Genomic DNA, 54,484 nt, shown 5'->3' on the forward strand with positions numbered 1-54,484 from the left:
CGCAAGGGGGCCACCAAGGTGGTGCCGGTCACGCAGTGGCAGGTCGACCAGTGGTCGGCCAGCTACGAAACCCTGCTGGCCGGCTTCGACGCCTTCGCCGGCGCCGCCGCCAAGCGTGCCGATTCGCGCGCCTGGCTGGACGAACAGAAGCCGGGCGGCCGCCCGTTGCAGCAGCAGACCCAAGCCCTCCAGGAGTTGATCAAGTCATGTCGTTGATGCGTACCATCCTGCTCATCCTCATCGCGCTGGCGGTGGCCTCGCCGGTCGCTGCGCAGACCGCGAGTTCGCGCGGTACCGGCTCGGCCAGCTACGGCCTGCGCCTGAGCGCCGATACCCGTGCCCAGGCCCTGAACAAGGCCAAGGTCAATGCCCTGGAGGCGTACATCGCCGAAACCGGTGCGGCCAAGCTGCGCCTGTTCGAGGCGCGCCGCGCCGAGTTCATCGGCGAGATCGACCGCTACGTGCTCAGCGCCGTGCAGCTGTCGGACACCGAAGACAAGAAGGCCAAGACCTACAGCGTCACCGTCCGCGCCGAGATCAACACCACCCTGCTGCAGACCAAGCTGGATGCGGGTTCGGCCGTGGCCGGCGCCACCGCTGCGCAGCGCTCGCTGCTGACCTTCCTGTTCATGGCGCGCTCGCAGGACACCGTGCAGTCGTTCCAGGACAAGGAATACCGCCGCGTCGACGCCAGCAGCAGCTACAGCGAGAACACCCGTGAAGGCGACAGCTTCCGCGGCAACTCGGTCAGCACCAACGGCAGCATCAACCAGAACGGTTCGGTGTCGGTCACCAGCGGCGGCAGCACCACCGCGCGCGCCGACAACATCACCTGGAAGGTGGCCAACGCCGCCGAAGTCAACACCGCGATGACTGGTGCCTTCAGCGCCGCCGGCTACGAGGTGGTTGAAGCCGAATACGTGGAAGGCGAGTCGCGCGGCCTGCTCAGCATCGAGCGCATCCGCAAGGACTTCAGCACCGGCAACGACCTGGCCCCGGCTACCCTGCGCGACACCGCCAATGGCATCCGTGCGGCCAACATCCCGTACATCGCCGTCGGCACCCTCGACGTCGGCATGCGTGACCGCGATCCGGCCAGCGGCAACACCCGCGTGTTCGTCACTGTCACCGGCAAGGTGCTGGACGTGACCGGTCGTTTCCCGCGCACCGTGTCGTCGGTCGGCCCGGTGCAGTTCTCCGGCACCGGCCCGAATGAAACCGTGGCCCGTACCAATGCCCTGCAGCTGGCTGCCGAAAAGGCCGCCCAGCAGATGATCAACGAACTGAACGTCAAGGCGGTCCGCTGATCCGCCGCCCCGTTGGGTGCCGAGCTCGCTCGGCATCGCCCCTGGGTTACCGATTCCCCACGTGCCGCACGCGGCCGTTTCTTCCAAAGGACTCTCACATGATCCGCAATACCGCTCTTGCCCTGGCCATCGCGGCCGCCACCCTGTCGATGCCGGCCCATGCCGGCCTGGGCAAGCTGAAGGACCTGGCCGGTGGCTCCACCGGCTCCTCCAGCAGCACCTCCAGCGCCGCTGCCCCGGACGAAGCCGCGCAGGAAGCGCTGGTGCGTCGTTTCGTCAGCTCGCAGTCGCACTCGCTGCAGGCCCAGACCTCGTTCGCCCGTGCCTTCGGCCTGGCCGAGCAGGTGCAGCTGCTGGAAGCCGAGCGCCAGGCGCTGTCGTCGGGTTCGGTCAGCGTCGATGCGATGAAGAAGTCGGTGTCGGTCAGCGAAGCCGCCCAGGCCGCGATCGACGAGCGCCAGGCCGCGCAGCCGGAGCTGAACGCTGAATCCAAGCAGCACTACGCCGAAGGCCTGGTCTCGCTGCTGTCCTCGGCTGCCGAAGCGCAGAAGCTGGGTGGCGAAGCCAGCAACTTCACCGCCGGCATGAAGAACCTGGGCGCCACCCAGATGGCTACCGTCGGCCGCAAGCTGGCCGCTGGTGCATGGGTGGCCAAGGAATCGCCGGGCTTCATCCAGGGCCTGTACGGTTCGACCAAGTCGGCTGTGACCTTCGCCAAGAAGAGCAAGGTCAAGGTGCCGTCCAACGCCGATTCGATGCTGGGCCAGCTGGACAAGATGAACTGATCCGAGGCGAATCCCCATGCGTACGACCTCCCGTTTGATCGGCCTGGGCCTGGCTGCCGCGCTGCTTGCAGCCTGTGGCAAGCAGGACACCCCGGCCGAAGCGCCCGCACCTGCCAAGGACAAGGCAACCAGTGCACTGGCCAGCAATGCGCCAGTGGAAGCAGCGCCCCTGCGTGGCACGCCGGATTTCGGCGGCACCACCCAGGTCGCGCGCGAGGCCGACGGCATCGGCAGCACCCCGGAACTGGCGGTGCTGGCGGCGTTGCAGTCGGCGGTGGCGCAGGTCAACGGCGTACGCGTGGCCAGCCAGATGCAGCGCCTGCGTGCAGGCCTGCATGTGGATGTGGATGACGAACACGTCGGCGATATCCGCGCCGACGCGTTCACCCAGCAGATGATCGCCGGCTCGCAGGGCGCGGTGCTGGGCTATGAAATCCTGTCGCAGGACGAAGTGCGGCAGCTGGATGAAGAAACCATCGCGCGCGTGCGCGCCAGCGACGAAGGCTGGAGCTTCAAGGGTTCGGCCTCTGCCAGCGCGTCCGGCGAGGCCACGGCCAAGGGCGGCGGAGCCTCGGCCAGCGTCAAGGAGAGCTACGACGAGAAGGTCAGCGTCGATGCCAAGCGTGGCGCAAGCTCGTTCGATTCGGACGTGACCCACCGCAGCATGCGCAGCTACTGGAAGGTGCGCGTGCGTGCACAGATTGCCCAGTACCGCGCACCGGACGAGCAGGGCAAGCCGAAGATCGTGGTCGCGCTGCCGCGCACCAAGGCCGGCAGCTATGCCGTGGGCGATGGCCGCGTGAGTGCCGATGAAGTGGCCGACGCGATCCGCGCGCGCCTGTCCGACACGCTGACCCAGACCCAGCGCTTCATCGTGCTGGATCGCGAGTTCGGCGACGAACTGCAGGCCGAGATCGACCATATCAACAGCGGCAACGTACGCCTGCAGGACACCGCACGCGTCGGCCAGCAGCTGGCGACCGACCTGATCCTGATCCCGACCATCGAACGCTTCGAGTACCCGCGCAGCGTGCGCAACCTGCGCATGTCCGACCGCCAGGTGACCTCGTACTCCGGTGGCGGCCGCATCACCCTGCGCCTGGTCAACGCCACCACCGGCCAGGTGGTGATGTCCGACAGCTTCGACCACCAGCTGGCCTCGACCGGCCCGAGCACCCTGCCCCGCGTGGTCAACGGCCGCAACATGGCCGCGGCGATGATGGAATCGCTGTCGGGCCAGATCGGTACCACCATCGTCACCACGCTGTTCCCGGTGTCGGTGGTTTCTGTGGACGGTGACCAGGTGGTGCTGAGCCAGGGTGGCGAAACCCTGCAGGCCGGCCAGCGCTGGCAGGCCGTGCGCCTGGGCGAGGAACTGAAGGACCCGCAGACCGGCCGCTCGCTGGGCCGCAGTGAACACCCGTGCTGCACCATCCGCATCGACCGCGTGGCCGCACAGACCTCGTACGGCACCATCGAAGACGGCGTCGACGCGATGCGCGGCGGTTTCCGCCCGGGCCAGATCGAACTGCGCCAGAAGCTGGGCAGCAAGCCGGCTGCCGCCGCAGGTGCGACTGCCTCGGCCGCTCCCGCCGCCGCCGCACGCCCGGCGGCCAAGCCGAAGCCCAAGCCCGCTGCTGCCCCGGCCGAAGACCCGAACTGGTAACACCCTGAGGGGGTCAGATTCCTTTTCCGGCGGGAAAAGGATCTGACCCCTTCGTGTTTCCGTGCGTGTCGACCAAGGTCGACACCCACCAACAGCAGTGGGACCCCGCCTACCTTCAGGAAACCGGCTTTTGCTGTTGCTTCGGCTGTTGCCGTTGTTTCGGCAGGTGCAGGGCGCAGCCCTGGCGAATCCCATTACACTCCAGAAGGATTTCCCTGCTGGAGAGAGCAATGAAACGAGTGGTACTGGGCGTGCTGGCCCTGTCGGTGTCGAGCGCACTGATGGCGGCCACCCCGAAATTCGATGGCGCGCGGATCTCCGCCGACGTCAAGGAACTGGCCTCCGACGCCTACGAAGGCCGCTCGCCGGCCACCGCCGGCGAAGAAAAGACCATCGCCTACCTCAGCAGGCAGTTTGCCGACGCCGGCCTGCAGCCGGGCGGCGACCTCAAGGACGGCAAGCGCCTGTGGACCCAGGCCGTGCCGCTGCGCAAGGGCGACATCGTCGGCGCACCGCAGCTGGCGCTGCACCAGGGCGGCAAGACCCTGCCGCTGGAGCAGGGCAAGCAGATCGCCGTGCGCGCCGCCATGAACGGCGCCAGCAGCGTCGACATCAGCAAGGCCCCGCTGGTGTTTCTCGGCTACGGCGTGAAGGCACCGGAGCGCAACTGGGACGACTTCAAGGGCGTGGACCTGAAGGGCAAGATCGCCGTGGTGCTGATCAACGACCCGGACTTCGAAACCGGCCAGGGTGATTTCGACGGCAAGGGCATGACCTATTACGGCCGTTGGACCTACAAGTACGAGGAAGGCGCCCGTCAGGGTGCGCTGGGCGTGCTGATCGTGCACGAGACCGCACCGGCGTCGTATGGCTGGGCCACCGTGGCCGGCTCCAACACCAACACCATGTTCGACGTGGTGCGTGACAACCCGGCAGAAAGCCACCCGCTGCTGGAAGGCTGGATCCAGCGCGACCTTGCCGTGGAGCTGTTCCGCTCGGCCGGACAGGATTTCGAGGCACTGAAGAAGAAGGCGCAGCAGCGCGACTTCACCCCGGTGCCGCTGACCGGCGCCAGCCTGGACGCGAAGTACGCGGTGAAGACCGAAGTGATCACCTCGCACAACGTGGCCGCGCGCCTGGAAGGCAGCCGCCATCCGGACGAGACCATCATCTACAGCGCGCACTGGGACCACATCGGCGTGGGCGAGCCGGACGCGCGCGGTGACCGCATCTTCAACGGCGCGCTGGACAACGCCAGCGGCACCGCCTCGCTGGTCGAGCTGGCCCGTGGCTTCGCCAAGGAGAAGCGCCCGCAGCGCTCGCTGCTGTTCCTGGCGGTCACCGCCGAGGAAAAGGGCCTGCTGGGTTCTGAGTACTACGCCACTCATCCGCTGTATCCGCTGGAAAAGACCGTGGCCGTGATCAACATGGACGGCATGGCGCCGTTCGGCCCGTCGCGTGACTTCGGCATCTACGGTGCCGCGCGCTTCGAGCTGCTGGACCAGCTGAAGGACGTGGCCAAGGGCTGGGATATCCGCTACACGCCGGACCCGAAGCCGGAAGCGGGCCTGTTCTTCCGCTCCGACCACTTCCCGTTCGCCAAGCGTGGCGTGCCGGCGCTGTCCTGGTCGGCCGGCCAGGACTGGGTGGACGGTGGCGTGGCCGCAGGCAGGAAGGCCTCCGAGGACTACACCGCCAAGCGCTATCACCAGCAGGGCGACGAGTGGCAGCCGGACTGGGTGTTTGCCGGTGCCGCGCGCGACCTGGAAGTGCTGTACACGCTGGGCAACCAGCTGGCCAATTCCCGCGATTGGCCGAACTGGAGCAAGGACGAGGCGTTCCGCGCCGTGCGTGACGCCAGCGCCGACCAGCGCAAGTAACGGCGTCCGGTAGTGCCGGCCGCTGGCCGGCATTGCCGCCCCCGGAAACGCCGGGCCGTGCCTGGCGTTTCCATAACGGCTTCCATCCCAACTTTCCCGGCCTTCGTCGCAGCCTGCTTGCTTGCCCGGCGGGCCGCCCTATGCTCGGCTCACCCCCTTCCTCAAGGCGCCGCCGTGTTCGCCAGCCTCTCTCTCCTGATCCGCCACCTGCTGGCCTGGGCTGCCGCGCTGGTTGTCGCCGGCATGGTCTGGAGCGGCATCTTCAGTGGCATGAACGATGGCCCGGGCTGGATCTTCGGGCTGCTGGCGATGTTCCTGATCATTTCCGCGCTGGGCAGTGCCATCACCCACATCCGCCGGGTCTGGCTGGTGGCCGGTCGCCTGGATGCCACCACCCTGTCCGGCCGCCAGCGCCGCCAGATCGAACTGCCGATGGACGCGGGCCACGCCTTCTCGGTGGTGGAGGCGGCGATTTCCGAACTACCGCGCGTCGAAGACGTGGAAAGCTCGGCCGGCAGCCTGCAGGTGCGCGCCTATGTACGCCGGGTCGACCTCTGGAACGGCCGCCAGCCCTCGCGCTGGAATCTGCCGGCACGGCTGGCGATCAAGCGCAACAGCGTGCTGGCCACGGTGACACCGGGGCAGGGCACCAGCACCGTGACCCTGCTGTTCGAACCCGATGCCGGCTGGTGGGCCGACCTGCTGGCGCTGGACGAGGGCAGCAACTTCGAGAACGCCGAAGCAGTCACCCGTGCGATCAGCCGCCGCGTCGCCGACCAGCGCCGCGACGAACAGGCTGCGGCCGAACAGACCCAGGTGGAAAAGGAACTGTCGGTGGCGCGCTTGAACCTGTTGCATGCGCAGGTGGAACCGCACTTCCTCTACAACACGCTGGCCAACGCGCAGGTACTGACCCGCACCGATCCGGCGCGTGCCGAACAGATGCTCGGCCACCTCATTCAATACCTGCGCAGCTCGTTGCCGCAGGTGGACGAATCGGTATCCACGCTGGGCGTGGAGCTGGACCGCACCCGCGCGTACCTGGAAATCCTGCGCATCCGCATGGGCGCACGCCTGGCGGTGGAAATGCAGGTACCCAACGAACTGCACGGCGTGCACCTGCCGGCGATGGCACTGCAGACGCTGGTGGAGAACGCGATCAAGCACGGCCTGGAACCCAAGCCCGGCGGTGGCACGATCTGGATACTGGCGCGCGGCTTCGATGACCACGTGACCGTGACCGTGGCCGACGATGGGCTTGGCTTCGGCCAGGGCACCAGCGGTACCGGCATCGGCCTGAAGAATCTGCGCGAGCGCCTGCGCCTGACCTGCGGCGAGCAGGCCGGCGTGGCGATCGTTGCCAACTTCCCCAGCGGCGTGGCCGCGACCATGACCCTGCCGCAGTCGCACAAGGAGCGCAGCCATGCCGCTTGAAGCCCTGATCGCCGAAGACGAAGAACTGCTGCGGCAGTCACTGGTGGAGCAGCTGGGCCGGTTGTGGCCGGAGCTGAAGCTGGTGGCCGAGTGCGAGGACGGTGCCAGTGCACTGGAGCAGCTGGCCGAGACGCAGCCGGATATCGCTTTTCTCGACATCCGCATGCCCGGCATCAGCGGCATCGAGGTCGCGCGCTCGCTGTCCGAGCTGAGCCCGCGCACCCAGGTAGTGTTCGTCACCGCCTACGACCAGTACGCCATCGATGCGTTCGAGCAGGGCGCGATGGACTACCTGTTGAAGCCGGTCAGTGACGAGCGCCTGCTGGCCACCCGCGAGCGCATCCTGTCGCGGCTGCCATCGACGCGCCAGGACGATGCCGTGCTGGAGCGCCTGCTGCAGCGGCTGGGCCCGTCGCAGGGCGCAGCGGAGCGCCCGCCACTGGCCTGGATCACCGCCAGCAACGGCCGCGAGACGCAGCTGATCATGCTGGAAGATGTGGCCTACTTCCGCGCCGACAACAAGTACACCACCGTGGTCACCGCTGCCGGCGAGAGCCTGTTGCGCACACCGTTGCGCGAACTGCTGGAAGTGCTCGACCCGCAGCACTTCCGCCAGATCCACCGCTCCACCATCGTCAACATGAAGGCGGTGGCAGCGGTGAGCCGCGACGATACCGGGCGCGGCGTGCTGCGCCTGCGCGGGCGCACGGAGACGCTGGTGGTCAGCCAACCGTTCATGAGCCTGTTCCGCGGCATGTAGCCGCGCCGCAGCCTCTGTCACCAGGAGCATTGCATGCGTTTTTTCCTGCTTGTCGGCTTCGCCGCATTGGCGCTTGCCGGTTGCCAGAAGTCCACTGAAACCGCGATCACCCGCACCACTGCCAATGGCGTGGACACGCTGTACAGCAAGCGCACGGTAGTGGACGGCGTGGCGCGTTTCGAGTGCATGGCCAGCCGCAGCGGCCAGCGCCATTACCTGGTGCTGGACCCGGCCTGTCGTCCTGATGCCGCCTGTGCGAAAGCGCCGATACGGTCGTTCGCGTTGGCGGCCGGCACGACCCGGGAGTTCAGGGGCCTGCCCAAGGGCTTCGCCCAGTGCGTCAGCGAGGATCGGAAAGAACAATGCCACCGTGAGTGATCACGGTGGCATTGTGGCTCCCCCCGCTTCCCTGAAGGGTCAGTAGGCAGGCTGTAGTGTCAGGTCGTGGTGGTGCTCGTTCTCGCCCACGTGGTTGAGGCGGCCGACCAGTTCGGAGTGCTGCTTCATGCGCCCGATCTCGGTCATGATGCGGATGTCCTCGTGGCGCAGCTCGCGCTTGGCGGTGACCGCCTGCTTGTAATCGAGCACTTCCGGGTAATGCTCGGCCAGGTCCAGTGCCTCGGCCACGTGCTCGACGCTGTCGGCCTTGGAGCTGATGCGTGCGCGACTGTTGAACGCCTTCATCCAGCGCTCGAAACCGGCCTGCTGATCGAACATGTTGGCCATGAACCAGATCACGAACAGGATCGAGACCCACGAACCGAACACGACTACCACGCGGGTGAACGTGATATGGAAGTCGTCGCGCCAGAGGTAGTTGGCGATCAGGCCAAGAATCAGCAGCGAGGCTGCCTGCCAGCCGACGATCGAGGCGATAAGCCATTGGCACTTGGCCTGGGCCAGCACCGCGACTTCATCGCGGATCTGCTGCTCGCTGAGATTGCGCCAATGCGCGACCTGTTTATCGAACGGGCTGCTGTAGAGCTCGTTGTCGCGAAGCAGAATTCCCAAACCCTTGAACAAAGCAATCATGGCTGGCTCCTTGTGGAACGTGCGTCGATCAGCATTGGACGGTGTGGCGGTTCCAGTTCTAGCACTTCCAGCGAGCCGTGCAATGGGCGCAATGCCAAGCTGCGCAAGGGCTTTCCCTGAATCGGTGAATGTTGTTGCATCGCAGCATCGAAGGCGCTGCCTGCGACAGGATGTCGCAGGGTGAAATGTGCTGCGGCCGCACATGAAACCGTGGCTGAGTACGAAGACTCGCCGCCGGCATCGTGATCGCCCAGAATCGGGGCCGACCGCGCAACTTGCGGCCATTCTTTCGCTTTTCCTGGACCAGTGATGCCGGCTCTGCTGCAGCGACTCTCCCGCCCCGTCACCGCGCCGATCCGGCGCTGGGTGCTGGAGGCCTTCCCCCGTGGCCAGAGCGGCATCGATTACGACCAGCCGCTGGGTGACCCGGGTTGGTTTGGACCCGACAGCGTGACCTGGCGCCTGCACGCCGAGTTCCCCTCGATGCTGGCCGGTGGCCTGTGCGCGCTGATGCTGCAGACCCTGCATCCGCGCGCGCTGGCCGGGGTCTACGATCACTCCAATTTCCGCCAGGACCTGGTGGGTCGCCTGCGTCGCACCACCGCGTTCGTTGCCGGTACCAGCTATGCGCCCACCGGCGAGGTGGAGGCGCTGGTGGCCAAGGTGCGCCGCATCCATGCACGGATCCGCGGCCAGACCGCACAGGGCGAACCCTACGCCGCCGATGATCCGCAGCTGCTGACCTGGGTGCATGTGACCGAGGCGTTCGGGTTCCTTCAGGGCTTCCGCCGGTACGGACGGGAGGTGCCGGCACACATCGCCGACCGTTACTACGATGAGTACCGCTGCGTGGCCGAGGCACTGGGTGCGGTGGACGTGCCGCGCAGCGAAGCGGAAGTGGCGGCGTACTTCTGTGCGCGGCAGCCGGAGCTGCGCGTCGACGAGCGCTCGTGCGAGGTGCTGGAGGTGCTGTCCGGCGTGCGCCTGCCGGTACCGGTGCCGGGGCTGTCGCGCGAAGTGTTCCTGGGTGCAGGCGCGGCACTGCTGCCGGACTGGGCCGAAGGCATGCTTGAACGCAGTGGCCGTCAGCGCGCGCAGGCCGCCGCGTCGGCGAAGCTGATGCAGGGCATGGCGCCGCTGTTCCGCCGTGCGTTGCCTGATGGCCTGGCCAGCCGCGCCTGTGCGCGCATGGGCGTGCCGGTGTCGGTGCTGCGCGAGTGGCCCGCCGTTCCCCGGTAGGTGCCAACCTTGGTTGGCACGCGTTGCGCGCGGTGCCGCAGGAGCGCCAACCAAGGTTGGCCTCTACCCGTGCGGATGCCGAAGTAGATCCACACCATGCGTGGATGGGCCTTACCCCGCCGACTTCAACCCGCGCAACAGCATCTCCAGCGCCGCCGTCGCCTGCCGCAGGCGCACGTCGCCATCCTCGCCCTCGGCGATCCAGAACGCGGCCTCGGCCAGGCTGCCATAGATCAGCGACGCCAGCGCCTGCGCATTCACCGGCGCCACCACGCCCTGGGCAACCAGATGTTCGATCAGGTGCTGCATCGAATGCACGCAGTGGCGCTGCGATTCCGGTGAGGCGCCACCGAGCACCGCGCGCGCATCGCGCAGCACGATGCGCTGGATCTCCGGTTCCAGCGCCATCTCCAGGTACGCGCGGCAACGCTGCACGAAGCCCTCCCAGGCATCGTCGGCGGCATCACTGATCGCCTGCAGGCGCTGGTCGGTCTCGGCATCGAGCTGGGCGACGACAGCCGCCAGCAGACCCTTCTTGTCGCCGAAGTGGTGGTACAGCGCGCCGCGGGTCAGCCCGGCCTGGGCGGTCAGGTCGTCCATCGAGGTGGCGGCATAGCCATGCTCGCTGAACACCCGGCGGGCGGTGGCCAGGAGGGTGGCGCGGGTTTCTTCCATCTCGGCGCGGGTGCGGCGAACCATTCAGAGCTCCTTACATACGCAGTGCATGATTATTTACATACGGCGCGTATGAATGTAGCCTCTTATTCATACGCCCCGTATGTATTGTCATGGCGCCCCGTGCGCCAGGCAAGTCGCTGCCTTGGAGAACCTGATGGCCACCCCCTATCGCGACCTGTTCGCGACCCCCGGCACCGCCGGCCTCGCCCTGGCCGGGCTGCTGGCACGCCTGCCGCTGCCGATGACCGGTATCGGCATCATCACCTTGCTGTCCCAGCTGCGCGGCAGCTATGCACTGGCCGGTGCAGTGTCGGCCACCTTCGTGCTGACCTATGCGTTGCTGTCGCCGCAGGTGTCGCGCTGGGTCGACCGGCGCGGGCAGGGCAGGGTACTGCCATGGGCCACTGCGGCCAGTGCGGCCGGTCTGCTGTTGCTGCTCGCGTGCACGCTGCTGGCCGCGCCGGACTGGACGCTGTTTGTTGCGGCGATGCTGGCCGGCTGCATGCCCAGCGTGTCGGCGATGGTGCGAGCGCGCTGGACCGCGACCCATCGCGGACGACCACAGCTGCAGACCGCGTATTCGCTGGAGACCGTGTTCGACGAGGTGACCTTCATCGCCGGGCCACCGTTGTCCGTCGGATTGTCGGTGGCGGTATGGCCACAGGCTGGCGTACTGGCGGCCGCCCTGCTGCTGGTGGCCGGCGTCGCCGCACTGGTGCTGCAGCGGGGCACCGAGCCGCCGATACAGCACTACGAAGGTGCAACATCCTCGCACTCGCTGCTGCGGCAACCGGAGATCCGCCTGCTGGCGTTGCTGATGCTGGCGATGGGCGTGATCGTCGGCACCGTCGACATCACCAGCGTGGCATTGGCCGAGCTGCGCGGACAGCCACTAGCTGCCAGCTGGGTGCTGTCGGCCTACGCGCTGGGCAGCTGCGCGGCGGGCCTGCTGTTTGGTGCCCTGAAGCTGCCGATGCCGCTGCCGCGCCTGTTGCTGGCCGGAGCAGCGGCCACCGCATTGACCACGTTGCCGCTGCTGTGGGTCGGCAGTCTGCCGGCACTGGCCGCTGCGGTACTGCTGGCCGGGGTGTTCTTCGCGCCGACGATGATCGTGGCGATGTCGCTGGTTGAACAACGCGTGCCCGAAGCACGCCTGACCGAAGGCATGACGTGGCTGCTGGCCGGCCTCAACATCGGCGTGGCGCTGGGCGCGGCGCTGTCCGGACAGAGCGTCGATGCGGCGGGCGTGCGCAGCGGTTTTGTGGTTGCGCTGGCGGCAGGCGGTGGCGTGCTGCTGTTCGCCTTGCTCGTGCAACGTGCGCTGCGCCCGTCTGCCGCGTCCACATCCCCTGAAGGAATCATCCCGTGAGCGCTTCATCGCCTGCGCATGCCGCGTCTGTGCCCCGCCATCCGTGGTGGGCGGTCTCCGCCGTCGGCCTCGCCACGTTCTCGGTGGTGACCACCGAAATGCTGCCGGTCGGCCTGCTGACTCCCATCGCCGAAGATCTCGGCGCGTCCACCGGCACCGCCGGCCTGATGATCTCACTGCCCGCCCTGCTGGCGGCAGTGTTCGCCCCGCTTGCGGTGATCGCAGCCGGTGGCATCGATCGTCGCCGCATCCTGTGTGCGCTGTTGGGCCTGCTGCTGGTCGCCAACCTTGCGTCGGCGCTGGCACCTGGCATCGGCTGGCTGTTGGCCGCGCGTGTGCTGGTGGGGTTCTGCATGGGCGGCATCTGGACCATTGCCGGTGGGCTGGCAGCGCGCCTGGTACCTGCGCAGCGCATCGGTCTGGCCACCTCGATCATCTTCGGAGGCGTGGCCGCAGCTTCGGTGCTCGGCGTTCCGTTGGGCGTGCTGATCGGGGATGCATTGGGCTGGCGCAGCGCGTTTGTGGCGATGACGTTGTTCAGTGCGGCGGTGATGCTGCTGCATCTGCGGGTGGTTCCCGCGTTGCCGGTCAGCACATCGGTGCGGCCGCGGCAGTTCGTGCAGCAACTTGGCCAGCGCAACCTGCGGCGTGGCCTGTGGCTGACCGGGCTGCTGGTGTCCGGGCACTTCATCGCCTTCACGTACGTGCGGCCGCTGCTGACGTCCGTATCGGGCGTGGATGCGTCGTGGATAGGTGCACTGCTGTTTGGGTACGGCCTGGCTGGCATCGCCGGCAACTTCATCGCCGGGCCGCTGGCTGCGCGCCATCCACGGGGCATGCTGCTGGCGATAGCCTCGGGCCTGCTGCTGACGCCTCTGCTGTTCCTGTGGGTGGGAAATACGCCCTCCGCAGGTATTGCGGTGCTGCTGCTGTGGGGTCTGGCCTATGGCGGTGTATCGGTGGGCCTGATGAGCTGGATGATGAAGGCGGTGCCGCAGGCCGTGGAGATCGCCACCGCGTTGTATGTGGCGGTATTCAACATCGGCATCGCAATGGGTGCGTGGGGTGGTGGCCGCCTGCTGGATGGCGTGGGCCTGCATGCGAATCTGTGGGCTGCGGCGGTGTTGGCTGGGAGTGCCCTGCTGATGGCTGCCATCACCCGCAGGTAGATCCACGCCATGCGTGGATTCCTACCCCGTGCCGACCAAGGTCGGCACCCACCAGAGCAAAGTATGTGCCGACCAAGGTCGGCACCCACCAGAGCGGAGTATGTGCCGACCAAGGTCGGCACCCACCAGAGCGGAGTATGTGCCGACGAAGGTTGGCCGCTACCCGGAAATGAAACGGGCGCCTTGCGGCGCCCGTTCCGGTTACATCACCACACCTTGACCCGCTTGTCCGGGGCCAGGTACAGCTTCTGGCCTTCCTTCACTTCGAACGCCGGGTACCAGGCGTCGATGTTGCGCACGGTCAATGCGCGGAACTGGCCCGGGGCATGCACATCGGTCAGCAGCGAGTTGCGCAGCGCCTGCTCGCGGCTCTTGCTGCGCCACGCCTGGGCGAAGCCGAGGAAGAAGCGCTGGTCCGGGCTGAAGCCTTCCAGGGTCTGGCCCGGCTTGCCCTGCAGCGACAGCTGGTAGGCATCGTAGGCGGTACCCAGGCCAGCCACGTCGGCGATGTTCTCGCCCAGGGTCAGCTTGCCGTTCACGTGCACGCCGGGGAACGGCTCGTAGCTGCTGAACTGCGCGGCCAGCGCATCACCGGCGGCGTTGAACTGCTTCAGGTCCTCGGCGGTCCACCAGTTGTGCAGCTTGCCGGTCTCATCGAACAGCGCGCCGGCGTTGTCGAAGCCGTGGCTGATCTCGTGGCCGATCACCGCACCGATCGCACCGTAGTTCAGCGCGTCGTCGGCAGCGCCGTCGAAGAACGGCGGCTGCAGGATCGCGGCCGGGAACACCAGGCGGTTCTCCAGCGGCACGTTCATCGCATTGATGGTCTGCGGCAGCATCGCCCACTCGCTGTGGTCGACCGGCTTGCCCAGCTTGGCGATGTTGCGCTGGTACTCGAACAGCTCGGCGCGCTGTGCATTGCCCAGCGGGTCATCACGGCGGATCTCCAGGCCGGTGTAGTCGCGCCACTTCTCCGGATAGCCCATGCCCACGGTCAGGCCCGTGACCTTGGCCTTGGCATGCGCCTTGGTCTGCGGCGACATCCACGACAGCGCGTCGATGCGCTTGGCGAAAGCGGCGATGATGTTCTTCGCCATTTCGTCCGCGCGCTCCTTGGTCCTGGCGTCGAAGTGCTTTTCGACGTAGCGCTTGCCGATCGCTTCGCCGACGGCATGGTTGGCATCGTCCACCGCGCGCTTCCAGCGGTCGCTCTGCTGCGGCGTGCCGCTCAGCGCGGTGCCATGGAAGGCGAAGCGGGCATCGGCGAACCTCTTCGGCAGGTAGGCGGCGGCACGGTCCAGCGCGTGGAACGCCAGGTAGTCCTTCCAGGCGTCCAGCGGCTCGGTGGCGACCAGCCTGGACAGGCCGGCCACGGCCTTGGGCTGCCACACGATGAAGTCCTGCTGGTTGCCCAGCGCGGCCGCATCGAGGAAGGCGTTCCAGTCCAGGCCCGGCGCCTTTGCATTGAAGTCGGCCTGGGTCCAGGGGTTGGCGCCCTTGGTCACGTCGTTGGTTTCTTCCTGGGTGGCATGCGCCTGCGCGATCTTCGTTTCCAGCGCAAGGATGCGCTGCGCCTTGCCGGCCGGGTCGGCGACGCCGGCCAGCTGCAGCATCTGTGCGATGTAGGCCTGGTACTGCTTGCGCAGTTCGGCCATGCGGCCATCGCCCAGGTAGAAATCGCGGTCGGGCATGCCCAGGCCGCCCTGCACCAGGTACGGCGCGGTGCGATCCGGCTGCAGCATGTCCACCGACACCCACAGGCCGAACAGGCGGTCGGTGTAGAAGTTGGTGGCGTTGAGCAGGTCGACGTCGGCGCGCAGGTCGCCGCCGAGTGCGCGGGCCAGCCCGGCCTTGTCGGCGATCGCATCGATGGCCTTCAGCTGCGGCTGCACCGGCGCCAGACCGTGCTGCTCGATGCCGGCTTCGTCCATGTAGGCGGCGTAGTAGTCGCCGATCAACTTGTCGTCGCCGCTGGCCTGGGTGTTGCCGGCGGCCCCTTCCAGGATGGCGCGGGTGTCGGCCAGGGTCTTCTCGGCAATGACATTGAAGCTGCCGAAGCGCGAGCGGTCGGCCGGAATCTCGGTGTTCTTCACCCAGGTGCCGTTGGCGAAGCCGAAGAAGTCGTCGCCGGCGGCGATGCTGCGGTCCATGCCGCTGGCATCGAAGCCGAAACTGCCCAGCATCGGCTTGGCCGCAGCGGGGGCGGCATCGGCCGGCGCGGTGGCACCGACGGCCGGGTCGGCCGGGCGGTCACAGGCGGCCAGGGACAGGCTGGCAACAATGGCCAGCGCCAGGGTGGGACGGCGCAGCTTGGACATGGACTTCTCTTGCAGCGGAAAACCCCAAGTCTAATCCGCTCCGGCGCCACTGGCCGCCCCCCTGCGGGGCCCGCCCTGTGCAGGATCTGGCTGAACGTGCGGATGCGATCTTCACGCCGTCACCGGGGTGGTGCATGCTGGACCCTCGAGCCCTGCGCGGACACGGGGAGGTGGCCATGCAGGATGGGGTCAGGCGTCAAGAATGGCGTCCGCCGGCCGTTGAGGTCGGGGACGTGGAGGATTCGTTCGCGCATGAAGCCAGCCGACTGCACAAGGAACATCAACCGATGCCCGCGCTGAAACGGGCGTTGGCCCGGCCGCTGCGCGCCATCACCTGGGGCGGTGTGCTGCTGGGCGTACTGCTGGTGACCGGTCTGGCCCTCATGCTGGTCAACGACCACCACCGCCGCCTGGAAGCGGCGCAGCGGCAGAGCCGCGCGCTGGCGGTGGGCAGCGAGCGCCTGCTGGCGCTGGAGCTGCGCAACCTGGAGCGGGCCATGACCGGCATCGCCGCCGACGCCGCGGAACTGTTCCGCAGCGTGCCGGCACAGGCGCCGGCCTTGCTGGATGCCTCCATCGGCGGCGTGCTGCGCCGGCACGCCGAACTGCACAGCATCGTGGTGCTCGACAGCTATGGCCGCGCATTGACGGCCGGCAAGGGCGACCTGCAGTTGCCGTTGTGGACCGATCCGCAACGGCGCGGCTCGGGCAGCGCGCTGTACATCGGCCCACCGCAGCGCGCCAGCGACGGGGGCTGGGTGGTCCCGCTGGCGCTGCCGATGGCCGATGGGCGCTGGCTGCTGGCACGGCTGCGCTGTGGCGAACTGCAGCGCATCGTCGGCGGCCTGGATGTCGGTCCCAACGGATTGGTCTCGATCAGCGATGCCCAGGGCTACATGCTGGCCCGCGTACCCGATCCGCATGGCACGGTGGGCCGCCGCTATGACCTGCCGCGCCGGGACCTGCTCGGCACGCAGGCAGTGGTCGAGCTGGGCAGCATGCCCGGCGTTGTCGACGGCGTGCCGCGCATCCTCACCATCAGCACGCTCGAACGCAGCCCGCTGGCGGTGCAGGTCGGCCTGGCCGACGAAGATGTACTCGCACCGTGGTGGCCGTACCTGAAGGCGTCGGTGGCGATCGTACTGGCCTACATCGCGGTGTTGCTGGTACTGCTGTACGCCGTGCGCCGCAGCACCCGCAGCCAGCAGGCGATGGCCGAGGAACTGAAGACGGGCCACGCCGAGCTGCGCCTGGCGCACCAGGTCGGGCGTGTCTGCACCTGGTACGTGGATGAGGACGCCGCGCTGCTGCGCTGGTCGCCGCTGGCCCGCGAGATCTTTGGGGTACAGACCGACGCCTTGCCGGTCGCGGATTTCTTCGCGCGCGTGCATCGCGATGATGCCGCGCGCCTGCAGCAGGCCTTTGACCAGGCCTTCGCCGGCAGCGCTGTGCTCGACCAGGTGTTCCGCCTGGTGCTTCCCGGGGGCGAGGTGCGCTGGGTCGGCGCGCGCGGGCAGCGGGTGGAAGTGGCCGACAGCGAGCGGCGCATGATCGGTGCGCTGACCGACCTGAGCGAACGCTATCAGGCGCGCGAGCAGATGAGCGAAGTGGAACGCCGCTTCCGCCTGCTGTTCGACCGCAATCCGGCACCGTTCTGGGTGTTCGACCCGGATACGCTGCGCTTCATCGAGGTCAACGACGCTGCAGTGCGCCAGTACGGCTACAGCCGCGACGAGTTCCTGGCGATGAGCATCCTCGACATCCGCCCGCGCGAAGGCTGGGACGAAGTGCGTGGTGCCATCCAGCGGGCGCAGGTGGGCGATCCCCCCGACGCGACCGTGCGCCTGCACCGGCGCAAGGACGGCAGTGTGTTCGAGGTGCGCGCACACCTGTCCAAGCTCGACTTCGACGGACAGCCCGCGTGCCTGGTGCTGGCCGAGGATGTCAGCGAGCGTCTGGCCTACGAGCGCGACCTGGCCTATCAGGCACGGCACAACCCGGCCACCGGCCTGCTCAATGTGCGCGCCCTGACCGAACAGCTGGACGAGCAGGAGGAGGGCTACACCATCGCCTTCGTGCAGCTGCGCGGGCTGCAGCTGGTGGCCGATACGCTGGGCCGCGAGATCGGCGATGCGGTGCTGCAGTCGATGGCGACCCGGCTCGGGGGCCTGGGCGCACGCTGTGGCACGCTGGCGTTCCAGCCGGCCGAGGATTTCGTCTTCGCCATCGGTGCCGAGCACGATACCCAGCGCGTGCTGGACGACCTGCTGCAGATCGTGTCGGCGCCGATGCGCGGCAAGGACTCGCTGCACCAGTTCGAGCCGCGCATCGGCGTGGCCGTGCACATCGCTGGTGACGGGCACACGGCCGAGCAGGTGATCGGCATGGCCGCGCAGGCCGCGCATGCGGCGCGCGCCGAGGGCAACGTGGTGGTCTGGTTCGACGCGGCCGTGACCACGCGCCTGGCCGACCGCCTGCGCCTGGCCGGGCGCATCCATGCCGCCATCGACAACGAATTCCAGCTGTATTTCCAGCCGATCCGGCATGCCGGCGATGGCAGCCCGGCAGCGCTGGAGGCACTGCTGCGCTGGCCGCAGGCCGATGGCAGCTTCATCCCGCCCAACGAGTTCATCCAGCTGTGCGAGGACACCGGGTTGATCCTGGCACTGGGCCGCTGGGTGATCCGCGCGGCGGCGAAGGCGCAGCGCCGTCTGGTCGAGGCCGGGTGGGGTGAGTTGCCGATCGCGGTCAACGTGTCGGCGGTTCAGTTCTTCAACAGCGACCTGGTGGCCGAATTCACCCGTGCCCAGCAGGATTTCGGCCTGGCCCGTGGCGCGCTGCACGTGGAGCTGACCGAGAGCAGCCTGATGCGCAAGCCGGCACAGGCGATGCAGACCATGCAGCGCCTGCACGAGCAGGGCATCCGCGTGTCGCTGGATGATTTCGGCACCGGCTATTCCAGCATGTCCTACCTGCAGCACCTGCCGCTGGACATCCTGAAGATCGACCGCAGCTTCGTCGCCGACGTGGAAACCAATCCACGCAATGCCTCGATCTGCCGCGCGCTGCTGTCGCTGGGCCACAGCATGGGCCTGACCATCATCGCTGAAGGCGTGGAGACGCCGGGGCAGCTGGACTGGCTGGCTGCGCATGGCTGTGACCAGGTGCAGGGCTACCTGTTGGGGCGGCCGGCGCCGCTGGAACAGATCATCGACGCGCTGGATGAGGTCCCCGCCTGATCGGGTTTCGTATGTGCCGGCCAGCGGCCGGCACTACCGGCAAGCGCCAGACTCGGCTACACCCCGGTGTCCACCAGATGGTCGATGAAACTGCGCACCTTCGGTGCCAGGTGGCTGCGGCTGGTGTAGACCGCGAAGATGCCGATCGGCGAGGCCTCCCATTCGGGCAGCACGCGCACCAGGCGGCCATCGGCCAGCGCGTCTTCCAGCAGGAAGTCGGGCTGCAGGATGACGCCCATGCCGGCGATCGCCGCTTCACGCAGCACGTCGCCGTTGTTGGCGTGCAGCAGGCTGTTCACCGCTACTTTCACTTCGCCGCCCGGCCCCTGCAGCGGCCAGTGGTCACCGGCGGCCCAGTAGCTGTAGCCCAGGCACGCGTGCGCCTGCAGGTCCTGCGGGGTCTGAGGGGCGCCGCGTGCGGCCAGGTAGGCCGGCGCGGCGCACAGGCTCACCCGCGATTCGCCCAAGCGGCGGGCGATCAGGGTGGGGCCCGGCTCGCGGGTGATGCGGATGGCCACGTCGTAGCCTTCCTCGACCATGTCCACCAGGCGGTCGGACAGGGCCAGGTCCAGTTCCACCTGCGGAAAGCGTTCGCGGTAACTGGCCAGCAGTGGGCCGAGGCGGGCGATGCCCCAACTGACCGGTGCATTGATGCGCAGCATGCCGGAGGGCTCCAGCGCCTGCGCGCCGATGCTGGCCTCCAGCGCGTCGAACTCGGCCAGCAGGCGCACGCATTGGGCGTAGTAGGCGGCGCCGGTGCTGGTGGGGCTGACCCGCCGCGTGGTGCGATGGAGCAGGCGGGTGGACAGGCGCTTTTCCAGTGCGGCGACCTGGCGGGTAACGCCGGCGGTGGACATGTCCAGGGCCTGGGCGGCGGCGCTGAAGCCGTTGCGCTCGACCACCGCCACGAACACGCGCATCGCCTCAAGGGTGTCCATTGTTGCGCCTTCTGAAATAAATACGGTCAATCGATCGTATTTATCGGCCCGTGAAGGCGCAATAACCTGAGCCCACTCCCTTCAAGGTGCTTTCCGATGCACGCCACGACCGCTCCTGTTTCGCCGCTGGCCCCGTATGGCGCCACCCTGCTGCGCCTGGCCCTGGGCGTGCTGTTCCTGGTCCATGCGCTGACCAAGCTGCTGGTATTCACCCCGGCCGGCACGGCAGCATTCTTCGAGTCGCTGGGCCTGCCCGGCGTGCTTGGCTACCTCACCCTCGGCGTCGAGCTGGTGATCACTGTCGCGCTCCTGCTGGGCATCTATGCGCGCTGGGTGGGCCTGGTCGGCGTGCCGCTGCTGCTGGGCACCATCGTCACCGTGCACGGCGCCAACGGCTTCGGTTTCGCCAATGCCGGCGGCGGCTGGGAATACCCGGCGTTCTGGGCGCTGGCGCTGGTGGTGCTGTTCCTGGTCGGCGATGGCAAGTGGACCCTGCGTTCGCGCTGATCGCCGCCTGATCCTGCAACTGGAGAATTCCATGTCCCGCCTGCCTTCGCTGTACATCTCCCATGGTTCGCCGATGACCGCCCTGCATCCGGGCCAGGTCGGTGTGCGCCTGGCCGAGCTGGCGCGCGACCTGCCGCCGCCGCGCGCCATCGTGATGGCCTCGGCGCACTGGCTGGGCCGGCAGCCGCTGGTCGGCGCACATCCGCAGCCGCCGACCATCCACGACTTTGGTGGCTTCCCGCGCGGGCTGTTCGAACTGCAATATCCGGCGCCGGGTGATCCGGCACTGGCCGAAGAAGTGGCTGGCCGCATCGCCGCCGCAGGCCTGCCAGTGGCCATCGACCCGCAGCGTGGCCTCGACCACGGCGCGTGGGTACCGCTGCGGCTGTTGCGCCCGCAGGCCGACATCCCGGTGGTGCCGGTGTCGATCCAGCCGCTGCTCGGCCCCGAGCATCAGTTCGCGCTGGGCCGCGCGCTGGCACCACTGCGCGAACAAGGCGTGCTGCTGGTCGGCTCGGGCAGCATCACCCACAATCTGCACGACTGGGGCGACTACCAGGACGGCAAGGAAGCGCCATACGTGCGGCCCTTCATCGAGTGGGTGGAGCAGCGGCTGGCCGCTGATGACCGCCAGGCGCTGTTCGATTACCGCCGGCAGGCCCCGTTCGCCGAGCGTGCGCACCCGACCGACGAGCACCTGCTGCCGCTGTTCTTCGCGATGGGAGCGGCCGGTGAGGGCGGTTTCGGCGCACGCCGCATCGACGCTGGCATCGATGCCGGCTTCCTGGCCATGGATCTGTACCGGTTCGACGGGGCATGAGCCGGGGCTGACGCGCGGCGGCCCCGGCCGTCGCGGTCAGGGCCGCATGTGGTAGTTTTTTCCGGGTTTCCGGCGCTGGCCCTCGTGCCTCCCCACGCGCCGCTTCCTGGAAGAAGCATGCATACCATTGAAGTCGTCCTGGCGATGCTGGTGGCCGTTGTCGCCAGCGGCTACCTGGTTCGCGTCCTCCCGTTCTCGCTGCCGTTGCCGCTGGTGCAGATCGGCCTGGGCGCGGTGATCGCCGGCGTGTTCAACCGCGGCCATGCGCTGGAGCCGGAAGTGTTCTTCCTGCTGTTCCTGCCGCCGCTGCTGTTCCTGGACGGCTGGCGCATTCCCAAGCAGGGCCTGTTCCGCGACAAGGGCGCGATCCTCGAACTGGCGTTCGGCCTGGTGGTGTTCACCGTGATCGGCGCCGGCCTGCTGATCCACTGGATGATTCCGGTGATGCCGCTGGCAGTGTGCTTCGCGCTGGCGGCCATCGTCTCGCCGACCGACCCGGTGGCGGTCGGGGCGATCGCCTCCAAGGCACCGATCCCGAAGCGCCTGATGCACATCCTGGAAGGCGAGTCGCTGCTCAACGATGCGTCCGGCCTGGTCTGCTTCCGTTTCGCGGTGGCCGCGGTGATGACCGGCTCCTTCTCGCTGGCCACGGCCTCGCTGACCTTCCTGTGGGTGGCGGTGGCCGGCCTTGCCGTGGGCGTGGCGGTCACCCTCGGCGTGTCCACCTTCCAGCGCTGGTTGTGGCGCCGCTTCGGCGAAGAGCCGGGTGCGGCGATGCTGGTCAACCTGCTGATTCCGTTCGCGGCCTACCTGCTCGCCGAAGAAATCCATGCCTCGGGCATCCTCGCTGCGGTCGCCGCCGGTATCGCGATGAGCTACGTCGAGCTGACCGGCCGTGTCTCCGGCAGCATGCGCGTGCAGCGCGCGGGCGTCTGGAACATGCTGCAGTTCAGCTTCAACGGCATCATGTTCGTGTTGCTGGGCGAGCAGCTGCCGGGCATCGTCGAGCGCGCCACCACCACCATGAACGAGTCCGGCCACCAGAGTGCCTGGTGGCTGCTGGTATACGTGGTGGTGATCAACCTGGCGCTGATCCTGCTGCGCCTGCTGTGGGTATGGCTGTCGCTGCGCTGGAACCTGCTGCGCGCGCGCCGCCGTGGCCTGGAGCGGGGCGAGGCGCCGAACTGGCGCATCGTGGTGGCGACCTCGGTGGCTGGTGTGCGCGGCGCGATCACCCTGGCCGGTGTGTTGACCCTGCCGCTGTTCCTGCCCGATGGCAGTGCGTTCCCGGCGCGCGACCTGGTGATCTTCCTGGCCGCGGCGGTGATCCTGTTCTCGCTGATCGGCGCCAGCGTGGCGCTGCCGCAGCTGCTGAAGGGCCTGCAGCTGCCAGCCGATTCGGGCGAGCGCAAGGAAGAGGACCTGGCACGCAAGCTGTCCTCGAAGGCCGCGCTGGCCGGGGTCGAACGCATGCGCCAGCAGCTGGTGATGAACCAGAACACCGAGAACGTGCAGCTGTACAACGATGCTGCCTCGCGGGTGAGCCTGCTGTACCAGCGGCACCTGGAGAAAGACAACGACGGCCCCGACGTGGACCCGGAGAAGGTGCGGCGCATGGAACTGGGTTACCGCCAGCTGCGCAGCGCGGGCCTGAATGCCGAGCGCGAGGAACTGTTCCGGTTGACCCGGCGCGGGGTGATCTCCGATGAGATCTCGCGGCGCCTGATCCGCAACCTGGACCTGCTGGAATCGCGCAAGCGCGAATGACGCGGCGGTCGTGCGCCGTCGAGCGGGGTCAGGTCCCTTTCCGCAGGAAAGGGACCTGACCCCAGGTCGGAACAGCGGGTTATTCCGGCTTCTGGTCCAGGAAATACACCTCGACCTTGCCCTTGACCTTGATGGTCATCGGATTGCCGCGGCGGTCGCGGGCCTTGCCGGCCTGCACGCGGATCCAGCCTTCGCTGACCGAGTATTCCTCGACGTTGTCGCGCTCGACGTCGTTGAAACGCACGCCAACGCCGCGCTCCAGCGCCTGCGCATCATGGAAGGGGCTGGCCGGGTTGATCGCCAGGTGGTCGGGAGGGGTATCGCTCATCGCTTCATTCACAGTGACGGCCACCAAGGCCGGCTTCAGCGGCACAGGATAAACCGTAGAATGCGGGCCTGCCCCAGAGGACGTTCCGCCATGCCCGACAACAGCGACTATTTCGACTTCGAGGAAGACATCCACGACTTCGACGAGGAGGGCTTCGAGGCGCGGGTCTGGAACCTGCTGGTGCTGATCAACCCGGGCGACGAAGAGCTGGCCCTGCAGCAGTTCAACCGCTGGCGCGAGCACCTGTCCGAGGACGGGCAGCCGCTGGAAGCGGACAGCGACTGGCTGCCGGCGCTGTTCACCGCCATCGCCTGGCAGTCCGGTTTCGATGTGGAGCGCGATGACCTGGAATCGCTGCAGTCGGCGGTGAACGAGCTGTCGGCGCGCTTCAACCTGCAGCTGGACTGGGGCGGCGACCTGGACGACGAGGACTTCGCCGAGGGCCTGGACGGCGTGCAGCTGATGTCCACCGCCTTCGACCGCCTGCGCGAGCACAACTACACGCTGTGGAGCGTGGATGCCGGCAGCGACGGCTTCACCGGCGTGATGGCGCTGACCCGCGACGACGACGCGATGCTGGCGCTGTGCTCGCTGCTGAACGTGGAAATCCGGCTGGGCAGCGACCCGTTCTGAGCGATGGGCCGATCCGCCGGGCACGACCCGGCGGGGACGATCTGCTGGGCGCGGCCTACGGCCGGTACTGCGCCCTGGCGTTGGCAATCACCGCTTTGACCAGGTCACGGTCGGTGTGCCGGGAAATCGCCCGCGCACCGAGCGCTATTGCCTGTGCGCGCAGCTCGGTAGTGACGTCGTAGTGCGCACCGCTGGCCTTGTTCTGGAAGGCCCGCAGGGGAATGCCGAGCTGCGCCGCCATCGCGTGCAGCTCGGCCAGGGTGTCGGCCATCAGGTGCGCCCAGCGCTGTCCGCGCCAGGGATGCACCGCGTCATCGACGTAGACCGTCACCCGCCGCGGCCGGTTCAGGCCTGCGGCTTGCTGTCGCTGTCAGCGGCCGGGGCGGCCTCGGCAGCGGCTTCTTCGGCCGCGTCGCCTTCGACGGCTTCGCCTTCTTCGCCTTCAGCGGCGTCGACGCCTTCGAACTCGGCAACCAGCTTGTCCAGGTATTCGTCAGCGGTCTGCTCGGATTCGGCAGCCAGGGTGTCCAGCAGCTTCTGCAGCAGTTCGGAGTACTCCAGGTTGACCTTGCGGCCTTCCTTCTCCTGCACGTTGGCCAGGTGCTTGAGCATGGCCAGCATCGGTACCGGATTCTCGGCGTTGCCCATGGTCTGGCCGCCGATCGCCAGCAGCCACTCACGGCCCTGCAGGCCGATGGCCGCGACCACCTGGCCGTCTTCGTTGGTCAGCACGGCATGGTTCTGCACCTGCTGCTGGGCATTCAGGCGGAGGAACGGGCGCTTGGCCTGCTGCTTCTTGCGCTTGTCGCGCTTGGCCTTGGAGTTCTGGGACATGGAGTGGGGTCACCTGGAAACGGAAAGACCGCCATTGTACCGGCCGCACGCAGGCGGGGTCAGATCCCTTTCCATGGGAAAGGGATCTGACCCCGGTTCAATGTGCCACGGGCGCGGCCTCACCTTGCGCGGCCTGCACGTCCGGGTCCGCGGTCGGCGCCGACAGTCCCACCTGCGGGCCGGCACCGGCCAGGGCGGCCGCTTCGGCGGCCTGGGTCATCACCACGATGCTGATGCGGCGGTTGATCGGGTTCTGCGGGTCGGCCTTGTCGAACAGCACCGACGAAGACAGGCCGACCACGCGGGTGATCTTGCTGTCCTCCAGGCCACCGTCCACCAGCGCACGCCGTGCGGCGTTGGCACGATCGGCGCTCAGCTCCCAGTTGCCGTAGCCGCGCGCGGCCGAATAGGCGGTGATGTCGGTGTGGCCGGTCAGGCTGATCCGGTTCGGCACATGGTTCAGGTAGTTGGCCAGCTCGTGCAGGATCTGTTGCGTGTACGGCTTCAGCGTAGCGCTGCCGAGGTCGAACATCGGCCGGTTCTGCTTGTCCACGATCTGGATGCGCAGGCCTTCCGGGGTCAGGTCCAGCAGCAGCTGGTCCTTGAACGGCTCCAGTGCCTGGCTCCTGCTGATCGCTTCCTGCAGTTCCTTCATCAGCGCTTCCAGCTGCTGCTTGTCGCGCTGCTGCTGGTCCACCGGCTGTGGCACCGCTTCCTTCTGGTTCTGGAAGGGATCGTTGCTGCTGCCGCGCGAGATGTCGGTGGCACCACCCAGCTTGATCATCGAGGTGCTGGCGCCGCCCGGACCGGCCATGCCGGGCGCCGGCGTGGCGTTCTGCCCGCTCAGCGGGCTGGGGTTGCGGAAGTACTCGGAAATGGCCGCACGGTCGTTCTTGTTGGTGGTGGCCATCAGCCACAGCACCAGGAAGAACGCCATCATCGCGGTCACGAAGTCAGCATAGGCCACCTTCCACGAACCGCCATGATGGGCGGCGTGGCCGGCCTTCTTGACCCGGCGGACGATGACAGTGGGCTTGGTCTCGGCCATGGTTTACTTGACCGTCTTCAGGTGCTGCTCGAAATCGGAGAAGGCCGGGCGCACGTTCGACGGCAGCGTCTTGCGGGCGAATTCCAGCGCGATCTTCGGGTTGTAGCCGCGCAGGCAGGCCAGCAGGGCGGTCTTGACCGATTCGTAGATGCGGCTGTCCTGCTCGGCGCGGGCCTCCATTGCTGCCGCCATCGGGCCGACGAAGCCGTAGCCCAGCAGGATGCCGAGGAAGGTACCGACCAGCGCGCCGGCCACGTGGCCACCGACCTCGACGATGTCACCGCCGATCGAGCCCATGGTGATGACGATGCCGAGCACCGCCGCGACGATGCCGAAACCGGGCAGTCCGTCGGCGACCTTGGTCAGCACCTGCGACGGCGCCATGGCCTCGGCGTGGTGCTTCTCCAGTTCCAGCTCCAGCAGCGGCTCGAGCTCGTGCGGCTCGATGTTGCTGCCGATCATCAGGCGCAGGCAGTCGGTGATGAAGTCGATCAGGTGGTGGTCGGCCTGCACCTTGGGGTAGTTGGCGAACAGGGCGCTCTCGGCCGGCCGCTCGACATGGTCTTCCAGGGCCATGAAGCCTTCGCGGCGGGCCTTGTTGAGCAGTTCATAGAGCAGGCTGAGGACATCGATGTAGTCCTGCTGCTTGTAGCGCGGGCCCTTGAACACGCCGACCATGGCCTGCAGGGTCTGCTTGACCGTCTTGGCCGGGGTGCCGACCAGGAACGCACCCAGTGCGGCACCGCCGATGATGACCAGCTCGTAGGGCTGCCAGAGGGCACCCAGGCGGCCGTGGGCACCGAGGTAGCCCCCGATCACGCTGATGATGACGACCAGGAATCCAACGATGATGAGCATGGGGCGACGCAAGGAGAGGGGATATCTCCTTGTCGGCCCGTCACCCCGTTTTCTGAAGAGGGAATTCTGTGAAATCGGTCGGCGGGGTGTTTCAGCCCGCCACACCGCTTTCCGCGCCGCCACGCTGCAACGGGTCGGGCCAGGGCTCGCCATTGCCGGTGAACGAAAGTGAGACGGAGTTCAGGCAGTGGCGCTCGTAGGTGGGCGGCGGACCATCCGGGAATACGTGGCCGAGGTGGCTGCCGCAGCGCGCGCAGGTGATCTCGGTGCGCACCATGCCATGGCTGGTATCGCGGATCTCGCGCACGTGCGCCGGGTCGAACGGGGCGAAGAAGCTGGGCCAGCCGGTGCCGGAATCGAACTTGGTGCTGGAGCGGAACAGCGGCAGCGCGCACAGCCGGCAGCAGTAGACGCCCTCGCGCTTGTTGTCCAGGAACACGCCGCAGAACGGCGCTTCGGTACCGTGCTGCAGCAGCACGCGGCGCTCTTCGCTGCTGAGGCCGGCGATCAGCGCCTCGGTCTGGGTGGCAGTGGGGGGCGTCAGGTCGAAGGCAGTCATGCCGGCTCTCCGTGGGGTCGATGGCCTAGGGATGCCGGAAAACGTGGGGGTGCCGGCGCGCGCTTGCAAGTGTGACGGCCGTTCATGGGCGGCACACAGGTGCAGGCGCAAGGTAAATGCGATCCACGCCGGAGCGTGCCATGAAACCGACCCTTCCCCTGCTGCTGATGGCCCTGTTGCCCACGTTGGCGCTGGCCCAGGTGCCTGCTGCCGACCCGACGGTCACCCGCAGCGCGACCACCGTGGCTCCGGCGCCGGTAGTACCGCCGCCGCAGGCCGCACGCCCGCAGCCGCAGGTGCTGCCGTCGCCGCAGCCGGCGCAGCCGATCAGGTCCACGGGTCCTGCCCGGATTGCGCCCACCCCGGCGCCGAGGCCGGCCGACAAGGTCTATGACCGCAATGGCCGCATCGTGCCTGGCGTGCGCCCTGCTGGCCCGAACCGGGTGTTCGATTCGCGTACCGGCCGCTATTACGACAGCGTGCCGGCCGGCGATGGGCAGCAGATCAAGCGCTGACCTCGGATGCCAGGCAAGGGTGGCAGCTTCCACACACTGCACGGCCTGAACGCACGAAAACAACATCCTGCCGATCACTGCTTTTTCGCCTGCGATTAACCGTGCCGGGACCACCGTGGCCCTGCGCCGGCATTCCGCCGCCGCATGTCCTTTGTCCACTGGATCGCGATCATGAAAAACCAGCAGAACCGTCATCCCGGCAAGGAGCCGCAGGGCCGCAACCCGCAGCAACAGCAGCAACAGCAACAGATGGAACCGCAGCAGCCGCACAAGGGTGGCAAGCAGCAGGAACAGCGCTCGCAGAAGCATCCGCAGCAGCGCTGACTGTCGACATGACCGGGGTCAGAGTCCGCTGCGCGGGATCTGACCCCTTGCCTGACCCCGACCGGGGCCGGATCCCGCAACGCGGGCTCTGACCCCAACCTGCGACCGCCTCAATCCGGAATCGGCAGGCTCAGCGTTTCCTTCACTTCTTCCATCACGATGTAGCTTTTGGATTCACGCACATGCGGCAGTGTCAGCAAGGTGCTGCCGAGCAGCTTGCGGTAGGAGGCCATCTCACTGATCCGCGCCTTCAGCAGGTAATCGAAGTCGCCCGAGACCAGATGGCACTCGAGCACATTGGGCAGCTTCAGGGCGGCGCGCCGGAACTCTTCGAAGATGTCACCGGACTTGTAGGCCAGGCTGATCTCCACGAATACCAGCAGGCTGGCCTTCACCGCCGCCGGGTCCAGGTGGGCGTGGTAGCCGGTGATCACCGCTTCGCGCTCGAGCCGGCGCACGCGCTCGGTGCACGGGGTGGTCGACAGGCCGACCCGCTCACCCAGTTCGGTGAAGGAAATACGGCCCTCCGCCTGCAGGATGCGCAGGATCTTGCGGTCGATCTTGTCCAGTTCGCGGGTACGGGTGGCCATGGCCGTCAACCTTGGGGAATGAATTGCAGGAGAACATCCTGCCGGTTGATTTCAAAACAGGCAAATCAACTGGGAATGGCTGTCTATACTTCCCCAATTATGGTCCCGGCACGCTCCAGTGCAGGGAATGATCGGGTTGGAGAAGTCCCATGCGAGTTCTAGTCCTCGGCAGCGGCGTGATCGGCACCACCAGTGCCTGGTACCTGCGACAGGCCGGGTTTGAAGTCACGGTCATCGACCGCCAACCCGGCCCGGCGCTGGAAACCAGCTTCGCCAATGCCGGCCAGCTGTCGTTCGGCTACACCTCGCCGTGGGCCGCCCCGGGCGTGCCGAAGAAGGCCATCGGCTGGCTGTTCGAGAAGCATGCGCCGCTGGCGATCAAGCCGGGCATGGACCTGGCCCAGTACCGCTGGCTGTGGCAGATGCTGCGCAACTGCACCCACGAGCGCTACGCGATCAACAAGGCGCGCATGGTGCGCATGTCCGAGTACAGCCGCGACTGCCTGAACGAGCTGCGCGCGCAGATCGGCATCGAGTTCGAAGGCCGCGACCTGGGCACCACGCAGCTGTTCCGCACCCAGCAGCAGCTGGATGCCTCCGCGCAGGACATCGAGATCCTGGCCCAGTACGGCGTGCCGTACGAGGTGCTGGACCGCGCCGGCATCATCCAGGCCGAACCGGCCCTGGCCCATGTCGACGGCCTGGTCGGCGCGCTGCGCCTGCCGCGTGACCAGACCGGCGACTGCCAGCTGTTCACCCGGCGCCTGGCGCAGATGTGCGTGGACGCCGGCGTCGAGTTCCGCTTCGACCAGGACATCACCGGCCTGGAGTTCGAGGGCGACCGCATCACCGGCGTGCGCATCGACGGCAAGCGGGAAACCGCCGACCGCTTCGTGGTCGCGCTCGGCAGCTATTCGCCGGCGCTGGTCGCACCGCTGGGCATGCGCCTGCCGGTGTACCCGCTGAAGGGCTATTCGCTGACCCTGCCGATCACCGACCCGGCGATGGCGCCGACCTCGACCATCCTCGACGAGAGCTACAAGGTGGCGGTCACCCGCTTCGACGACCGCATCCGCGTCGGTGGCATGGCCGAAGTGGCCGGTTTCGACCTGTCGCTGTCGCAGCGTCGTCGCGAGACCCTGGAGCTGGTGGTCAGCGACCTCTACCCGAAGGGCGGCGACCTGTCGCGCGCGCAGTTCTGGACAGGCCTGCGCCCGGCCACGCCGGACGGCACGCCGGTGATCGGCGCCACGCCGTTCCGCAACCTGTACCTCAACACCGGCCACGGCACCCTGGGCTGGACCATGGCCTGCGGCTCGGGCCGTTACCTGGCCGACCTGATGAGCGCGCGCCAGCCGCAGATCAGCACCGAAGGCCTGGATATTTTCCGCTACGGCCAGTACGGTCACGCCCCGCAACATGAGAACCGCACATGCGTCCTGCCCGCGCGCTGATCGATCTGGGCGCCCTGCGCAGCAATTACCGGCTTGCCCGTGAACTGGGCGGTGGCAAGGCCCTGGCGATCATCAAGGCCGATGCCTATGGCCATGGCGCGGTGCGCTGTGCACAGGCGCTGGAAGGCGAGGCTGATGGTTTCGGCGTGGCCACCATTGAAGAGGCGCTGGAACTGCGCCAGGCCGGGATCCGTGCGCCGATCCTGCTGCTGGAAGGCATCTTCGAACCCAGTGACATGGCGCTGGTGGCCGAGCACGATTTCTGGTTCGCGGTGGGTTCGCCGTGGCAGCTGGAAGCGCTGGTCGCATTCGAAAGCCCGCGCCCGCTGACCGTTTGGCTGAAGCTGGACAGCGGCATGCATCGCCTCGGCCTGGACGTGGACAGCTTCCGCACCGCGCATGCACGCCTGTCGGCGCTGCCGCAGGTCGAGCGCATCGTGCTGATGACCCACCTGGCGCGTGCCGACGAGCTGGACAGCGAACGCACCCATGAACAGGCGGCGACCTTCGCGCGCGCCATCGACGGCCTGGATGGCGAGACCAGCGTGTGCAATTCGCCGGCACTGCTGGGATGGCCGGATGTACGCAGCGACTGGGTGCGCCCGGGCCTGATGCTGTACGGCGCCAATCCGCTGCCGGACAACACCGCGCTGACCGAGCGCCTGCGCCCGGTGATGACGATGCAGTCGAAGGTGATTGCCGAGCGCTGGATCGAGGCCGGTGAGCCGGTGGGCTATGGCGCACGCTTCGTGGCCAAGGCACGTACCCGCGTGGGCGTGGTCGCGCTTGGCTATGCCGACGGTTATCCGCAGTTCGCCCCCAACGGCACGCCGGTACTGATCGATGGCCAGCCCGGCGTACTGATCGGGCGCGTGTCGATGGACATGCTGACGGTGGACCTGACCGCGCATGCGCAGGCCGGCATCGGCAGTGTGGTGGAACTGTGGGGTTCTGCGCCGACGCTGTCGGAACTGGCGCCGCGCTGCGGCGTGAGTGCCTACCAGCTGCCGTGCGCGGTCAAGCGCGTGGCGAAAGTCTACGTGTAGAGCCGAGCCCGCGCTCGGCTCTGGTAGCAGCCGACCTTGGTCGGCACCGTGCAATGCGTGTCGACCAAGGTCGACACCTGCCGGCAGGTAGAGCTGCCCGGAATCATCGTGCAGCAGTAGCCCGCGTGCTCAGCTCACGCTTCACCCAGTCGTCGATCAGGCGCTTCTCGTAGCGCAGCGGATCGCTGTCGCTCTTCAGCCCCAGGTTGTGCAGGTAGCCGGTGTCGCTGAGCTTGGCTTCGCCCTCATCGACGATGCGACCGCTGGCGTCCTTCAGCGTGTACTGCAGGGTGATCCGCGGCGGATAGATGTCGCGCATGATCCGGATGTCGCTGCCGCGCGGGCCGTGCCAGGGCTCGTAGTCGCCGGCGCGCTTGATGTCGACCAGGGTCACGTCCAGGGTCTGCCCGGGCTGCAGCGGCTTGGCCGCCGTGGTCTGCACGTAGCTGGCCAGCTGCTGCACCCAGTTGCCGCGTTCGGCCTCGAAGCGGTTGGTGCTCTGGCGGATTTCGGTGAATCCGGCTGGATCGTCCCACTTCACGCTGACCGGGCCATTGGCCTGCAGCGCGCGGGGCGCATCCGGATCGGTGACGGCGCGCGGCGCGGCGTTCGCGCTGCCCGCCATGAGGGCGCCTGCCAGCAGCAGGGCAGTGGCCAACGAGCGGTTCATGACGGTCTCCTGCGCCCCATCGACGGGGACGATGCGATTTATAGATCGAGTGTGATCCCGCTTTCCAGCCACCGCAACGGCCGATTGCGACACCGACAAGAGCGGTTGCCGCCAATTCATCGTCGTCAACCATGACTGACGGCGCTTGACGCTGTGAATACGCGCTTTGGAAGATGCTGTGCTTCCAATCCGGCCCGTCCAGACGCCCTTGTCCACACTGCCGCCCCTCGTGGAGCGCCCACCGATGATGGTGCAGGCGCCCGAACCCGACCTGCATCATGGCGTGCTTGAGCGCATCAACGCTGGTTTCTGCGTGATCCAGGTGCTGTTCGAGGGCGATCGTGCGGTCGACTATCGTTTCCTCGAGGTCAACGATGCCTTCGAGCGCCACACCGGGCTGAAGGATGCGCGTGGACAGCGCATGACCGAGCTGGAACCCAACCATGAGCAGGACTGGTTCCGCATCTACGGCGAGGTCGCACGCAGCGGCCGTCCCGCCCAGTTCGAGATGGAAGCGCGTGCGCTGGGTCGTTCGTTCGCGGTCGACGCGGTGCGCGTGGGCCGGCCAGGCGAGGACAAGGTCGGCATCCTGTTCTTCGACATCACCGCGCGCAAGCAGATGGAAGTGGAGCTGGGCGAGAGCGAAGCGCGCTTCAGCGCACTGGCCGACGGCCTGCCGATGCCGGTGTGGGTGCTCGATGAGCGCGGCCATGCCCGTTTCGTCAACAGCGCCTTCAGCGAGTTCTTCGGTGGCGACGAGACGCGTGTGCCGGAAGATGTCTGGCGCGGCCTGGTGCATCCGGACGATGCGTCGGTATTCGAATACGAACTGCAGGAAGCGCTGAAGGCGCAGCGTTCGATGCACGCGCTGGTGCGTGCGCGGCGCGCCGATGGCCAGTGGCGTTGGCTGGAGATGAACGCACGCCCGCGTTTCTCGCGGATGGGCCGCTTCATCGGCCTGGCCGGCAGCAGCCCGGACGTGACCGAACGCCGCGAGATCGAACTGGCCCGCGAGGAACTGCTGCAGTCCGAACGCGCCGCGCGCAGCGCTGCGGAGAACATGGCGCGGCTGAAGGACGAGTTCCTGGCCACGCTGTCGCATGAACTGCGTACGCCGCTGACCACCATCCTCGGGTGGAGTGAGCTGCTGCTGCAGCGTGTGGACAACACCAGCCCTCTGTACAAGGGCCTGAACGTGATCGCCAACAGCGCCGGCGCGCAGAAGCGGCTGATCTCGGACATGCTGGACCTCAGCAGCATGCTGCTGGGCAAAGTGCAGCTGGAGGTGGAAGTGCTGGACCTGCGCACGGTGCTGGGCGAGGCCATCGGCGCGCAGGAACTGGTGGCCGAAGGCAAGGCACTGGACGTGCACCTGCAGCTGCCCGAACAGCCGAGCCTGGTGCTGGGCGATGCCACGCGCCTGCAGCAGGTGTTCTGGAACCTGCTCTCGAACGCGATCAAGTTCACCCCGGCTGAAGGCCGCATCGACCTGCAGCTGCGGGCCGACGGCAACCACTGGGAGATCACCGTGCGCGACACCGGTGATGGCATCGCACCCGAATTCCTCAATCACCTGTTCAGCCGCTTCCGCCAGGCCGATGGCACCACCACCCGGCGCCATGGTGGACTGGGACTGGGCCTGGCGATCGTGCAGCAGCTGGTCGAACTGCATGGCGGCACGGTCGCTGCGGCCAGCGAGGGGCACGGCCATGGCGCTACGTTCACCGTGCGCCTGCCGCAGCACCTTCCCGATGCCGAGCGGCGCCCGCTGCGCGAAGTGATCAGCGGGCCGATCCTGGAACCGGTGATCGTCGAGCCGTATCCGCTGCGCGGCATGCACGTGCTGGCGGTGGAAGACCAGCCGGAAGTGCTGGAGTACCTGCGGCGCATGCTGGAAGAGCAGGGCGCCAGCGTGTCGGCGGCCAGTTCGGCCGGTGAGGCGCTGGCGTTGCTGGCCGACACCGGCCATCTGCAGTACCACGTGATGCTGACCGACATCGGCATGCCGGGCATGGATGGTTATGGCCTGGTGCGCACGCTGCGCGAGGACATGGGCGTGGATGCCACGACCCTGCCCGCGGTCGCCGTCACCGCGCTGGCGCGTGCCGATGACCGCCGCCGTGCGCTGGCGTCGGGTTTCCAGGAACACGTGGCCAAGCCGTACTCGGTGGCGCAGCTGGTGGCTGCGGTACGCAAGGTGCAGGTACCCCGCGCCGACAGCGCGCTGCACTGAGCATTCACGGCCGATCGGCGACCCTGCATGCAGGAGGTCGCCGATGTCCCGCATAGCTCCCCGTATCCATACCGATCCGGCGCAGATCGCGCGCCTGGAAGCCCTGCTGCCGCAGCTGGAAGGTGAAACGCAGGTGGAACTGATTCTGCACGATGGCCGTCGCCTGCTCGGCACGGTGGCCGTGAGGCCAACCGTGCAGCAGTACCGCAACGTCGCTGGTGATGAAGGCAGCAACGGCCAGCTGCGCCTGGATGACTACGACACGCCGGTGCAGCAGCACCATGTGTGGCTGGACGAGATTGCCAGCATCAACCGCCTGCCACCCAAGGCGCCTTGATCCGAGATAGAGCCGGGCCCACGCTCGGCTGGCGCCCGAGCATCTGCTCGGGCGCTACGGATGTGTCAATGCTCGAACAAGGTCGGCGTCGCTTCGAACCGGCGCGCGTAGGCGCGTTCTTCCGCCACCCGGGCCACCTCGTCATCGGCCAGGTCCGGTGCGCCATATACCGCATAGGCCACGCTGCCATCGGCGCCATGGCCGACCTGGTGCAGCCGGTAGCGCGAGTGCCCGCCGCCGGTGTCCTCGGGGTAGTGCACGGGCGGATGGCTGCCTTCCAGGTCCATTTCACTGTTGTCGACGACGCCACCGACGAACAAGGCTCGCATGCAGGTTCTCCTGGGTTTCCGGGGGAGCCTCTACCCTGAACGTTTCAATGTTTCTGGCAGATCAAGGCCCCGTTCGGGTTTCGCAAAGCGGCCTGCCGGGGCCGGCCCGGCCAAGCCGGTACAATGGACAGCCCTCACGCTTGAAGTACCCGCGCCGATGGCCTCCAGCGACGACGCCCCCCTGCAGACCCTGCTCCTGCCGTTCTCCCAAGGCGCCCTGCGCTGGCCGGAGGGCCCGGTGGCTTTCCTGCGTGCCCGCGATGGCTGGCCGCTGCGCGAAGCGGCCGGCAACCGCGAGCTGCACTGCGAACAGAGCTTTGCCCCGTTCGCGCAGCCGCTGCAGCTGGCCGCCGGCTGGACCGTCAGCGGCCAGCTGGACGATGTGGCCGGCAAGGGCCGTTACCCGCTGGTGCTGGTGCTGCCACCGCGCCAGCGTGAAGAAGCCCGTGCGCTGTTCGCCCGCGCGTTGGCGCTGGTCGCCGAGGGCGGCCGCATCGTTGCCTGCCAGGCCAACAACGAAGGCGCGCGCTCCGGTGAAGGCGACCTCAAGCAGCTGGCCGGTCTCGGCGGCTGCCTGACCAAGAACCACTGCCGCGTGTACTGGACCGCCCCGCTGCAGGGCCAGCACGACGCCGACCTGGCCAAGCGCTGGTCGGCGCTGGATGCGGTGCGCCCGATCATGGGCGGACGCTTCCTCAGCCGCCCGGGCGTGTTCGCCTGGGACCGCATCGATCCGGCATCGGCGCTGCTGGCCGAGCACCTGCCGGCCGACCTGGCCGGCCGCGCCGCCGACCTTGGCGCCGGCTACGGCTATCTCTCGCGCGAGCTGCTGGAACGCTGCCCGAAGATCACCGCGCTGGACCTGTACGAGGCCGAGCAGCGTGCGCTGGCCCTGGCCGAACTGATCCTGGCGCCGCCGCCGCGCGCGCTGCCGCTGCGCTTCCTGTGGCGCGACGTCACCGCCGGCATCGAGCCGGGCTACGACGTCATCATCAGCAACCCGCCGTTCCACACGCCGTCGCGTGCCGACCGCCCGGACATCGGCCAGCGCTTCATCGCCGTGGCCGCGCAGGCGCTGCGCCCGGGCGGGCGCCTGTACGTGGTGGCCAACCGCCATCTGCCGTACGAGCACACCCTCAACGACAGCTTCGGTGCGGTGCGCGTGGTCGCCGAGCGCGACGGTTTCAAGCTGGTTGAAGCAGTGAAGGGGAAGGGCAAGTGAAGCTGGTCAAGCTGATCGCCAACCTGGGCTATGGCAGCCGCAAGCAGGTGCAGTGGATGTTCCGCGAAGGCCGCGTCACCGACGCCGACGGTGAGGTGCTGTACGCCGATGACCAGGTGCCGCACGAGGCGATCCGCGTCGATGGCGAGCCGCTGGACCCGCCGGTGGGGCTGTCGATCGCGCTGCACAAGCCCGCCGGCTACACCTGTTCGACCAAGGACACCGGCCGCCTGATCTACGACCTGCTGCCGCCGCGCTTCCGCGACCGTGATCCGGTGCTGTCCACGGTGGGCCGCCTCGACCGCGAGACCAGTGGCCTGCTGCTGCTGACCGACGATGGCGGCCTGCTGCACCGGATCATCTCGCCGAAGTCGAAGCTGCCGAAGGTCTACGAAGTCGAGTTGAGCGAGGACCTGCGCGGCGACGAAGTGGCGTTGTTCGCCAGCGGCACGCTGATGCTGGAGTCCGAGAAGACGCCCCTGCTGCCGGCTGAACTCGAAGTGCTGGAGGCGCGTCGCGCACGCCTGGTACTGCATGAAGGCCGCTACCATCAGGTACGCCGCATGTTCGCCGCCACCGGCAACCACGTGCAGGCCCTGCACCGCAGCCGCGTCGGCGGGCTGGACCTGCAGGGGCTGGACGAAGGGCAATGGCGGCAGCTCACTTCCACCGACCTGGATACGTTGTTCGCTCCATGACCCCCTTCGCTGCGCTGCCGTTCCTGCCCGACGCCGTCATCTTCGACATGGACGGCCTGATGATCGACAGCGAGCGGGTCTCGCTGGCCTGCTGGAGCGAGGCCGCCGACGAATTCGGGCTGGGCCTGGAGGAAGCGGTGTTCCTGCGCATGGTCGGCCTCGGCGACCACGATACGCATGCGTTGCTGCGCGCGCAGGGCATCGAGGACAGCGTGATCGACGCGGTGGCGGCACGTTGCCATGAACTGTACGAAGCACGCACGCAGACCGGGCTGCCGCTGCGGCCGGGCATCCTGGAGCTGCTGGAGCTGCTGAAGGCGCACGCGGTACCGCGTGCGGTGGCGACCACCACGCGGCAGCCGCGCGCCAACCGCAAGTTGGCGGCCGCAGGCCTGCTGCCGTACTTCGATGCCGTGATCACCAGTGGTGATGTAGCGCGGCCGAAGCCCGCGCCGGATATCTACCTGCTGGCCGCGCAGCGGCTGGGCCAGGCGCCCGAACGTTGCCTGGCGCTGGAAGATTCACCGGCCGGCACGCGGGCCGCACTGGCCGCCGGCATGACCGTGATCCAGGTGCCGGACCTGGTGCATCCGGATGAAGAGCTGCGCGCACTGGGCCACCGCATCGTCGGCTCGCTGGTGGACGCGCACGCCCTGCTGCTGCCGCTGCTGCCGAAGTAGCGGTGGGTGCCGACCTTGGTTGGCACTGAGCCGGGCATGGGTTCGGCTCCACATCTTCTGGTGGGTGCCGACCGTTGGTCGGCACACCTGTTCAATCACACCCGCCCGAACACCAGCGCAGCGTTGGTGCCACCGAAGCCGAAGCTGTTGGACATCACCGTGTCCAGCTTCTGCTCGCGGCTCTCGCGCAGGATCGGGAAGCTCTCCACCTTCGGGTCCAGCTCGCCGATGTTGGCCGAACCGGCGACGAAGCCATCGCGCATCATCAGCAGGCAGTAGATCGCCTCGTGCACGCTGGCCGCGCCCAGCGAATGGCCGGACAGCGCCTTGGTCGAGGACAGCGGTGGTACCGCATCGCCGAACACTTCACGGATCGCGTTGAGCTCGGTGACATCGCCCAGCGGGGTCGAGGTGCCGTGGGTGTTGAGGTAGTCCAGCGGGCGATCGACGCCCTGCAGTGCCATCTTCATGCAGCGCACCGCGCCCTCGCCGGACGGCGCGACCATGTCGGCGCCATCGGAGGTCACGCCGTAGCCGATCAGCTCGGCATGGATGCGCGCGCCACGCGCAACGGCGTGGTCGTAGTCCTCCAGCACCAGCATGCCGCCGCCACCGGCGATGACGAAGCCGTCGCGGTCCTTGTCGTACGGACGCGAGGCGCTGGCCGGGGTCTCGTTGAAGCTGGTCGACAGCGCGCCCATCGCATCGAACATCACGCTCATCGACCAGTGCAGGTCTTCACCGCCACCGGCGAACATGATGTCCTGCGCACCGTGGCGGATCATGTCCGCGGCAGCGCCGATGCAGTGCGCCGAGGTCGCGCAGGCGGCCGACAGCGAGTAGCTGACGCCCTTGATCTGGTAGGCCGTGGCCAGGCAGGCCGAGACCGTCGAGCACATCGTGCGCGGCACCATGTACGGGCCGACCTTGCGCACGCCACGTTCGCGCAGCAGGTCGACCGCGCCGATCTGCCATTCGCTGGAGCCGCCGCCGGAACCGGCGATCAGGCCGGTGCGCAGGTTGCTGACCTGCTCGGGGCTGAGCCCGGCATCGGCGATGGCATCGCGCATGGACAGGTAAGCGAAGGCCGCCGCATCGCTCATGAAGCGCTTCTGCTTGCGGTCGATCAGCGCCTCCAGATCGAGGTCGACGCGACCGCCGACCTGGCTGCGCAGGCCCGCTTCGGCATGGTCGGCCAAGGCGGTGATGCCCGAGCGCCCTTCGCGCAGCGCGGCCGAAACGGTATCCAGATCATTGCCGAGGCAGGACGTGATGCCCATGCCGGTGATGACGACGCGACGCATCAGAAGCTCCCGGTTTCAGTGAACAGGCCGACGCGCAGGTCGCGCGCGCTGTAGATTTCGCGGTCATCCACGTACATGCGGGCGTCCGACTGGGCCATCACCAGCTTGCGGTTGATGACACGGCTGATGTCGATCTCGTAGCGCACGAGCTTGGCGTCCGGCAGTACCTGGCCGGTGAACTTCACCTCGCCGCAGCCGAGTGCGCGGCCCTTGCCGGGGGCACCCAGCCAGGTCAGGAAGAAGCCGGTCAGCTGCCACATGGCGTCCAGGCCCAGGCAGCCGGGCATCACCGGGTCGCCGATGAAGTGGCAGCCGAAGAACCACAGGTCCGGGCGGATATCCAGCTCGGCGCGTACCATGCCCTTGCCGTGCGGTCCGCCGTCCTCGTGGATGTCGGTGATGCGGTCGAACATCAGCATCGGATCGTTGGGCAAACGGCCGGCGGCGGTGCCGAACAGTTCACCGCGTGCGCTGGCCAGCAGCTGTTCGCGGTTGAACGCGTGGAGACGGGTCATGAAGCACAATCCTGGAAGCGGGGAAACAGGGAAACAAGCGTTCGAGGATGCCCGTGGAAACTGCGCCGATCAAACATTTCAACCGTACGCAACCGTAGTGTTTTCAATGGAATACGCGCATCCTGTTGATGTGCAACGACCATACTTCGGCGTGTGGCCCGTTCGGCACGCCCCCGCCCTTTCCGCCTGACATGACCCGACTGCGCAAGATCATCCACGTCGACATGGACGCGTTCTACGCGTCGGTGGAGCAGCGCGACGATCCGTCACTGCGCGGCAAGCCGGTGGTTGTGGCATGGCGCGGCGCGCGCTCGGTGGTGTGTGCGGCGTCCTACGAGGCACGCGTGTTCGGCGTGCGTTCGGCGATGCCGGCGCTGCGCGCCGAACGCCTGTGTCCGGACGCGATCTTCGTGCCGCCGGACTTTGCACGTTACAAGGCGGTGTCACGCCAGGTACGCGAGATATTCCTGCGCCACACCGACCTGGTCGAGCCGTTGTCGCTGGACGAGGCCTACCTGGACGTGACCGAGCCGAAGAGCGGCATCGAACTGGCCACCGACATCGCCCGCACCATCCGTGCGCAGATCCGCGAGGAGACGAACCTGACCGCTTCAGCCGGGATCGCGCCGAACAAGTTCCTGGCCAAGATCGCTTCGGACTGGCGCAAGCCCGATGGCCAGTTCGTGATTCCACCGCAGCGGGTGGACGCCTTCCTGCTGCCGCTGCCGGTGAACCGGGTGCCAGGCGTCGGCAAGGTGATGGAAGGCAAACTTGCCGCGCGTGGCATCGTCACCTGCGGCGACCTGCGGCAGTGGTCCCTGGTCGACCTGGAAGAGGCGTTCGGCAGTTTCGGCCGCAGCCTGTACAACCGTGCACGCGGCATCGACGAGCGGCCGGTGGAACCGGACCAGCAGGTGCAGTCGATCTCCTCGGAGGACACCTTTGCCGAGGACCTGTTGCTGGAAGACCTGGGCGAGGCGATCGTGCAGCTGGCGGAGAAGACCTGGAATGCCACGCGCAAGACCGAACGCGTCGGCCACACCGTGGTGCTGAAGCTGAAGACCGCGCAGTTCCGCATCCTCACCCGCAGTTTCACCCCGGAGCGCCCGCCGGAATCGATGGAAGAACTGCGCGACATCGCACTGGCCCTGCGCGCCCGCGTCGACCTGCCGGCGGAGACGCGTTACCGCCTGGTCGGCGTCGGGCTGGGTGGGTTCCGCGAAAAGGAGGCCATGGTGCAGGGGGAATTGTTCGAGCACGGACCGAGCGATTCCACATCCCTCTGATCGGCAAAGGCGGGGTCAGAGCCCGTTGCGCAGCAACGGGATCCGACCCCAGCAGATTGCCGAGATCTGTCGAAGGCGAGGTGGGTCCGGTTGCGGGGGCGTGAGCGGCATGGATGCCGCGACCAAGCCCCCATGGACGGGTTCACGGCGTCCCCTGCCATCGGACCCACCCCGCCAACCCACAGATATCCAGCTGTTGCCGTTGCATTGAGCAGGTGCAGGGCGCAGCCCTGCAAAACAACCCTTTACCTCAAGGCCACTGCATCTCGCCCTTGGCCACTTTCGCACTCAGCTCCAGCGATGCCACGCCATCCAGCTTCGGGTAGCGCGACTGCATTGCTTTCACCAGCGCCGCACTGTCCCTGGCCTTTGCCGTCTCGGCATCGAACGCGCGGATGTAGTCCGCGGTGAAGCGCAACGCACTGGCATCCAGCGCCGCACCCGGCGCGTAATGCCCCGGCACCACCACCTTCGGCTTCAGTGCCTGCAACCGCTGCAGGGTCTGCAGCCAGTCGGTGTGCGACTTCGGCGTCTGCGTGTCGGCCATCCACACGTGCTCGCCGGCCACCACCGGAATGCCACCGACGATCGCGCGCAGCGACGGCACCCACAGCACCGTGCGGTCCGGGGTCGGGCCATCCAGGCCGATCAGCGGCAGGCGCTGGCCTTCCAGCTCCAGGGCATCGCCATCCAGCACCTGCGGCAGCACGATGCGCGCGGGCACGTCGGCACCCATCTTCGGTCCCCAGTAGGCCAGCTTGCCGGCCTGGGTCTGCTGGATATGGGCGACGGTCTGCGCGGTGGCGACGATGCGCGCCTGCGGGAACGCGTCCTGCAGGGTAGCCAGGCCGAAGTAGTAGTCCGGATCACCGTGGCTGATGTAGATCGTTGTCAGCTGCTTGCCGCTGGCGCGGATCAGCTCGACCAGCTTGCGCGCATCGCTGGCACCAAACTGCGCATTGACCAGGATCGCGTCGTGGCGGCCTTCGATCAGCACCGAGGACACCGAGAACATTGCCTGCGGGCCGGGATGGAAGGTCTGCAGGTGCAGCTGGGATTTCGTCGCCGCCGCCGGCGCCGTGGTGGCCGGTGCGGCCAGCAGCGGCGCACTGGTGAAGCTGGCGGCCAGGGCGAGGGGAAGCAGCAGGGCAGCGGTACGCATGGGAATTCCTTGTGTAGAGCCGGGCCAATGCCCGGCTGCATGTTCGCGTAGAGCCGAGCGCGGGCTTGGCTCTACATGGGACGTGCGTGGATCAATACGCTGCGGTGATGATCTGCTTCGGATACGCGTGCGCTTCCAGTTCGGCGACGAACGCCGCGCCATAGTCGGCGTAGCTGATGCGGCTGTGGCCGCTGGTATCGGCCAGGAACGCCTTGGGCTGCACGCGGTACTGGCCGCGCTCTTCACCCGGGCCGATTTCGGCGGCCGGCGAGAAGAAGGTCCAGTCCAGGTCGTCCACTGCCTGCAGGCGGTTGAACGCCTCGCGGTGGGCCAGCGCGTACGGCTTGTAGGCCTCCGGGAAGGTGGGGGTGTCGACCAGCTGCACGCCGGGTGCGACTTCCAGGCTGCCGGCACCGCCAACCACCACCAGGCGCGGCACGCCGGCCTTGCGCGCGGCAGCCGCCAGCTGCGCGGCGACCTCGCCGACGCGGCCGATGTCATCGCCCGGGCGCGGGCCGTAGGCACTGGCGAGCACGTCGTGGCCGGCGATGGCGGCAACCAGCGCGTCCTGGTCATCCAGCGAGGCGATCACCGGATGGGCACCGGCCAGCTCGGCCGGGAGGTCCTGCGCGCTGCGCACGATGACGGTGAGTTCGTGGCCGCGGGCCAGCGCGTGGCGGGCGATCTGGCGGCCGATGTTGCCGGTGGAACCAACGAGGGCGATCTTCATGGCAGGACTCCGTGGGGCGCTGTGGGGTGGGAATGGCGCCACTCTAGGCCGCTGCAGTCGCTCGAAAAACAGCGTATAACGCGCTTGTTTGTTGCATGGATCGAGCATATGGACCGATTGACCGCCATGACCGTGTTCGTCGAGGTGGCCGAGCGCGGCAGCCTGACCGCGGCGGCAGAGGTGCTGGACATGTCGCGGGCGATGGTCAGCCGCTACCTGGCTGAGGTCGAGGGCTGGCTGGGCGCACGCCTGCTGCACCGGACCACGCGCCGGGTCAGCCTGACCGGCCCGGGCGAGGCGGCGCTGGCGCGCTTCCGGCAGATGCTGGCGATCGGCGAGGAACTGCAGGGCGAGCTGGCCAGCGATGATCCGGAGCCGCATGGCACGCTGCGGGTGACTGCCAGCGTGTCGTTCGGGCAGAGCCACCTGGCGCGGGCGGTGGCCGGCTTTGTTGCGCGCCATCCGGCGGCACGCATCGAGCTGCTGCTGGTCGACCGCACGGTGAACCTGGTGGAGGAGCGGGTGGACCTGGCCGTGCGCATCGCGCGCCAGATCGATCCCAGCCTGATCGCGCGGCGGCTGGCCACCTGCCGCTCGGTGCTGTGCGCGACGCCGTCCTACCTGCAGGCACGCGGCACGCCGACTGCTCCCGAGCATCTGGCCGCGCACAACTGCCTGACCCACCACTACGTCGGCAAGAGCCTGTGGCAGCTGCACCGGGACGGCCGTTCGCTGTCGGTGGCGGTAGGCGGCAACATCAGCGCCAACGAGGCCTCGCTGCTGCTGGAGGCGGTGCGGGCCGGTGCCGGTATCGCCATGCTGCCGACCTACCAGGTGGCGCCGCTGCTGCGTACCGGCGAGCTGATCGAACTGCTGCCCGAATTCAGCCTGGACGAACTCGGCATTCATGCCGTGTACGCGTCACGACGACAGCAGCCCGCTATCATGCGGCGATTCCTGGACTACCTGGCCGAGTGTTTCGCCAGCCCGGCCTTCCAGGATCTGGATTGGCGCCCACCGGGCAAGGAGAACACATGAACCATGGACAGGCCTTGATCGACCACAACCGTGCTGCCTGGGACCGCCAGGCCAGCGAAGTGCGCGAATGGTCGCGCCCGGTGGAAAGTTCAACCATTGCCGCCGCGCGCGAAGGCCGCTGGCAGGTGCATCTGACCCCACGCGCGCTGCCATTGGACTGGCTGGGCGATGTGCGTGGCCGCCGCATCCTGTGCCTGGCCTCGGGCGGGGGCCAGCAGGCACCGGTGCTGGCCGCTGCGGGCGCCGACGTCACCGTGTTCGATCTCTCCGACGGGCAGCTGGAACAGGACCGCAGCGTGGCGGCGCGCGATGGACTGCAGCTGCGCACGGTGCAGGGCGACATGCGCGACCTGCACGTATTCGCCAACGACAGCTTCGACGTGGTGTTCCATCCGATCTCCAACCTGTACGTACCCGACGTGCGCCCGGTGTGGACCGAATGCCGCCGCGTGCTGGCGCGCGACGGCATGTTGATGGCCAGCTTCTACAACCCGGTGCTGTTCGTCGGCGCGCGCGATCCGCAGCTCGATGCGCAGGGCCTGATCCGGCCGCAGTACGCCATTCCCTATTCGGACCTGGAAGACCTGCCCGCCGCAGAACGTGAGGCGAAACTCGGCCGCGGCGATGCGCTGACCTTTGGCCACAGCCTGACCGAACTGATCGGCGGGCAGCTGGATGCGGGGTTCGTCATCGATCGCTTCATGGAAGACTGGCAGCCGCAGCCGCGCTTCCTGATCGACCGCTACCTGCCAACGTTCCTGGCCACCCGCGCACGCCGGATCGGTTGAGGCGGATCGGCGCAGAAACCAGCGGCGTACAATGGGCGGCCCCACGTCGTGCAGGTGCCGTCCCTTGTCGTATCCCTATCCGCTGGTCGTGTTCGACCTTGATGGCACGCTGGTCGACAGCGCAGCTGATATCGCCGAAGCACTGAACCGCACGCTGGAAGACATCGGCATGGCACGCGTGCCGGAAGCCACGGTTCTGGGCTGGATCGGCGACGGTGTGCGCCGCCTGGTCGAGCAGGCCGTGCATGCCGCGGGTCGTGAGGTCGACCTGGCCGAAGTGATGCCGGTGTTCATGGTGCACTACCGTGAGTGCCTGCTGCGCAGCCCGCGCCTGTTCGATGGCGTGGCCGAAGCGCTGATGCAGCTGCGTGCACGCGATGTTCCGCTGGCGATCTGCACCAACAAGCCCGAAGCGCTGGTGCCGCCACTGCTGCAGCACCTGGGCATTGGTGATGCGTTCGCGCTGGTACTGGGCGGCGATTCGCTGCCGCAGCGCAAGCCCAGCGGTGAGCCGCTGCGGCACATCGCTGCGCACTTCGGGCTGGCGGTGGATGCCTGCCTGATGGTGGGTGATTCGTTGACCGACTACCGCGCCGCTGAAGAGGCGGGTATGCCGATCGCACTGGTGCGTTACGGTTATCCGCGTGGCCTGGACCTGGCCACCGCACAGGCGGTGGCGGTGATTGACGACCTGCGTGAGTTGCCGGGGTTGCAGGGCTGACGCAGGGGGTAGTGCCGGCCGCTGGCCGGCAACCCCGAGGACGTTGCCGAGGGTCACGATGTTGCCGGCCAGCGGCCGGCACTACCATGACCGTCGCGGTCATTTCGGCTGGTAACGCACGCTCAGCTGGTATTCGCGGCCGGGTTGGTTGAACCACGCCACCGTCTCGTAGCGGCGGTCGAACACGTTGGCGGCACGTGCCAGCAGCGACCACGCCGGCGTCAGCGCGTACTCGGCGCGCAGGTCCAGCGTGCCGTAGCCACCGACCTTCACCGCGTTGGCGGCATCGTCATAGCGCTTGCCCGCACCCTGCACGGTCAGGCCGGCGCGGAAATCGCCGAAGCGGCGGTCGACGTCCAGGCGCGCGGTCTGCTGTGCACGGCGCGGCAGCCAGTTGTCGAACTGGGTGCTGCCATGGGTGCGGTTGCGCGGGTCGGTGTAGCTCAGCTGCGCGTTGAGGTCGAAGCCGGCCAGCAGCACGCCACCGGTCAGTTCGGCGCCACGGATGCGCGCCTTCTCCACCTGCTGCATTTTCATCGTGGACGCATCGTAGGTGATCAGGTCATCGATGCGGGTCTCGTACACGTCCAGGCCCCAATGCCAGCCCTGGCCCTGCTGCGAAACACCGAGGTTGGCGCTCTTGGACTTCTCCGGCTTCAACGTCGGCACGCCGCTCCACGGGTCGTACAGGTCGCTGAAGGTCGGTGCCTTGAAGGCGGTGCCGTAGCTGGCATTGACGCGCAGGCCGTGGTCCAGCTGCATTGCCCAGCCGAGACTGCCGGTGGCGTGGTTGCCGAACTGCTGGTTGTCGTCGTTGCGCGCGCTGGCCTGCAGCTGGTGGCGGCCGAAGCGGCCCTGGTACTGCACGAATACACCGGTGTTGCGGCGGCTGTCGACAAGGTAGCCCGCGCTGCTGCCATCCAGGTTGTCTTCGCTCCAGTCCACGCCGGTGCTCAGCAGCTGGCTTCCGGTCAAGGTGAAGTCACCCTGCAGCGAGGCGCTGTCGCGGTGGGTCTGCGCGCTGCCGCGTGCGCCGAAGTCGCCGAAGTTGTCCGACTCGTTGTCGCTGCGGCCGACGTTGGCGGTGAAGGCCAGGCGCCCGGACGGGGTGTAGCGCACCTTGCCGGCCAGCACCTGCTGGCGGATTTCCGAGTAGTTGTAATAGCCGTCGTAGTGGTTCCTGCCGTCGGCGCGCAGCGCACTGCCTTCCACATTCCACTGGTCGTTGAAGGTGTAGCCGCCACGCAGGCTCTTGGACAGGTTGCGGTAGCCGTCGCGGTCGGGTTCGTCGGCGAAGCAGCCGGTGAACAGCGTCGCCGAGCCACGGCAGGCATCGACGCCATCGGAATGCTGGTAGGCGATGTCGGCGCCGAACCAGCCGCGTTCGGTGCCACCTCCGATGCCGCCGCTGGCTTCGCGCAGGCCGTTGCTGCCACCACCGAGCTGGAAGTGCGGAGCAAAATCGCCCTGGTTGCGGCGGGTGAAGATCTGGATCACGCCACCGATGGCGTCGGCGCCGTACAGGCTGGACTGCGGGCCGCGCACGATTTCCACGCGTTCGATCTGCGCCAGCGGCAGGTCCTGGTACATGGCCAGGCCGAGGTCGGCACTGTTGATGCGCACGCCATCGACCAGCACCACGGTGTGGCCCGAGTTGGTGCCGCGCAGGAACAGCGAGCTCTGCTTGCCGAGCCCGCCGGCATTGGTCAGGTTGATGCCGGCGCGGCCGCGCAGCAGTTCCTGCAACGAGGTGGCCTGACTGGATTCGATCTGCGCGCGGTCGATCACCTGGGCTGGTGCGATGCTGTCCTGCAGGGCGATCGGGGTGCGGGTGGCGGTGACCAGGATCTGGTCGAGCGCGGTGGTGTCATCGGCGGCCTGGGCCAGCGCGGGCAGGGCGGCCAGCACGGCCAGGGACAGCATTCGGGACTGCAGCTTCATGGGGGACTCCAGGTGCCACGCACGCCCGCGTGGCGAAGGGGAGGAGCCGCGAAGGCAGGCATGCGCCGACGCCGCAGCGCAGGCTGCGGTCATCCAGCGCCATGCCCACCGCACCGCGACCTGAGGCTTCCGGGCCGGTCTCCGGGCTTGCCGCCGGGTGGCGCGAGGCCACCGTCCAGGCGCCTTCCCATGCCTGCGGCACAGTGGCGTTGTTGCCTGGAACTGACGTGCTTACCGTTGCGGGGGCAGCGCCGGCCTGGCGTGGATTCACGCGTCACCGGCTTCCCGTTTCAACCTGCCGGCCATGGCCGCAGGTCACCTGGAAGTGCGCGCAGTCTACGGCATCGCAGGCGGCCCGTAGCGTCGAGCGTACCCGACTGCCTTTGCTGTGCCCTTAGAATGGTCCCTCGATCCCGTGGTGCCGTTGCCGATGTCCGCCCGTTTTCCGCTGTTCCCGCGTTGCCTGTACAGGACGCACGCATGATCCTCGACCTGGTCCGCCATGCCGGCAACGGTCGCGATGAGTTCCTCGATGGCCGCAGCGATCCACCGCAGCTGGCCCGCCTGCCGCAGGAACTGGTCGACGCCTACGCTGCGCAGCCCTGGGAACGGGTGATCAGTTCGCCGCGGCTGCGCTCGCTGCACACGGCGATGGCCCTGGCCACCCCGCGCGGGCTGGACGTGGAAGCGGAGGAGGAATGGGAAGAGCTGGATTTCGGCGATTGGGACGGGCAGCCGCTGTTCGACCTGCCGGAGGATGCACTGGCGGCCTTCCATGCCGATCCGCATGCATTCCCACCGCCCAACGGTGAAAGCTGGGGCCACTTCGAGCGGCGTATCGCGCGCGCGCTGGATCGACTGCTCGATGATGACGACCCGGTGCCAACGCTGGTGGTCAGCCATGGCGGCCCGCTGCGCATGGTGCTGTCGCAGGTCTGCGGCCTGCCGATGTCGCTGTGCTGGGCACTGCGCATCGACCACGGCACGCGCCTGCGGGTACGGCTGGAACGTGGCGAAGCCGGGCTGGCAGGCGAGCTGCTGGAACTGCAGCAGCCGTAACCCATCGGTAGTGCCGGCCGCTGGCCGGCAGTCTCGGGAACGTTGAAAAGACCACGCAGTTGCCGGCCAGCGGCCGGCACTACCGGTGCAGTCAATCCTCGTCCGCATCCTCGGTCACGCTGTCTTCCGCGTCATCGTCGGCATCGAAGCGCTGCTCATGCACCGGACCCGACGCCGGGCCGGCCGCCTTCAGCGGATGCGCGGCGATGCGTGCTTCGTAATCCTGCACCAGCGCCTCACGCTGCGGCTCGCTCAGTTCCTGCCAGTGGCAGTCCAGCAGCGCGCCTTCCAGCGAGTACAGCAGGTTCAGGCTGGGCTTGAAGCCGGCGCGCTTGACCTTGACGAAGGCGCCGACCGCGCCGGTCGCGACCAGGTCCTCGCGGCTGCGCAGGCCGACCTGGCGCAGCCACGCTGCACTCTTGGGGCCGATGTTGCGCAGCTTCGGCGCGCTCATCCCAGCGCCTCGACGAACACGCGGGCGATGGCTTCCAGGCCGGCCTGGTCATCGGCATCGAAGCGGCCGATCTTGGGGCTGTCGATGTCGAACACGCCGATCAGTTCATCGCCGCGCAGCAGCGGCACCACCAGTTCCGAACGCGAGGCCGAATCGCAGGCGATATGGCCGGGGAAGGCATCGACGTCGTCCACGCGCTGGGTCACGCGCTGGCTGGCGGCGGCACCGCACACGCCCTTGTCCAGCGGGATGCGCACGCAGGCCGGCAGGCCCTGGAACGGGCCGACCACCAGTTCCTTGCCGTCGTACAGGTAGAAGCCCACCCAGTTCAGGTCGGGCAGGGCGTGGTAGACCAGTGCGGAGAGGTTGGCCGCGTTGGCGATGCGGTCGGACTCGGCGTAGACCAGGCCACGGGCCTGTTCCAGCAGCTGGGCGTATTGTTCCGGCTTGCTGCCGGTAAGCGAGGCATTGGCGAACATGCCCGCAGTCTAGCAAGCGCGCCGGGCCGGCGATAATGCACGCTCTGTTGCCCTGTTGGAGCCCATCGATGCCGTTGCCCGCTACGCTGCCGCCCGCCCTGTTCATCACCGGCACCGATACGGAGATCGGCAAGACCGCGGCCAGCACCGCGCTGCTGCATGGGCTGCGCCGGCGCGGCCTGCGCGCGGTGGGCATGAAACCGGTGGCCAGCGGCAGCGAAGACCTGGGGCAGGGCCTGCGCAACGAAGACGCGCTGGCGCTGCAGGCAGCCAGCTGGCCGGTGCCGGACTATGCCGATCTGAACCCGTATGCGCTGCGGCAGCCGCTGGCACCGGAGCTGGCCGCTGCCGAGGACGGCGTGCAGGTGGAACTGGCGCCGATCGTCGCTGCGTTCGCGCGACTGCGCGCACAGGCCGACATCGTGGTGGTGGAAGGCGCCGGTGGGTGGCTGGCGCCGGTCTCGGCCACGCTGGACCAGCTGGACCTGGTGCGAGCACTGCAGTTGCCGGTGCTGCTGGTGGTGGGCATGCGGCTGGGCTGCGTCAACCATGCGCGGCTGACTGCGCAGTCGCTGCAGGCCAGCGGCGTGCAGTGCCTGGGCTGGATCGGCAACCACATCGACCCTGCGATGCAGCGCCAGGATGAGAACATCGCCACGTTGCAGCAGCGCCTGCCGATGCCGTGCTGGGGACGGCTGCCGCATCTGCCGGGTGCGGATGGCGAAGCGCTGAGCGCGCACCTGCTCGAGTGATCCTGGGTAGTGCCGGCCGCTGGCCGGCAACCGCGTCCACCCGGTGATCCCGATGTTGCCGGCCAGCGGCCGGCACTACCGTGCTGCGGGCGCCAGCTCCCGCGCGATCGCGCCCAGTCGTTCCACCGCGCCGATGAAGCGCGCATCCAGGGTCTGGCAGCACGACAGCCGCAGGCAGTGGCGGTATCGCGCGCCACGTGAATAGACCTGGCCGGGCATGAACACGATGTCCTCCTGCAGCGCTCGCTCGAACAGCTCGCGCGTATCCACGCCCGGCAGTTCCAGCCACAGCAGGAATCCGCCCTGCGGTTCGGTGGCGCGGGTGCCGGCCGGGAAGTGCTCGGCCACCAGCTGGCGCAGCCGTCCCACCTGTTCGCGGTACAGCCGGCGCATGCGATGCAGGTGGTGCTCGTAGCTGCCCGCTTCCAGATACGCCGCGACCGCGTCACCGAGCAGCTGCGGCTCGCCGCCGGTGGACTGGAATTTCAGCAGCGCGATGCGCTCGGCGAAGCGGCCGCCATCCAGCCAGCCGATGCGGTAATCCGGCGCCAGTGTCTTGGAGAAACCTCCGACCACCATCACCCAGCCGTCGCGATCGAAGGCCTTCAGCAGGGGCGCCGGCGGTTCGCAGAACTGCAGCTCGGCGTACACCGCGTCCTCGATCAGCGGCAGCTGCCGTGCGTTGACCAGCTCGGCCAGGCGCTGCTTGGCGGCGGTCGGCATGGTGCAGCCGAGCGGGTTGTGCACGGTCGGCATCACCACCAGCGCGGCCAGCGGTGTGTGCTGCAGCAGCGCGTCCAGCGCATCCACATCCAGTCCGTGCTGCGGATGGGTGGGCAGCTCGATGGCCTGCAGGCCGAGGTTGGCCAGCAACGGATACAGGTTGAAGTAGGACGGTGCCTCGATGCCGACCGCATCACCGGGCTGGGTGACCGCGCGCAGCGCCAGCTGCAGGCCCTCCATCGCACCATGGGTCAGCAGCAGGCGTTCGCTGTGGGTGTGCAGCCCCATGCGCGGGCCACGCCGCACGATCTGCGCCAGCAGCCGTGGCGAGCCGTTGGGGCGCGCGTAGGTCTCCACCGTCTGCTGGCCGTGGCGCAGCACCTGTGCGGTATGCCGGGCCAGCTGCGCGCCCGGATAGAACTGGCGCCCGCGCGGACCGGCAAAGGCCAGGTCGATCACACCGGGGCGGCGCTGTGCTTCCAGCACGCGGGCCATCAGCACCTGCTGCAGTGGTGCGGTGGGTGCGGACGGGGTATCACGCAGCGAACGCTCTGGCACCGACAAGCGCGGCGCCACCTCGAAGCCGGCTTTGGGCCGCGGAATGACCAGGCCGGCGTCCTCCAGCTGGCGATAGGCGGCAATCACCGTGTTCAGGCTGAGCCTGCGCTGCAGGGCCATCTGCCGCAGCGAAGGCAGGCGGCTGCCAACCGGAAGGCGTCCGCCGTGGATGGCCTCGGCCAGCTCGTCGGACAGCCGTTGGTAGCGGGGTGGGATCATCGCGCTCTGGTCATCTGTATCCATCGAATTTCCCACCATCTGGTGCTGTACCCATGATGATGGCGAGCCTAGCATGTCGTTGTCGGCCGGGCCTGATCGGGGCACGGCCGATACTTCCCAAACGCACGGCTGGATGGCCGTGCGTCTTTTTCTGTGTGTAGAGCCGAGCCCATGCTCGGCTGCACTCCCGCCAACAGCAGCCGAGCGTGGGCTCGGCTCTACAGAGAGCACCGCCGAGCGTCGGTCAGCCCAAGGGGGAATGCCGGCTACCGCATCGGCACCAGCACCGCCTCGCGCCGGTACAGCGCCGGGAACTGCCTGCCCAGCGCGGCCAGCTTCGGTGCGTCGTAGTAGCGGATGTAGGCCGCCTGCGGGTAGTTGGTCATGTAGTTCTGGTGGTAGCTCTCGGCCGGGTAGAAGCGTTGGCCGCTGACCAGCTGGGTGACGATCGGCGCGCGGTAGCTGCCGGCCTGGCCGAGCTGGGCGATGTAGGCGCGGCTGGCAGCCTGCTGGCGTGCGTCGTCACTGAAGATCGCCGAGCGGTATTGGCTGCCGTGGTCCGGCCCCTGCCGATTGAGCTGGGTCGGGTCGTGCACCACCGAGAAGAACACCTGCATCAGCTGCCCGTAGCTGACCTGGCGCGGGTCGTAGTCGATCTTCACTGCTTCGGCATGGCCGGTCTGGCCACCGCTGACGCGCTCATAACGCGCATTGGCCGCACTGCCACCGATGTAGCCGGACACGGCATTGCTCACGCCCTTGACGTGCTGGAACACGCCCTGCACACCCCAGAAGCAACCACCGGCGAACACCACGCTGGCGTGGCTGGCGTCATCGCGGAACGCCGCATCGCCGGTGGGGGCCGGCAGTGCCTGGATCTGCGCGCTGGCCTCGACCGGCGCCGCAATCGCGCCGTGGTCAACCAGCAGCACACCGGCAATCAAGGCCGTGGCCACCAGGCCGGCCACACCGGCGGCGATGCCCTGTTCAAAGGAGAGTTTCATCATGTCCTCCCGGTTCAACCGAAGGTGAAGGCATAGGCCTGCACGCCCGCATCGAGGAACTCGATCTCGAAGCGATGCGGACCGACTGCGCCGCGCTGGCGCACCAGCTGGTACAGGCGGTGCTCGTCGACCACGCCACTGCCATCGGCACCAACATCACTGCCGGCATCGGCGGCGGGCAGCGCTTTGCCGTCCAGCCAGACGCGGAAGCGCACCGGCCTGCCGTCCTCGCTCGGTGCCAGCACCAGGTGCAGGTCGCGCGCATGGAACTGGAAGGCGATGCGGCCGCCGGCCTGCTGCAGCTGTGCGGCCTCATCGGTGACGGTCCAGCGCCCGGACAGCCCCCACTGGTTCAACGCCAGGGTGGCCGGCAGCGTGTAGTCGAACGCGGCGTCGCTGCGCTGCCCGCCGGGCGAGGCGAACTGCTCGGCGCGGGCGTGGCCCAGGTAGGTTTCCGGCGAACGCAGGTTGCCCATGTCGGCCTGCACGGCCACGCCCTTCAGGCCGGCGGCAGCGGGATCGGCCGGTGGCGGCAGATTGGTCTGCCCGGCTTCGGTCAGCAGGCGACGGATCATCTGTTCCGAGCGCGCATAGTTGCCCTCGCCGAACTGGTGGCCGCGGATATTGCCCTGCGCGTCGACGAAGTACTGCGCCGGCCAGTAGCGGTTGTTGAAGGCGCGCCAGATCGTGTACTGGTTGTCCAGCGCCACCGGGTACTCGACCTTCAGCTGCTGCACCGCTTTCATCACGTTGCGTGGGTCACGCTCGAAGGCGAACTCCGGCGTGTGCACGCCGACCACCACCAGGCCGTGGTCGCGGTAGCGTCGCTCCCATTCGTGCACGAACGGCATCGCGCGCAGGCAGTTGATGCAGGAATAGGTCCAGAAATCGACCAGAACCACCTTGCCGCGCAGCTGCTGTGCACTCAGCGGCGGGCTGTTGAGCCAGCCAGTGGCACCGTCCAGCGCGGGCAGCGTGCCCTCCACCGGCAGCGCTGCATCGGCACCGGCATTGGCGCCGGCCATCATCATCGGCGGTGCCGCCGGCTGCGCGCCGGGCACTGCATCCAGCAGGCGTTGCTCGATACGGGCGGTGCTGACCGTGGACAAGCGGGTCAGCAGGCCGGTATCCCAGCCGAGGCCGATCGCCACGACGGCCAGCAGCGCGGCCACACCCAGCACCTTGCGAAGTGCATCGCCGAGGCCGAGCCGCGCCTGCATCGCGCGGAACACCCGGCCGCCGATCCACACCGCCAGCGCCAATGCGGTGATCGCACCCAGTGCGTAGGCCAGCAGCAGCGCAGTGGTACCGACGCTGGCGCCATGCAGGGCGGCGCCGGTCAGCACCAGACCGAGGATCGGCCCGGCACACGGTGCCCACAGCAGGCCAGTGGCGATGCCGATCAGCAGCGAGGTCCACGCGCCGCCGTGCCCCGCGGCATCCGCCGCATCGGCGCGCGCACTCAGGCGGGCACCCATGCGCTGGAACGGCGCCAGCAGGTGGTCGGCCAGTCGTGGCCAGAGCAGGGCGACCGCGAACAACGCCATCAGCAGCAGGGCGACCCAGCGTCCGACCTGGTTGGCCTGTGCCACCCATTGGCTGCCCACCGCGGCCAGGCTGGCGACCACGGTAAAGGTAAGCGCCATGCCCAGCAGCAGCGGCAGCGTGCTGCGCAGGAACGGGCGATCGGCACGCGCGAACACGAACGGCAGCACCGGCAGGATGCAGGGGCTGAGCAGGGTCAGCGCGCCCCCCAGATAGGCAAGCAGCAACAGCAGCATCGTCAGGCTCCGGAAGCAGGGGAAGAACCGACCGGCACCCGCCAGCCGTCGGCAGTGCCATCCGTGGCGCCGGGAGCGAACACCATCGCCGCACCGTTCATGCAGTAGCGCAGCCCGGTGGGGCGTGGCCCATCGTTGAACACATGGCCGAGATGGCCGCCGCAGCGGCGGCAATGCACCTCCACCCGCAGCATCCCGAAGGTGACGTCGCGGTCTTCGCCGATGGCGTTGTGCAGCGGCGCCCAGAAGCTGGGCCAGCCGGTACCGCTCTCGAACTTGGTGGACGAGGAGAACAGCGGCAGTGCGCACCCGGCGCAGGCGAAGGTGCCCTGCCGGTGTTCCTTGTTGAGCGGGCTGCTCCAGGGGCGCTCGGTGGCCTGCTGGCGCAGCACCGCGTACTGCGCCGGCGTCAGTCGCTGGCGCCACTCGGCATCGCTGTGCATGACCTCGAACTGTCGCGACGGGCGCGCTTCGGCGGCGGCCGGGGCGGCGCGGCTGCAGGCCCCCAGGCCGAACAGGCCGGCGGCGGTGGCGACACCGCCCAGGCCCAGCAGATGGCGGCGGGAGAGGGACATGGCGGACTCCGGGAAGGGGCGACGGGGCCATGCTGCGCCCGCCCGGGTCAACGAATCCTCACGCAGGATTCAATTTTTCGTGAGGTATCGGCGGCCGTCCCGCGCCACAATGCAGCCAGCCTCCCCACT

General features: G+C 68.0%; 55 protein-coding genes and 1 riboswitch (1 of these 56 cut by a window edge). Of the genes, 31 read left to right on the top strand and 24 right to left on the bottom strand.

Annotation, left to right across the window (positions count from 1 at the left end; all coding sequences use genetic code 11):
• The 8 genes from AC5P98_RS17065 to AC5P98_RS17100 all read left to right on the top strand — a co-directional run.
• Positions 1-216, top strand: partial view of a hypothetical protein gene (locus tag AC5P98_RS17065; RefSeq protein ID WP_049408539.1) — the 3' end only. Its footprint begins 981 nt before the window's first position; 216 of the gene's 1,197 nt are visible here — the last part of the coding sequence; its start codon lies beyond the left edge, outside the window; its stop codon occupies positions 214-216.
• Positions 207-1,307 carry a hypothetical protein gene (locus tag AC5P98_RS17070; RefSeq protein ID WP_014645777.1) on the top strand — a complete coding sequence of 367 codons (1,101 nt, stop codon included), beginning with the start codon at positions 207-209 and terminating at the stop codon, positions 1,305-1,307. The genes AC5P98_RS17065 and AC5P98_RS17070 overlap by 10 nt, the downstream gene beginning before the upstream one ends.
• A 98-nt stretch (positions 1,308-1,405) precedes the next feature.
• The gene (locus tag AC5P98_RS17075; RefSeq protein WP_049408541.1) at positions 1,406-2,092 is read left to right on the top strand and encodes a hypothetical protein; all 687 of its coding nucleotides are present in this window, start codon (positions 1,406-1,408) and stop codon (positions 2,090-2,092) included.
• Positions 2,093-2,108: 16 nt separating this feature from the next.
• A complete protein-coding gene (locus AC5P98_RS17080; RefSeq protein WP_049419264.1) occupies positions 2,109-3,758 on the top strand; it encodes a CsgG/HfaB family protein in 1,650 nt (549 codons plus the stop codon).
• A gap of 230 nt (positions 3,759-3,988) precedes the next feature.
• Entirely contained in the window at positions 3,989-5,638 is a 1,650-nt protein-coding gene (locus tag AC5P98_RS17085) for a M28 family metallopeptidase (protein ID WP_032959265.1), read from the top strand.
• A 174-nt stretch (positions 5,639-5,812) separates the two neighbouring features.
• A complete protein-coding gene (locus AC5P98_RS17090; RefSeq protein WP_046428597.1) occupies positions 5,813-7,072 on the top strand; it encodes a sensor histidine kinase in 1,260 nt (419 codons plus the stop codon).
• Positions 7,062-7,832 carry a LytR/AlgR family response regulator transcription factor gene (locus tag AC5P98_RS17095; RefSeq protein ID WP_014645782.1) on the top strand — a complete coding sequence of 257 codons (771 nt, stop codon included), beginning with the start codon at positions 7,062-7,064 and terminating at the stop codon, positions 7,830-7,832. Before AC5P98_RS17090 ends, AC5P98_RS17095 begins: the two co-directional genes overlap by 11 nt.
• 33 nt (positions 7,833-7,865) lie before the next feature.
• Positions 7,866-8,210, top strand: coding sequence for a hypothetical protein (locus AC5P98_RS17100; RefSeq protein WP_495230121.1), 345 nt, complete (start codon positions 7,866-7,868; stop codon positions 8,208-8,210).
• Positions 8,211-8,249: 39 nt separating this feature from the next.
• Here AC5P98_RS17100 and AC5P98_RS17105 read toward each other — a convergent pair whose 3' ends face one another.
• On the bottom strand, positions 8,250-8,864 hold the full coding sequence (locus AC5P98_RS17105; protein WP_014645784.1) for a hypothetical protein: 615 nt from the start codon (positions 8,862-8,864) through the stop codon (positions 8,250-8,252).
• 309 nt (positions 8,865-9,173) lie between these two features.
• Here AC5P98_RS17105 and AC5P98_RS17110 point away from each other — a divergent pair, with 309 nt between their 5' ends.
• A complete protein-coding gene (locus tag AC5P98_RS17110; protein WP_049406321.1) occupies positions 9,174-10,103 on the top strand; it encodes an oxygenase MpaB family protein in 930 nt (309 codons plus the stop codon).
• A gap of 111 nt (positions 10,104-10,214) precedes the next feature.
• Here AC5P98_RS17110 and AC5P98_RS17115 read toward each other — a convergent pair whose 3' ends face one another.
• Positions 10,215-10,802 carry a TetR/AcrR family transcriptional regulator gene (locus tag AC5P98_RS17115; protein ID WP_014645786.1) on the bottom strand — a complete coding sequence of 196 codons (588 nt, stop codon included), beginning with the start codon at positions 10,800-10,802 and terminating at the stop codon, positions 10,215-10,217.
• Positions 10,803-10,935: 133 nt separating this feature from the next.
• Here AC5P98_RS17115 and AC5P98_RS17120 point away from each other — a divergent pair, with 133 nt between their 5' ends.
• Positions 10,936-12,150 (top strand): MFS transporter, encoded by a 1,215-nt coding sequence (locus AC5P98_RS17120; RefSeq protein WP_049406328.1) that lies wholly within the window; start codon positions 10,936-10,938, stop codon positions 12,148-12,150.
• A complete protein-coding gene (locus AC5P98_RS17125) occupies positions 12,147-13,319 on the top strand; it encodes an MFS transporter (protein ID WP_049406319.1) in 1,173 nt (390 codons plus the stop codon). The genes AC5P98_RS17120 and AC5P98_RS17125 overlap by 4 nt, the downstream gene beginning before the upstream one ends.
• A 206-nt stretch (positions 13,320-13,525) precedes the next feature.
• Here AC5P98_RS17125 and AC5P98_RS17130 read toward each other — a convergent pair whose 3' ends face one another.
• A complete protein-coding gene (locus AC5P98_RS17130; protein WP_049408300.1) occupies positions 13,526-15,637 on the bottom strand; it encodes a M13 family metallopeptidase in 2,112 nt (703 codons plus the stop codon).
• A 176-nt stretch (positions 15,638-15,813) separates the two neighbouring features.
• Here AC5P98_RS17130 and AC5P98_RS17135 point away from each other — a divergent pair, with 176 nt between their 5' ends.
• The gene (locus tag AC5P98_RS17135; RefSeq protein ID WP_032959255.1) at positions 15,814-18,876 is read left to right on the top strand and encodes a bifunctional diguanylate cyclase/phosphodiesterase; all 3,063 of its coding nucleotides are present in this window, start codon (positions 15,814-15,816) and stop codon (positions 18,874-18,876) included.
• 56 nt (positions 18,877-18,932) lie between these two features.
• Here the strand turns inward: AC5P98_RS17135 and AC5P98_RS17140 are convergent, their stop codons facing one another.
• A complete protein-coding gene (locus AC5P98_RS17140) occupies positions 18,933-19,814 on the bottom strand; it encodes a LysR family transcriptional regulator (RefSeq protein WP_049408296.1) in 882 nt (293 codons plus the stop codon).
• Between the two features lie 96 nt (positions 19,815-19,910).
• On the opposite strand from AC5P98_RS17140, the gene AC5P98_RS17145 reads away from it, so the two are divergent.
• The 3 genes from AC5P98_RS17145 to AC5P98_RS17155 all read left to right on the top strand — a co-directional run bounded on the left by AC5P98_RS17145 (position 19,911) and on the right by AC5P98_RS17155 (position 22,908).
• Positions 19,911-20,321, top strand: coding sequence for a DoxX family protein (locus tag AC5P98_RS17145; protein WP_046428617.1), 411 nt, complete (start codon positions 19,911-19,913; stop codon positions 20,319-20,321).
• Between the two features lie 31 nt (positions 20,322-20,352).
• On the top strand, positions 20,353-21,141 hold the full coding sequence (locus AC5P98_RS17150; RefSeq protein ID WP_049408294.1) for a dioxygenase family protein: 789 nt from the start codon (positions 20,353-20,355) through the stop codon (positions 21,139-21,141).
• Between the two features lie 117 nt (positions 21,142-21,258).
• Complete coding sequence (locus AC5P98_RS17155) at positions 21,259-22,908, top strand: Na+/H+ antiporter (protein ID WP_014645794.1); 1,650 nt, start codon at positions 21,259-21,261, stop codon at positions 22,906-22,908.
• A gap of 79 nt (positions 22,909-22,987) precedes the next feature.
• On the opposite strand, the gene AC5P98_RS17160 is transcribed toward AC5P98_RS17155, so the two are convergent.
• Positions 22,988-23,236 (bottom strand): DUF3297 family protein, encoded by a 249-nt coding sequence (locus tag AC5P98_RS17160; protein WP_005415112.1) that lies wholly within the window; start codon positions 23,234-23,236, stop codon positions 22,988-22,990.
• A 90-nt stretch (positions 23,237-23,326) separates the two neighbouring features.
• Between AC5P98_RS17160 and AC5P98_RS17165 the strand changes: the two genes are divergently transcribed.
• Positions 23,327-23,869, top strand: a complete 543-nt coding sequence (locus AC5P98_RS17165) for a DUF6630 family protein (protein WP_032959249.1) — start codon at positions 23,327-23,329, stop codon at positions 23,867-23,869.
• Between the two features lie 55 nt (positions 23,870-23,924).
• On the opposite strand, the gene AC5P98_RS17170 is transcribed toward AC5P98_RS17165, so the two are convergent.
• The 5 genes from AC5P98_RS17170 to msrB (AC5P98_RS17190) all read right to left on the bottom strand — a co-directional run bounded on the left by AC5P98_RS17170 (position 23,925) and on the right by msrB (AC5P98_RS17190) (position 27,168).
• Positions 23,925-24,200, bottom strand: coding sequence for a DUF4031 domain-containing protein (locus tag AC5P98_RS17170; RefSeq protein ID WP_049408292.1), 276 nt, complete (start codon positions 24,198-24,200; stop codon positions 23,925-23,927).
• Positions 24,201-24,214: 14 nt separating this feature from the next.
• The gene (locus AC5P98_RS17175) at positions 24,215-24,703 is read right to left on the bottom strand and encodes a hypothetical protein (RefSeq protein WP_049408290.1); all 489 of its coding nucleotides are present in this window, start codon (positions 24,701-24,703) and stop codon (positions 24,215-24,217) included.
• 97 nt (positions 24,704-24,800) lie between these two features.
• Positions 24,801-25,751 (bottom strand): flagellar motor protein MotB, encoded by a 951-nt coding sequence (gene motB, locus AC5P98_RS17180; RefSeq protein ID WP_014645798.1) that lies wholly within the window; start codon positions 25,749-25,751, stop codon positions 24,801-24,803.
• Between the two features lie 3 nt (positions 25,752-25,754).
• Entirely contained in the window at positions 25,755-26,609 is an 855-nt protein-coding gene (gene motA / locus AC5P98_RS17185; RefSeq protein ID WP_014645799.1) for a flagellar motor stator protein MotA, read from the bottom strand.
• A gap of 91 nt (positions 26,610-26,700) precedes the next feature.
• The gene (gene msrB / locus AC5P98_RS17190; RefSeq protein ID WP_005415117.1) at positions 26,701-27,168 is read right to left on the bottom strand and encodes a peptide-methionine (R)-S-oxide reductase MsrB; all 468 of its coding nucleotides are present in this window, start codon (positions 27,166-27,168) and stop codon (positions 26,701-26,703) included.
• A 140-nt stretch (positions 27,169-27,308) separates the two neighbouring features.
• Here msrB (AC5P98_RS17190) and AC5P98_RS17195 point away from each other — a divergent pair, with 140 nt between their 5' ends.
• Together AC5P98_RS17195 and AC5P98_RS17200 are read left to right on the top strand one after the other, a co-directional pair.
• Positions 27,309-27,683: a hypothetical protein gene (locus tag AC5P98_RS17195; RefSeq protein ID WP_014645801.1), complete on the top strand. Its 375-nt coding sequence runs from the start codon at positions 27,309-27,311 to the stop codon at positions 27,681-27,683.
• Positions 27,684-27,827: 144 nt separating this feature from the next.
• Positions 27,828-28,007 (top strand): hypothetical protein, encoded by a 180-nt coding sequence (locus tag AC5P98_RS17200; protein ID WP_049408287.1) that lies wholly within the window; start codon positions 27,828-27,830, stop codon positions 28,005-28,007.
• Positions 28,008-28,117: 110 nt separating this feature from the next.
• Here AC5P98_RS17200 and AC5P98_RS17205 read toward each other — a convergent pair whose 3' ends face one another.
• Positions 28,118-28,597, bottom strand: a complete 480-nt coding sequence (locus tag AC5P98_RS17205) for an Lrp/AsnC ligand binding domain-containing protein (protein WP_004140558.1) — start codon at positions 28,595-28,597, stop codon at positions 28,118-28,120.
• Positions 28,598-28,746: 149 nt separating this feature from the next.
• On the opposite strand from AC5P98_RS17205, the gene AC5P98_RS17210 reads away from it, so the two are divergent.
• Positions 28,747-30,051: a D-amino acid dehydrogenase gene (locus AC5P98_RS17210; protein WP_032959242.1), complete on the top strand. Its 1,305-nt coding sequence runs from the start codon at positions 28,747-28,749 to the stop codon at positions 30,049-30,051.
• Positions 30,030-31,097 (top strand): alanine racemase, encoded by a 1,068-nt coding sequence (gene alr / locus AC5P98_RS17215; RefSeq protein WP_049408284.1) that lies wholly within the window; start codon positions 30,030-30,032, stop codon positions 31,095-31,097. Before AC5P98_RS17210 ends, alr begins: the two co-directional genes overlap by 22 nt.
• Before the next feature lie 103 nt (positions 31,098-31,200).
• Here the strand turns inward: alr and AC5P98_RS17220 are convergent, their stop codons facing one another.
• Positions 31,201-31,767 (bottom strand): DUF3016 domain-containing protein, encoded by a 567-nt coding sequence (locus tag AC5P98_RS17220; RefSeq protein ID WP_014645805.1) that lies wholly within the window; start codon positions 31,765-31,767, stop codon positions 31,201-31,203.
• A gap of 244 nt (positions 31,768-32,011) precedes the next feature.
• Between AC5P98_RS17220 and AC5P98_RS17225 the strand changes: the two genes are divergently transcribed.
• Together AC5P98_RS17225 and AC5P98_RS17230 are read left to right on the top strand one after the other, a co-directional pair.
• On the top strand, positions 32,012-34,000 hold the full coding sequence (locus tag AC5P98_RS17225) for a hybrid sensor histidine kinase/response regulator (protein ID WP_014645806.1): 1,989 nt from the start codon (positions 32,012-32,014) through the stop codon (positions 33,998-34,000).
• A 43-nt stretch (positions 34,001-34,043) separates the two neighbouring features.
• On the top strand, positions 34,044-34,337 hold the full coding sequence (locus AC5P98_RS17230) for a DUF3247 family protein (RefSeq protein WP_032959238.1): 294 nt from the start codon (positions 34,044-34,046) through the stop codon (positions 34,335-34,337).
• A gap of 65 nt (positions 34,338-34,402) precedes the next feature.
• Here the strand turns inward: AC5P98_RS17230 and AC5P98_RS17235 are convergent, their stop codons facing one another.
• A complete protein-coding gene (locus AC5P98_RS17235; protein WP_005407925.1) occupies positions 34,403-34,666 on the bottom strand; it encodes a hypothetical protein in 264 nt (87 codons plus the stop codon).
• A gap of 157 nt (positions 34,667-34,823) precedes the next feature.
• Between AC5P98_RS17235 and AC5P98_RS17240 the strand changes: the two genes are divergently transcribed.
• The 3 genes from AC5P98_RS17240 to AC5P98_RS17250 are packed head-to-tail and all read left to right on the top strand — an operon-like array spanning position 34,824 to position 37,266.
• The gene (locus tag AC5P98_RS17240) at positions 34,824-35,888 is read left to right on the top strand and encodes a class I SAM-dependent methyltransferase (protein WP_495230122.1); all 1,065 of its coding nucleotides are present in this window, start codon (positions 34,824-34,826) and stop codon (positions 35,886-35,888) included.
• A complete protein-coding gene (locus tag AC5P98_RS17245) occupies positions 35,885-36,586 on the top strand; it encodes a pseudouridine synthase (protein ID WP_014645809.1) in 702 nt (233 codons plus the stop codon). Before AC5P98_RS17240 ends, AC5P98_RS17245 begins: the two co-directional genes overlap by 4 nt.
• Positions 36,583-37,266: an HAD family hydrolase gene (locus AC5P98_RS17250; RefSeq protein WP_014645810.1), complete on the top strand. Its 684-nt coding sequence runs from the start codon at positions 36,583-36,585 to the stop codon at positions 37,264-37,266. The genes AC5P98_RS17245 and AC5P98_RS17250 overlap by 4 nt, the downstream gene beginning before the upstream one ends.
• 95 nt (positions 37,267-37,361) lie before the next feature.
• On the opposite strand, the gene fabB is transcribed toward AC5P98_RS17250, so the two are convergent.
• On the bottom strand, positions 37,362-38,570 hold the full coding sequence (gene fabB, locus AC5P98_RS17255) for a beta-ketoacyl-ACP synthase I (protein WP_049408278.1): 1,209 nt from the start codon (positions 38,568-38,570) through the stop codon (positions 37,362-37,364).
• Complete coding sequence (gene fabA, locus AC5P98_RS17260; protein ID WP_014035851.1) at positions 38,570-39,085, bottom strand: 3-hydroxyacyl-[acyl-carrier-protein] dehydratase FabA; 516 nt, start codon at positions 39,083-39,085, stop codon at positions 38,570-38,572. The genes fabB and fabA overlap by 1 nt, the downstream gene beginning before the upstream one ends.
• A gap of 191 nt (positions 39,086-39,276) precedes the next feature.
• On the opposite strand from fabA, the gene dinB reads away from it, so the two are divergent.
• On the top strand, positions 39,277-40,371 hold the full coding sequence (dinB, locus tag AC5P98_RS17265; RefSeq protein WP_049408302.1) for a DNA polymerase IV: 1,095 nt from the start codon (positions 39,277-39,279) through the stop codon (positions 40,369-40,371).
• A gap of 250 nt (positions 40,372-40,621) precedes the next feature.
• Here dinB and AC5P98_RS17270 read toward each other — a convergent pair whose 3' ends face one another.
• Both AC5P98_RS17270 and AC5P98_RS17275 read right to left on the bottom strand, forming a co-directional pair.
• Complete coding sequence (locus AC5P98_RS17270; protein ID WP_049408276.1) at positions 40,622-41,533, bottom strand: MBL fold metallo-hydrolase; 912 nt, start codon at positions 41,531-41,533, stop codon at positions 40,622-40,624.
• 91 nt (positions 41,534-41,624) lie between these two features.
• A complete protein-coding gene (locus AC5P98_RS17275) occupies positions 41,625-42,263 on the bottom strand; it encodes an NAD(P)-dependent oxidoreductase (protein WP_032959230.1) in 639 nt (212 codons plus the stop codon).
• 108 nt (positions 42,264-42,371) lie between these two features.
• Here AC5P98_RS17275 and AC5P98_RS17280 point away from each other — a divergent pair, with 108 nt between their 5' ends.
• The 3 genes from AC5P98_RS17280 (at position 42,372) to gph (ending at position 44,810) form a co-directional block, all read left to right on the top strand.
• Entirely contained in the window at positions 42,372-43,301 is a 930-nt protein-coding gene (locus tag AC5P98_RS17280; RefSeq protein WP_014645815.1) for a LysR family transcriptional regulator, read from the top strand.
• Positions 43,298-44,089: a class I SAM-dependent methyltransferase gene (locus AC5P98_RS17285; RefSeq protein WP_014645816.1), complete on the top strand. Its 792-nt coding sequence runs from the start codon at positions 43,298-43,300 to the stop codon at positions 44,087-44,089. The genes AC5P98_RS17280 and AC5P98_RS17285 overlap by 4 nt, the downstream gene beginning before the upstream one ends.
• 64 nt (positions 44,090-44,153) lie before the next feature.
• Positions 44,154-44,810, top strand: coding sequence for a phosphoglycolate phosphatase (gene gph, locus AC5P98_RS17290; protein ID WP_495230123.1), 657 nt, complete (start codon positions 44,154-44,156; stop codon positions 44,808-44,810).
• A gap of 99 nt (positions 44,811-44,909) precedes the next feature.
• Here gph and btuB read toward each other — a convergent pair whose 3' ends face one another.
• The gene (gene btuB / locus AC5P98_RS17295) at positions 44,910-46,751 is read right to left on the bottom strand and encodes a TonB-dependent vitamin B12 receptor (protein ID WP_032959224.1); all 1,842 of its coding nucleotides are present in this window, start codon (positions 46,749-46,751) and stop codon (positions 44,910-44,912) included.
• Between the two features lie 115 nt (positions 46,752-46,866).
• Positions 46,867-47,089: riboswitch (cobalamin riboswitch) on the bottom strand.
• Positions 47,090-47,231: 142 nt separating this feature from the next.
• Between btuB and AC5P98_RS17300 the strand changes: the two genes are divergently transcribed.
• Positions 47,232-47,810 carry a histidine phosphatase family protein gene (locus AC5P98_RS17300; RefSeq protein ID WP_075076142.1) on the top strand — a complete coding sequence of 193 codons (579 nt, stop codon included), beginning with the start codon at positions 47,232-47,234 and terminating at the stop codon, positions 47,808-47,810.
• A gap of 91 nt (positions 47,811-47,901) precedes the next feature.
• Here the strand turns inward: AC5P98_RS17300 and AC5P98_RS17305 are convergent, their stop codons facing one another.
• Both AC5P98_RS17305 and AC5P98_RS17310 read right to left on the bottom strand, forming a co-directional pair.
• Positions 47,902-48,264: a TfoX/Sxy family protein gene (locus AC5P98_RS17305; RefSeq protein WP_014645820.1), complete on the bottom strand. Its 363-nt coding sequence runs from the start codon at positions 48,262-48,264 to the stop codon at positions 47,902-47,904.
• Complete coding sequence (locus AC5P98_RS17310; RefSeq protein ID WP_032959222.1) at positions 48,261-48,743, bottom strand: GAF domain-containing protein; 483 nt, start codon at positions 48,741-48,743, stop codon at positions 48,261-48,263. Before AC5P98_RS17310 ends, AC5P98_RS17305 begins: the two co-directional genes overlap by 4 nt.
• 68 nt (positions 48,744-48,811) lie before the next feature.
• On the opposite strand from AC5P98_RS17310, the gene bioD reads away from it, so the two are divergent.
• Positions 48,812-49,495: a dethiobiotin synthase gene (gene bioD, locus AC5P98_RS17315; RefSeq protein ID WP_495230125.1), complete on the top strand. Its 684-nt coding sequence runs from the start codon at positions 48,812-48,814 to the stop codon at positions 49,493-49,495.
• A 75-nt stretch (positions 49,496-49,570) separates the two neighbouring features.
• On the opposite strand, the gene AC5P98_RS17320 is transcribed toward bioD, so the two are convergent.
• The 4 genes from AC5P98_RS17320 to msrB (AC5P98_RS17335) all read right to left on the bottom strand — a co-directional run bounded on the left by AC5P98_RS17320 (position 49,571) and on the right by msrB (AC5P98_RS17335) (position 54,355).
• Positions 49,571-51,019 (bottom strand): aminotransferase-like domain-containing protein, encoded by a 1,449-nt coding sequence (locus AC5P98_RS17320; protein ID WP_241884614.1) that lies wholly within the window; start codon positions 51,017-51,019, stop codon positions 49,571-49,573.
• Between the two features lie 242 nt (positions 51,020-51,261).
• The gene (msrA, locus tag AC5P98_RS17325) at positions 51,262-51,999 is read right to left on the bottom strand and encodes a peptide-methionine (S)-S-oxide reductase MsrA (protein WP_032959274.1); all 738 of its coding nucleotides are present in this window, start codon (positions 51,997-51,999) and stop codon (positions 51,262-51,264) included.
• 14 nt (positions 52,000-52,013) lie between these two features.
• On the bottom strand, positions 52,014-53,780 hold the full coding sequence (locus AC5P98_RS17330) for a cytochrome c biogenesis protein DipZ (protein ID WP_164110307.1): 1,767 nt from the start codon (positions 53,778-53,780) through the stop codon (positions 52,014-52,016).
• Positions 53,781-53,782: 2 nt separating this feature from the next.
• Complete coding sequence (gene msrB / locus AC5P98_RS17335; RefSeq protein ID WP_032959218.1) at positions 53,783-54,355, bottom strand: peptide-methionine (R)-S-oxide reductase MsrB; 573 nt, start codon at positions 54,353-54,355, stop codon at positions 53,783-53,785.
• Between the last annotated feature and the right edge of the window lie 129 nt (positions 54,356-54,484).

It is taken from the genome of Stenotrophomonas sp. YJH_SMC_135, from assembly GCF_059372355.1.

Excerpts from the sequence above, each read along its gene's own strand:
- AC5P98_RS17140 (WP_049408296.1), bottom strand. The coding sequence starts at position 19,814 with ATGGACACCCTTGAGGCGATGCGCGTGTTCGTGGCGGTGGTCGAGCGC.
- AC5P98_RS17305 (WP_014645820.1), bottom strand. The coding sequence starts at position 48,264 with ATGAGCGCGCCGAAGCTGCGCAACATCGGCCCCAAGAGTGCAGCGTGG.
- AC5P98_RS17165 (WP_032959249.1), top strand. The coding sequence starts at position 23,327 with ATGCCCGACAACAGCGACTATTTCGACTTCGAGGAAGACATCCACGAC.
- AC5P98_RS17275 (WP_032959230.1), bottom strand. The coding sequence starts at position 42,263 with ATGAAGATCGCCCTCGTTGGTTCCACCGGCAACATCGGCCGCCAGATC.
- motB (WP_014645798.1), bottom strand. The coding sequence starts at position 25,751 with ATGGCCGAGACCAAGCCCACTGTCATCGTCCGCCGGGTCAAGAAGGCC.
- AC5P98_RS17100 (WP_495230121.1), top strand. The coding sequence starts at position 7,866 with ATGCGTTTTTTCCTGCTTGTCGGCTTCGCCGCATTGGCGCTTGCCGGT.
- AC5P98_RS17285 (WP_014645816.1), top strand. The coding sequence starts at position 43,298 with ATGAACCATGGACAGGCCTTGATCGACCACAACCGTGCTGCCTGGGAC.
- AC5P98_RS17270 (WP_049408276.1), bottom strand. The coding sequence starts at position 41,533 with ATGCGTACCGCTGCCCTGCTGCTTCCCCTCGCCCTGGCCGCCAGCTTC.
- alr (WP_049408284.1), top strand. The coding sequence starts at position 30,030 with ATGCGTCCTGCCCGCGCGCTGATCGATCTGGGCGCCCTGCGCAGCAAT.
- AC5P98_RS17230 (WP_032959238.1), top strand. The coding sequence starts at position 34,044 with ATGTCCCGCATAGCTCCCCGTATCCATACCGATCCGGCGCAGATCGCG.
- AC5P98_RS17310 (WP_032959222.1), bottom strand. The coding sequence starts at position 48,743 with ATGTTCGCCAATGCCTCGCTTACCGGCAGCAAGCCGGAACAATACGCC.
- fabA (WP_014035851.1), bottom strand. The coding sequence starts at position 39,085 with ATGACCCGTCTCCACGCGTTCAACCGCGAACAGCTGCTGGCCAGCGCA.
- motA (WP_014645799.1), bottom strand. The coding sequence starts at position 26,609 with ATGCTCATCATCGTTGGATTCCTGGTCGTCATCATCAGCGTGATCGGG.
- AC5P98_RS17205 (WP_004140558.1), bottom strand. The coding sequence starts at position 28,597 with ATGGCCACCCGTACCCGCGAACTGGACAAGATCGACCGCAAGATCCTG.
- AC5P98_RS17300 (WP_075076142.1), top strand. The coding sequence starts at position 47,232 with ATGATCCTCGACCTGGTCCGCCATGCCGGCAACGGTCGCGATGAGTTC.
- AC5P98_RS17250 (WP_014645810.1), top strand. The coding sequence starts at position 36,583 with ATGACCCCCTTCGCTGCGCTGCCGTTCCTGCCCGACGCCGTCATCTTC.
- bioD (WP_495230125.1), top strand. The coding sequence starts at position 48,812 with ATGCCGTTGCCCGCTACGCTGCCGCCCGCCCTGTTCATCACCGGCACC.
- AC5P98_RS17075 (WP_049408541.1), top strand. The coding sequence starts at position 1,406 with ATGATCCGCAATACCGCTCTTGCCCTGGCCATCGCGGCCGCCACCCTG.
- AC5P98_RS17195 (WP_014645801.1), top strand. The coding sequence starts at position 27,309 with ATGAAACCGACCCTTCCCCTGCTGCTGATGGCCCTGTTGCCCACGTTG.
- AC5P98_RS17095 (WP_014645782.1), top strand. The coding sequence starts at position 7,062 with ATGCCGCTTGAAGCCCTGATCGCCGAAGACGAAGAACTGCTGCGGCAG.
- AC5P98_RS17210 (WP_032959242.1), top strand. The coding sequence starts at position 28,747 with ATGCGAGTTCTAGTCCTCGGCAGCGGCGTGATCGGCACCACCAGTGCC.
- AC5P98_RS17145 (WP_046428617.1), top strand. The coding sequence starts at position 19,911 with ATGCACGCCACGACCGCTCCTGTTTCGCCGCTGGCCCCGTATGGCGCC.
- AC5P98_RS17155 (WP_014645794.1), top strand. The coding sequence starts at position 21,259 with ATGCATACCATTGAAGTCGTCCTGGCGATGCTGGTGGCCGTTGTCGCC.
- AC5P98_RS17160 (WP_005415112.1), bottom strand. The coding sequence starts at position 23,236 with ATGAGCGATACCCCTCCCGACCACCTGGCGATCAACCCGGCCAGCCCC.
- AC5P98_RS17175 (WP_049408290.1), bottom strand. The coding sequence starts at position 24,703 with ATGTCCCAGAACTCCAAGGCCAAGCGCGACAAGCGCAAGAAGCAGCAG.
- AC5P98_RS17115 (WP_014645786.1), bottom strand. The coding sequence starts at position 10,802 with ATGGTTCGCCGCACCCGCGCCGAGATGGAAGAAACCCGCGCCACCCTC.
- msrA (WP_032959274.1), bottom strand. The coding sequence starts at position 51,999 with ATGAAACTCTCCTTTGAACAGGGCATCGCCGCCGGTGTGGCCGGCCTG.
- AC5P98_RS17085 (WP_032959265.1), top strand. The coding sequence starts at position 3,989 with ATGAAACGAGTGGTACTGGGCGTGCTGGCCCTGTCGGTGTCGAGCGCA.
- AC5P98_RS17080 (WP_049419264.1), top strand. The coding sequence starts at position 2,109 with ATGCGTACGACCTCCCGTTTGATCGGCCTGGGCCTGGCTGCCGCGCTG.
- AC5P98_RS17330 (WP_164110307.1), bottom strand. The coding sequence starts at position 53,780 with ATGCTGCTGTTGCTGCTTGCCTATCTGGGGGGCGCGCTGACCCTGCTC.
- AC5P98_RS17120 (WP_049406328.1), top strand. The coding sequence starts at position 10,936 with ATGGCCACCCCCTATCGCGACCTGTTCGCGACCCCCGGCACCGCCGGC.
- AC5P98_RS17280 (WP_014645815.1), top strand. The coding sequence starts at position 42,372 with ATGGACCGATTGACCGCCATGACCGTGTTCGTCGAGGTGGCCGAGCGC.
- fabB (WP_049408278.1), bottom strand. The coding sequence starts at position 38,570 with ATGCGTCGCGTCGTCATCACCGGCATGGGCATCACGTCCTGCCTCGGC.
- btuB (WP_032959224.1), bottom strand. The coding sequence starts at position 46,751 with ATGAAGCTGCAGTCCCGAATGCTGTCCCTGGCCGTGCTGGCCGCCCTG.
- AC5P98_RS17130 (WP_049408300.1), bottom strand. The coding sequence starts at position 15,637 with ATGTCCAAGCTGCGCCGTCCCACCCTGGCGCTGGCCATTGTTGCCAGC.
- AC5P98_RS17070 (WP_014645777.1), top strand. The coding sequence starts at position 207 with ATGTCGTTGATGCGTACCATCCTGCTCATCCTCATCGCGCTGGCGGTG.
- AC5P98_RS17135 (WP_032959255.1), top strand. The coding sequence starts at position 15,814 with ATGCAGGATGGGGTCAGGCGTCAAGAATGGCGTCCGCCGGCCGTTGAG.
- AC5P98_RS17110 (WP_049406321.1), top strand. The coding sequence starts at position 9,174 with ATGCCGGCTCTGCTGCAGCGACTCTCCCGCCCCGTCACCGCGCCGATC.
- AC5P98_RS17235 (WP_005407925.1), bottom strand. The coding sequence starts at position 34,666 with ATGCGAGCCTTGTTCGTCGGTGGCGTCGTCGACAACAGTGAAATGGAC.
- AC5P98_RS17225 (WP_014645806.1), top strand. The coding sequence starts at position 32,012 with ATGATGGTGCAGGCGCCCGAACCCGACCTGCATCATGGCGTGCTTGAG.
- AC5P98_RS17220 (WP_014645805.1), bottom strand. The coding sequence starts at position 31,767 with ATGAACCGCTCGTTGGCCACTGCCCTGCTGCTGGCAGGCGCCCTCATG.
- AC5P98_RS17240 (WP_495230122.1), top strand. The coding sequence starts at position 34,824 with ATGGCCTCCAGCGACGACGCCCCCCTGCAGACCCTGCTCCTGCCGTTC.
- AC5P98_RS17105 (WP_014645784.1), bottom strand. The coding sequence starts at position 8,864 with ATGATTGCTTTGTTCAAGGGTTTGGGAATTCTGCTTCGCGACAACGAG.
- AC5P98_RS17200 (WP_049408287.1), top strand. The coding sequence starts at position 27,828 with ATGTCCTTTGTCCACTGGATCGCGATCATGAAAAACCAGCAGAACCGT.
- dinB (WP_049408302.1), top strand. The coding sequence starts at position 39,277 with ATGACCCGACTGCGCAAGATCATCCACGTCGACATGGACGCGTTCTAC.
- AC5P98_RS17320 (WP_241884614.1), bottom strand. The coding sequence starts at position 51,019 with ATGGATACAGATGACCAGAGCGCGATGATCCCACCCCGCTACCAACGG.
- msrB (WP_032959218.1), bottom strand. The coding sequence starts at position 54,355 with ATGTCCCTCTCCCGCCGCCATCTGCTGGGCCTGGGCGGTGTCGCCACC.
- msrB (WP_005415117.1), bottom strand. The coding sequence starts at position 27,168 with ATGACTGCCTTCGACCTGACGCCCCCCACTGCCACCCAGACCGAGGCG.
- AC5P98_RS17150 (WP_049408294.1), top strand. The coding sequence starts at position 20,353 with ATGTCCCGCCTGCCTTCGCTGTACATCTCCCATGGTTCGCCGATGACC.